The sequence below is a fragment of the Nostoc sp. UIC 10630 genome (assembly GCF_010747425.1).
GTDB lineage: Bacteria > Cyanobacteriota > Cyanobacteriia > Cyanobacteriales > Nostocaceae > Nostoc.
Window position 1 is genome coordinate 1 of the sequence record NZ_JAAGOG010000025.1, and the last position, 57,671, is coordinate 57,671.

Annotated in this window: 52 protein-coding genes; 26 read left to right on the forward strand and 26 right to left on the reverse strand. The window is 42.4% G+C overall.

Translation table 11 applies throughout. From position 1 onward, the window contains the following. Window positions 1–955 precede the first annotated feature (955 nt). Complete coding sequence (locus G1O98_RS09155) at window positions 956–1,867, forward strand: polysaccharide deacetylase family protein (protein WP_163928520.1); 912 nt, start codon at window positions 956–958, stop codon at window positions 1,865–1,867. Window positions 1,868–2,064: 197 nt separating this feature from the next. On the opposite strand, the gene gltB is transcribed toward G1O98_RS09155, so the two are convergent. Further along, window positions 2,065–6,747, reverse strand: a complete 4,683-nt coding sequence (gltB, locus tag G1O98_RS09160; protein ID WP_163928521.1) for a glutamate synthase large subunit — start codon at window positions 6,745–6,747, stop codon at window positions 2,065–2,067. Between the two features lie 764 nt (window positions 6,748–7,511). Between gltB and G1O98_RS09165 the strand changes: the two genes are divergently transcribed. The 9 genes from G1O98_RS09165 (at window position 7,512) to G1O98_RS09205 (ending at window position 17,139) form a co-directional block, all read left to right on the forward strand. Further along, a complete protein-coding gene (locus G1O98_RS09165; RefSeq protein WP_163928556.1) occupies window positions 7,512–9,524 on the forward strand; it encodes a phosphodiester glycosidase family protein in 2,013 nt (670 codons plus the stop codon). Window positions 9,525–9,848: 324 nt separating this feature from the next. Continuing rightward, window positions 9,849–10,268: a cupin domain-containing protein gene (locus G1O98_RS09170; RefSeq protein WP_163928557.1), complete on the forward strand. Its 420-nt coding sequence runs from the start codon at window positions 9,849–9,851 to the stop codon at window positions 10,266–10,268. A gap of 228 nt (window positions 10,269–10,496) precedes the next feature. Continuing rightward, window positions 10,497–10,826, forward strand: coding sequence for an iron-sulfur cluster assembly accessory protein (locus G1O98_RS09175; RefSeq protein WP_163928522.1), 330 nt, complete (start codon window positions 10,497–10,499; stop codon window positions 10,824–10,826). Between the two features lie 125 nt (window positions 10,827–10,951). Beyond that, on the forward strand, window positions 10,952–11,335 hold the full coding sequence (gene rpsL / locus G1O98_RS09180) for a 30S ribosomal protein S12 (protein ID WP_012410236.1): 384 nt from the start codon (window positions 10,952–10,954) through the stop codon (window positions 11,333–11,335). 527 nt (window positions 11,336–11,862) lie between these two features. Then, window positions 11,863–12,333, forward strand: a complete 471-nt coding sequence (gene rpsG, locus G1O98_RS09185) for a 30S ribosomal protein S7 (protein ID WP_012410237.1) — start codon at window positions 11,863–11,865, stop codon at window positions 12,331–12,333. 138 nt (window positions 12,334–12,471) lie between these two features. Continuing rightward, entirely contained in the window at window positions 12,472–14,550 is a 2,079-nt protein-coding gene (gene fusA, locus G1O98_RS09190; protein ID WP_163928523.1) for an elongation factor G, read from the forward strand. 23 nt (window positions 14,551–14,573) lie between these two features. Next, window positions 14,574–15,803, forward strand: coding sequence for an elongation factor Tu (gene tuf, locus G1O98_RS09195; RefSeq protein WP_100899834.1), 1,230 nt, complete (start codon window positions 14,574–14,576; stop codon window positions 15,801–15,803). Window positions 15,804–15,982: 179 nt separating this feature from the next. Next, window positions 15,983–16,300: a 30S ribosomal protein S10 gene (gene rpsJ, locus G1O98_RS09200; protein WP_008232935.1), complete on the forward strand. Its 318-nt coding sequence runs from the start codon at window positions 15,983–15,985 to the stop codon at window positions 16,298–16,300. 191 nt (window positions 16,301–16,491) lie between these two features. After that, window positions 16,492–17,139, forward strand: a complete 648-nt coding sequence (locus G1O98_RS09205) for an LON peptidase substrate-binding domain-containing protein (RefSeq protein WP_114081149.1) — start codon at window positions 16,492–16,494, stop codon at window positions 17,137–17,139. Window positions 17,140–17,231: 92 nt separating this feature from the next. Here G1O98_RS09205 and pheA read toward each other — a convergent pair whose 3' ends face one another. Next, window positions 17,232–18,107: a prephenate dehydratase gene (gene pheA, locus G1O98_RS09210; RefSeq protein WP_163928524.1), complete on the reverse strand. Its 876-nt coding sequence runs from the start codon at window positions 18,105–18,107 to the stop codon at window positions 17,232–17,234. A gap of 627 nt (window positions 18,108–18,734) precedes the next feature. Between pheA and G1O98_RS09215 the strand changes: the two genes are divergently transcribed. Continuing rightward, window positions 18,735–19,322 (forward strand): DUF1997 domain-containing protein, encoded by a 588-nt coding sequence (locus G1O98_RS09215; RefSeq protein WP_163928525.1) that lies wholly within the window; start codon window positions 18,735–18,737, stop codon window positions 19,320–19,322. An 8-nt stretch (window positions 19,323–19,330) separates the two neighbouring features. Here the strand turns inward: G1O98_RS09215 and G1O98_RS09220 are convergent, their stop codons facing one another. The 4 genes from G1O98_RS09220 to G1O98_RS09235 form a co-directional block, all read right to left on the reverse strand. After that, entirely contained in the window at window positions 19,331–19,987 is a 657-nt protein-coding gene (locus G1O98_RS09220) for a ribonuclease HII (RefSeq protein ID WP_163928526.1), read from the reverse strand. Between the two features lie 8 nt (window positions 19,988–19,995). After that, on the reverse strand, window positions 19,996–22,155 hold the full coding sequence (locus G1O98_RS09225; protein ID WP_163928527.1) for an Rne/Rng family ribonuclease: 2,160 nt from the start codon (window positions 22,153–22,155) through the stop codon (window positions 19,996–19,998). An 855-nt stretch (window positions 22,156–23,010) separates the two neighbouring features. Further along, window positions 23,011–25,677 (reverse strand): TIGR03960 family B12-binding radical SAM protein, encoded by a 2,667-nt coding sequence (locus tag G1O98_RS09230; RefSeq protein WP_163928528.1) that lies wholly within the window; start codon window positions 25,675–25,677, stop codon window positions 23,011–23,013. A 127-nt stretch (window positions 25,678–25,804) separates the two neighbouring features. Continuing rightward, window positions 25,805–26,134 (reverse strand): STAS domain-containing protein, encoded by a 330-nt coding sequence (locus G1O98_RS09235; RefSeq protein ID WP_163928529.1) that lies wholly within the window; start codon window positions 26,132–26,134, stop codon window positions 25,805–25,807. A 471-nt stretch (window positions 26,135–26,605) separates the two neighbouring features. On the opposite strand from G1O98_RS09235, the gene G1O98_RS09240 reads away from it, so the two are divergent. Then, complete coding sequence (locus G1O98_RS09240; protein WP_094331166.1) at window positions 26,606–26,809, forward strand: hypothetical protein; 204 nt, start codon at window positions 26,606–26,608, stop codon at window positions 26,807–26,809. A gap of 370 nt (window positions 26,810–27,179) precedes the next feature. Here the strand turns inward: G1O98_RS09240 and G1O98_RS09245 are convergent, their stop codons facing one another. After that, window positions 27,180–27,524 (reverse strand): hypothetical protein, encoded by a 345-nt coding sequence (locus G1O98_RS09245; protein ID WP_012410248.1) that lies wholly within the window; start codon window positions 27,522–27,524, stop codon window positions 27,180–27,182. A 282-nt stretch (window positions 27,525–27,806) separates the two neighbouring features. Here G1O98_RS09245 and clpS point away from each other — a divergent pair, with 282 nt between their 5' ends. Together clpS and G1O98_RS09255 are read left to right on the forward strand one after the other, a co-directional pair. Next, window positions 27,807–28,088, forward strand: a complete 282-nt coding sequence (clpS, locus tag G1O98_RS09250) for an ATP-dependent Clp protease adapter ClpS (protein ID WP_114081141.1) — start codon at window positions 27,807–27,809, stop codon at window positions 28,086–28,088. 79 nt (window positions 28,089–28,167) lie between these two features. Then, the gene (locus tag G1O98_RS09255) at window positions 28,168–29,001 is read left to right on the forward strand and encodes a type II CAAX endopeptidase family protein (RefSeq protein ID WP_163928530.1); all 834 of its coding nucleotides are present in this window, start codon (window positions 28,168–28,170) and stop codon (window positions 28,999–29,001) included. A gap of 84 nt (window positions 29,002–29,085) precedes the next feature. Here G1O98_RS09255 and G1O98_RS40655 read toward each other — a convergent pair whose 3' ends face one another. The 5 genes from G1O98_RS40655 to G1O98_RS09280 form a co-directional block, all read right to left on the reverse strand. Then, window positions 29,086–29,211 (reverse strand): hypothetical protein, encoded by a 126-nt coding sequence (locus G1O98_RS40655; RefSeq protein ID WP_265578555.1) that lies wholly within the window; start codon window positions 29,209–29,211, stop codon window positions 29,086–29,088. A gap of 256 nt (window positions 29,212–29,467) precedes the next feature. Further along, window positions 29,468–29,671 (reverse strand): hypothetical protein, encoded by a 204-nt coding sequence (locus G1O98_RS09265; protein ID WP_163928531.1) that lies wholly within the window; start codon window positions 29,669–29,671, stop codon window positions 29,468–29,470. 70 nt (window positions 29,672–29,741) lie between these two features. Continuing rightward, window positions 29,742–30,380: a pentapeptide repeat-containing protein gene (locus G1O98_RS09270; protein WP_163928532.1), complete on the reverse strand. Its 639-nt coding sequence runs from the start codon at window positions 30,378–30,380 to the stop codon at window positions 29,742–29,744. Then, a complete protein-coding gene (locus tag G1O98_RS09275; protein WP_163928533.1) occupies window positions 30,377–31,774 on the reverse strand; it encodes a DICT sensory domain-containing protein in 1,398 nt (465 codons plus the stop codon). Before G1O98_RS09275 ends, G1O98_RS09270 begins: the two co-directional genes overlap by 4 nt. 67 nt (window positions 31,775–31,841) lie before the next feature. Next, a complete protein-coding gene (locus tag G1O98_RS09280) occupies window positions 31,842–33,434 on the reverse strand; it encodes a photosystem II high light acclimation radical SAM protein (RefSeq protein WP_163928534.1) in 1,593 nt (530 codons plus the stop codon). A 575-nt stretch (window positions 33,435–34,009) separates the two neighbouring features. Here G1O98_RS09280 and G1O98_RS09285 point away from each other — a divergent pair. The 4 genes from G1O98_RS09285 to G1O98_RS09300 all read left to right on the forward strand — a co-directional run bounded on the left by G1O98_RS09285 (window position 34,010) and on the right by G1O98_RS09300 (window position 36,548). Beyond that, the gene (locus tag G1O98_RS09285) at window positions 34,010–34,390 is read left to right on the forward strand and encodes a DUF1830 domain-containing protein (protein ID WP_163928535.1); all 381 of its coding nucleotides are present in this window, start codon (window positions 34,010–34,012) and stop codon (window positions 34,388–34,390) included. A 183-nt stretch (window positions 34,391–34,573) separates the two neighbouring features. Beyond that, window positions 34,574–35,035 carry a DUF4079 domain-containing protein gene (locus G1O98_RS09290; protein ID WP_163928536.1) on the forward strand — a complete coding sequence of 154 codons (462 nt, stop codon included), beginning with the start codon at window positions 34,574–34,576 and terminating at the stop codon, window positions 35,033–35,035. A gap of 137 nt (window positions 35,036–35,172) precedes the next feature. Further along, window positions 35,173–35,739: a hypothetical protein gene (locus tag G1O98_RS09295; protein ID WP_163928537.1), complete on the forward strand. Its 567-nt coding sequence runs from the start codon at window positions 35,173–35,175 to the stop codon at window positions 35,737–35,739. A 26-nt stretch (window positions 35,740–35,765) separates the two neighbouring features. Further along, window positions 35,766–36,548, forward strand: a complete 783-nt coding sequence (locus tag G1O98_RS09300) for an ATP-binding cassette domain-containing protein (protein WP_163928558.1) — start codon at window positions 35,766–35,768, stop codon at window positions 36,546–36,548. A gap of 81 nt (window positions 36,549–36,629) precedes the next feature. On the opposite strand, the gene G1O98_RS09305 is transcribed toward G1O98_RS09300, so the two are convergent. Next, window positions 36,630–37,403: a response regulator transcription factor gene (locus tag G1O98_RS09305; RefSeq protein WP_012410259.1), complete on the reverse strand. Its 774-nt coding sequence runs from the start codon at window positions 37,401–37,403 to the stop codon at window positions 36,630–36,632. A 578-nt stretch (window positions 37,404–37,981) separates the two neighbouring features. Here G1O98_RS09305 and G1O98_RS09310 point away from each other — a divergent pair. Further along, complete coding sequence (locus G1O98_RS09310) at window positions 37,982–38,230, forward strand: DUF6761 family protein (protein WP_012410260.1); 249 nt, start codon at window positions 37,982–37,984, stop codon at window positions 38,228–38,230. A gap of 306 nt (window positions 38,231–38,536) precedes the next feature. Here G1O98_RS09310 and grxD read toward each other — a convergent pair whose 3' ends face one another. From grxD to G1O98_RS09345, 7 genes are all read right to left on the reverse strand, one after another. Then, window positions 38,537–38,860 carry a Grx4 family monothiol glutaredoxin gene (grxD, locus tag G1O98_RS09315; RefSeq protein WP_163928538.1) on the reverse strand — a complete coding sequence of 108 codons (324 nt, stop codon included), beginning with the start codon at window positions 38,858–38,860 and terminating at the stop codon, window positions 38,537–38,539. An 85-nt stretch (window positions 38,861–38,945) separates the two neighbouring features. Then, on the reverse strand, window positions 38,946–39,203 hold the full coding sequence (locus G1O98_RS09320) for a BolA family transcriptional regulator (RefSeq protein ID WP_069070136.1): 258 nt from the start codon (window positions 39,201–39,203) through the stop codon (window positions 38,946–38,948). Window positions 39,204–39,431: 228 nt separating this feature from the next. After that, window positions 39,432–40,040 carry a hypothetical protein gene (locus G1O98_RS09325; protein ID WP_163928539.1) on the reverse strand — a complete coding sequence of 203 codons (609 nt, stop codon included), beginning with the start codon at window positions 40,038–40,040 and terminating at the stop codon, window positions 39,432–39,434. A 554-nt stretch (window positions 40,041–40,594) separates the two neighbouring features. Continuing rightward, window positions 40,595–41,353, reverse strand: coding sequence for a 1-acyl-sn-glycerol-3-phosphate acyltransferase (locus G1O98_RS09330; protein ID WP_163928540.1), 759 nt, complete (start codon window positions 41,351–41,353; stop codon window positions 40,595–40,597). 113 nt (window positions 41,354–41,466) lie between these two features. Next, window positions 41,467–41,952: a tRNA adenosine(34) deaminase TadA gene (tadA, locus tag G1O98_RS09335; protein WP_163928541.1), complete on the reverse strand. Its 486-nt coding sequence runs from the start codon at window positions 41,950–41,952 to the stop codon at window positions 41,467–41,469. A 470-nt stretch (window positions 41,953–42,422) separates the two neighbouring features. Beyond that, window positions 42,423–42,737 (reverse strand): glutaredoxin 3, encoded by a 315-nt coding sequence (gene grxC / locus G1O98_RS09340; RefSeq protein ID WP_114082796.1) that lies wholly within the window; start codon window positions 42,735–42,737, stop codon window positions 42,423–42,425. A 47-nt stretch (window positions 42,738–42,784) separates the two neighbouring features. Then, the gene (locus tag G1O98_RS09345; protein WP_163928542.1) at window positions 42,785–43,357 is read right to left on the reverse strand and encodes a DUF981 domain-containing protein; all 573 of its coding nucleotides are present in this window, start codon (window positions 43,355–43,357) and stop codon (window positions 42,785–42,787) included. Between the two features lie 353 nt (window positions 43,358–43,710). Between G1O98_RS09345 and glpX the strand changes: the two genes are divergently transcribed. Continuing rightward, a complete protein-coding gene (glpX, locus tag G1O98_RS09350) occupies window positions 43,711–44,748 on the forward strand; it encodes a class II fructose-bisphosphatase (protein WP_163928543.1) in 1,038 nt (345 codons plus the stop codon). Between the two features lie 232 nt (window positions 44,749–44,980). Then, window positions 44,981–46,267: a glutamyl-tRNA reductase gene (locus tag G1O98_RS09355; protein ID WP_163928544.1), complete on the forward strand. Its 1,287-nt coding sequence runs from the start codon at window positions 44,981–44,983 to the stop codon at window positions 46,265–46,267. 213 nt (window positions 46,268–46,480) lie between these two features. On the opposite strand, the gene G1O98_RS09360 is transcribed toward G1O98_RS09355, so the two are convergent. Continuing rightward, the gene (locus G1O98_RS09360; protein ID WP_163928545.1) at window positions 46,481–47,263 is read right to left on the reverse strand and encodes an ABC transporter ATP-binding protein; all 783 of its coding nucleotides are present in this window, start codon (window positions 47,261–47,263) and stop codon (window positions 46,481–46,483) included. Further along, window positions 47,253–48,386 (reverse strand): branched-chain amino acid ABC transporter permease, encoded by a 1,134-nt coding sequence (locus G1O98_RS09365; protein ID WP_163928546.1) that lies wholly within the window; start codon window positions 48,384–48,386, stop codon window positions 47,253–47,255. Before G1O98_RS09365 ends, G1O98_RS09360 begins: the two co-directional genes overlap by 11 nt. Window positions 48,387–48,813: 427 nt before the next feature. Between G1O98_RS09365 and G1O98_RS09370 the strand changes: the two genes are divergently transcribed. The 3 genes from G1O98_RS09370 (at window position 48,814) to G1O98_RS09380 (ending at window position 51,030) form a co-directional block, all read left to right on the forward strand. After that, complete coding sequence (locus tag G1O98_RS09370) at window positions 48,814–49,011, forward strand: hypothetical protein (protein WP_114082804.1); 198 nt, start codon at window positions 48,814–48,816, stop codon at window positions 49,009–49,011. A 62-nt stretch (window positions 49,012–49,073) separates the two neighbouring features. Next, entirely contained in the window at window positions 49,074–49,331 is a 258-nt protein-coding gene (locus G1O98_RS09375) for a hypothetical protein (protein WP_012410276.1), read from the forward strand. Window positions 49,332–49,443: 112 nt separating this feature from the next. Continuing rightward, window positions 49,444–51,030: a glucose-6-phosphate isomerase gene (locus tag G1O98_RS09380; RefSeq protein WP_163928547.1), complete on the forward strand. Its 1,587-nt coding sequence runs from the start codon at window positions 49,444–49,446 to the stop codon at window positions 51,028–51,030. Window positions 51,031–51,292: 262 nt separating this feature from the next. On the opposite strand, the gene G1O98_RS09385 is transcribed toward G1O98_RS09380, so the two are convergent. From G1O98_RS09385 to G1O98_RS09400, 4 genes are all read right to left on the reverse strand, one after another. Next, window positions 51,293–51,955, reverse strand: coding sequence for a Nif11-like leader peptide family natural product precursor (locus G1O98_RS09385; protein WP_163928548.1), 663 nt, complete (start codon window positions 51,953–51,955; stop codon window positions 51,293–51,295). A 365-nt stretch (window positions 51,956–52,320) separates the two neighbouring features. Next, a complete protein-coding gene (locus G1O98_RS09390; protein ID WP_163928549.1) occupies window positions 52,321–53,715 on the reverse strand; it encodes a DUF1802 family protein in 1,395 nt (464 codons plus the stop codon). Between the two features lie 10 nt (window positions 53,716–53,725). Further along, on the reverse strand, window positions 53,726–55,693 hold the full coding sequence (locus G1O98_RS09395) for a hypothetical protein (RefSeq protein WP_163928550.1): 1,968 nt from the start codon (window positions 55,691–55,693) through the stop codon (window positions 53,726–53,728). A 38-nt stretch (window positions 55,694–55,731) separates the two neighbouring features. Beyond that, entirely contained in the window at window positions 55,732–56,409 is a 678-nt protein-coding gene (locus tag G1O98_RS09400; protein WP_163928551.1) for a hypothetical protein, read from the reverse strand. A 339-nt stretch (window positions 56,410–56,748) separates the two neighbouring features. Here G1O98_RS09400 and G1O98_RS09405 point away from each other — a divergent pair, with 339 nt between their 5' ends. Together G1O98_RS09405 and G1O98_RS09410 are read left to right on the forward strand one after the other, a co-directional pair. Next, entirely contained in the window at window positions 56,749–57,237 is a 489-nt protein-coding gene (locus tag G1O98_RS09405; protein WP_163928552.1) for a hypothetical protein, read from the forward strand. 93 nt (window positions 57,238–57,330) lie between these two features. After that, a complete protein-coding gene (locus tag G1O98_RS09410; RefSeq protein WP_163928553.1) occupies window positions 57,331–57,663 on the forward strand; it encodes a translation initiation factor in 333 nt (110 codons plus the stop codon). Window positions 57,664–57,671 lie beyond the last annotated feature (8 nt).

Sequence of the window (57,671 nt, forward strand, 5' to 3'; positions counted from 1 at the left end):
GCCTATATATATGTGAATTTTTCCGTAATTACACGGTGACAGTACATATTAAAGTGTACTATTAATAAGATATAAATCTCCATCATTATCGAGAAAAACATTAATCGACAAAAGTCATTAGCAATTTAGTCTAAAGTATCAGCATTAAAAATAGAATTAAACTGCCGATAAAATTATTTTTGCTAAATTGGTCAAAAGTATCTAGATTAACGAATAAGTGCCCCTTGGCAATGAGAAACTATATTGAATCAATTTTCGTCTGGTCTATTTCCTAGAAAGTACAAGGTAATATTCTGTCAGTTGAAAATTTAACTTTTTCTTAAAAAAGAAGCAATAGCAGCAGGCAGTAGAATATATCTTATCAACAATAGAACTAACAGTTTGCTAGACTCATTTTTGAAAGATACCCCGCCCCTTGTAAGTAGTTTTGTATGTTAATCACATAATTCGCTAAGTTGTATAATTTACAACTTTAGTGTCACAGTGTCTGAAGATAACAACTTCAGTCCGCGAAAACTGCAAATTGTATACGCGACAGTCTTGCTCATCTTATTTGTAAAGCTATAAAACTTGAAATGATAATGCTGCCTTCGCTGTGAAGTGAAAGACAGAAACTAATTCAGAACTCCTATTAAGAGGATTTTGGGGTGTGGCTAATTATCTAATTGTACTCCTTCTTAGAGCTAGAGGTAAGAATGTGGAAATGCAGACCTTGCCTTTTATAAATGGGTTGATATTACACAGTACTAAGTATTGTGTAAGCATTCATCCTCATTGAAATCTCAAGTATGTAGGTTCAGTTAAAGCCATATAGTCTATTGTGAATCTTCGTTAGCCACAATTCCAATTTTCAGAATTACCAGTAAGTAACTGGTATTTAAGATATCTAAAAAAATGTGCTATAACGTACCGTCATAACCGTGGTTGATGGTTGGATCTTTGAAGGAGCTATGAGGTGGAAAACAATAAGTCGTTTCTGTGGCCAGAAGGAATATTAATTGCACTGCTTGCTTTAGGTGGTGTTTTTAGCCTTGCTTTCATGATGCTTCTCAGACCAAATGCCTCAGAGGCTCAAAGTAGACAAAATATCGATGTCAAGGATGTGGCTGCAAATGTAGGAACTCAGCAGCGCATTGAGAAATTAAAGGCGGCCATGTTTACAAGTTGGCAGCAAGAAGCACAAACAAAAGGGCTATCCTACGCTGTGCCATCACGTTTTCAAGGGGCAATAATTGAAGAGGCAAAACTCACTCAGGGTGAAAAAGTGATTGCTCTCACCTTTGATGATGGCCCTTGGCCTGACACTACAGAGCAAGTGCTAGATATTCTGAAATCAAATAATATCAAAGGAACGTTTTTTGTTGTTGGGCAGAACCTAAAAAATTATCCAGAAATAGGAAAGAAAATTGTAACTGAAGGTCATGTTATTGCTAACCATACTTGGCATCACTGGTATCACTTTTTTAATCAACAAGCAGCAGCTTTTGAAATTGATCGCACAACAGACCTAATCTATCAAATCACAGGCGCTAAAACAAATCTCTTCCGACCGCCTGGTGGGAATCTGCACAATGGATTGTCTGCTTATGCTAGAGGACAGAAGTATGCTGTGATCATGTGGTCGGCTGACTCAACAGACTACAAATTACCGACTGTACCAAAGTTGATAAATAACGTAATTAAAGATTCAAAACCTGGTGGTATTGTGCTAATGCATGATGGTGGTGGGAACCGTTCTCGAACTGTACAAGCTTTACCAGAAATTATTAGCAACTTTAGAAAGCAAGGCTATCGCTTTGTGACTATTCCAGAACTTTTAGAAATAGAAGATACAGGTCAAAGGTTGCTTGCTAATAAAAAGCAATAATTATTAATTATGGTTAATTGGTCAATAATAATTGGCTAAAAACTAAAATTATATTTTTTGTTTAAAATACATTATTTTTGAATCACTTAAAAAAAGATTCCCCTTTATAAGGGGAATCTTTTTATATCTCTACTCTATTCTCAGAAGTAAGTTCAGGTGGCTGCCTTAGCAATCCAAAGAGATTTTCGCTGAAGTTATTAATGACTAGTTACTAAACTAAACTCAGTTGTTTTTTCAGGATTAGCTTCGGGACTATCAGCTTCAGAAGGTGGAACCAACTGCCAGAACTTCGGCAAAAATTCTTGCCAGTTTTGCAGAATTTTCTTCGCCTTTGGTGAACCAGTGCGTTCCGCATGAGTTTGGATTAACCCTTGCAGTTGTTTTGCACCTACTTCCGTAATCACCCGTTGGATTTTGACTATTTCCGGGTTGACTAACTCACGGAATGCGTCGTCTTCATCTAAGAAGTATGCTAGTCCACCAGTCATGCCAGCAGCAACGTTGCGTCCTACTTTGCCGAGGACGACAATTACACCACCAGTCATGTATTCACAGCAGTGATCCCCAGCGCCTTCAATCACTGCGATGCCTTTGGAGTTTCTCACCGCAAAGCGCTCTCCTGCTAAACCATTGGCAAATAAAACGCCACCAGTCGCACCATAGAGGCATGTATTACCAACTATGACGTTTTGTGATGCGTTATAGGTAGCATCAGTTGGAGGCTTGATGATGATTTCACCACCATGCATCCCTTTACCTACGTAGTCGTTTGCTTCTCCTTCTAAGGACAAACTTATACCGGGGAGGTTAAAAGCACCAAAGCTTTGTCCAACACTACCTATGAAGTTGAGATTAATTTGTCCTTCAAAATCACTGTCACCATATTGAGAAGCGATCGCTCCCGCTAATCTTGTACCCACTGTTCTGTCAGTATTGACAATAGAGTAAGTCTTAGTAACAGTAGATTGATCCCTAATGGCAGCCTTAATGTCAGAATCGGCAAGCAACTTGTCATCCAAAACCACACCGTTGCTGTGAACTTCTTCATGCACTAACCAGCTACGATTATCTCTGGTATCTGGCAGCTTAAGTAAACAATCAAGATTTAGTGATTGGGTTTTGGTAATTTTTGCCTCTTGGCGCAGTTTTAATAAATCTGCACGTCCAATGATTTCTGACAAAGAACGGTAGCCAAGTCCTGCTAACAAACTACGCACTTCTTCGGCAATGAAGTAGAAGAAGTTGACAACCTGTTCCGGTATTCCCGTAAACCGCTTGCGGAGTTCTTCTTTCTGGGAGGCGACACCCACAGGGCAATTATTCGTGTGGCAGATCCGCGCCATGATACAGCCTTCAGCAATCATGGCGATGGAACCGAAACCAAATTCTTCAGCACCCATCAATGCACCTATTACCACGTCCCAGCCACTCTTCAGACCGCCATCTACACGTAAAACCACGCGATCGCGCAGGCTATTTTCCATCAAAACCCGATGCACTTCACTTAAACCCAATTCCCACGGCGAACCAGCGTGTTTAATCGAGCTTAGTGGCGATGCACCTGTACCACCATCATGACCAGAAATCTGGATGATATCAGCGTTTGCCTTGGCGACACCAGCAGCGATCGTGCCAATGCCAACTTCTGAAACTAGCTTCACCGACACCTTTGCTTTAGGATTAATTTGGTGCAAATCAAAAATCAGTTGTGCCAGGTCTTCAATAGAATAGATATCGTGATGTGGTGGTGGCGAAATCAGCGTTACACCTGGCTTAGAACGCCTTAACATCGCAATGTATTGGCTGACCTTGGGCCCTGGTAGTTGTCCACCTTCTCCAGGCTTGGCACCTTGGGCAATTTTGATTTCAATTTGTTTGGCGTTGACTAGGTACTCTGGTGTGACACCAAAGCGTCCCGATGCAACTTGCTTAATAGCACTATAGGCTTTATCACCATTCCGCAATCCTTTTAAATGAGGTAGGGTTGGCGAGTTACCAGACTCGTCGACATCATCTAAAACTTTATAGCGCACTGGATCTTCGCCGCCTTCTCCAGAGTTAGATTTACCGCCAATGCGATTCATGGCGATCGCTAAAGTTTCATGGGCTTCTCTTGACAAAGCGCCTAAAGACATGCCGCCAGTGCAGAAGCGTTTGACAATCTCAGCTACCGACTCTACTTCTTCTATAGAAATTGGAGTACGTTCGCCTTGGAAATCTAGCAAGTCTCGCAATGCGGTTACTGGTCTGCCTTGGAGGTGCTTTTTGTAAACTTCGTAGTGGTCATAGTTTTTGCCATCTAGAGCCTTATGCAGCGCCTTGACCATTTCCGGGCTATTCATGTGGTACTCGCCGCCAGGACGATACTGTACAAAGCCCAGGTTTTCTAACTTCTTGGTCGTTAGTTCTGGGAAAGCCTTGCTGTGGAAGGAAAGTACTTCATCAGCGAGTTCGCTAATACTCAAACCACTAATGCGGGAAGTCGTACCACGAAATCCTAGTTCGATTAAATCTCCACCAATGCCAATAGCTTCAAAGATTTGGGCTGCTTGATAGCTGGAGAGCAGAGAAATTCCCATCTTGGAGAGAATTTTGAGCAAACCTGACTCTACCGCTTTGCGATAGTTTCCTAAAGCTTGTTCTACAGTAAGGGTGGGAATTTTTTGCACCCCCATTAACTTTTGGGTTCTGGGATCAATGCACCAATCACGCACTGTATCTAAAGCCATATACGGGCAGACTGCACCAGCCCCATAGCCAATCAGACAAGCAAAGTGATGAGTACTCCAGCATTGGGCAGTATTAACAATTAGGGATGTTTTCATCCGTAACCCTTCCCGAATTAGGTGATGATGTACAGCACCAACTGCTAACAGGGGAGGGATGTAAGTATATTCTGTGGTGATACCGTCACTTACCTTATCGGTTAAGATTAAAATCTTTGCACCTGCTCGGACTGATTCAGCTGCTTGTGCTTGTAAAGATTCGACTGCGGCTTTCAATCCTTCAGGGCCGTTGGCGATCGCAAATAGAGTTGACAACTCAGCTGTGGCAAATCCCGACAACTTAATCGCCTCTAATTCACCATCCGTTAACACTGGCGACTCAAGTTTTAATCTCCGAGCATATTCTGCTTTGGGTTCTAATAAGTTACCTCGTTCACCCAATTCGACTTTCAAAGACATCACTAGCTTTTCCCGCAGGGGATCAATTGCCGGGTTTGTCACCTGAGCAAAGCGCTGTTTGAAGTAGTCATAAAGCAGGTGGGGTTTTGTTGACAGCACTGCTAAAGGAATATCATCCCCCATACAGAAAGTCGGCTCTGAACCTGCGATCGCCATTTGCTGAATCACCATTTCGACATCTTCTGTGGTGTAGCCAAAGGCGGTTTGAAGTTGAAGCAAGGTTTGCTTGTCAATTGTCACTTGTCCTTGGTCATTTGTCATTTGTCCTTTGCCATTGCCATTTGCTAATGACGGATGACCGACTAATGACTTTAATTCTTGACGGTACTGTTGCAGCCATTCACCATAAGGGTGCTGCTTGGCAATGCGCTGCTTAATCTCCCAATTCTTCAGTACTTCATGGTTGACTAAATCTACAGCAATCATTTGCCCAGGGCCGAGTCTACCTTTCTCGACAATATCGGCTTCTGGAAAGTCCACTACACCAGCTTCGGAAGCTACAACAATGTAGTCATCTTTGGTGATTAGGTAACGAGCTGGTCTTAAGCCATTCCGATCTAATGTTGCACCAACTTTTTTGCCATCGCTGAATACTAAAAGTGCTGGCCCGTCCCATGCTTCTTGCAAACCACTGTAATATTCGTAAAAATCAACAATTTCTGGAGATTCACGCAAAGAAGGCTGATTTTGGTAAGCTTCTGGAACCATAATCATTAAAGCTTCCAAGGGGGTGCGTCCAGAACACACCAGTAATTCCAGTACGTTATCTAGGGTAGCTGAGTCGCTGTTATCAATATGAACTAATGGCTTGAGTTCCTTAATGCGATCGCCCCATACAGGATGATTCAGGCTAGCTTCTCGTGCCATCATCCAGTTGATGTTACCCAATAAGGTATTAATTTCGCCGTTGTGACCCAAAAGCCGCATCGGTTGAGCTAGGGGCCACTTGGGCATCGTGTTGGTACTAAAGCGGCGATGATAGACAGCAAAGGCGCTTTTGTAAGCTGGATTTTTTAAATCTTGATAAAATTCTCCCAATACGGCAGACCGCACCATGCCTTTGTAGACAATTGTGCGATTTGACAACGAGCAGATATAAAATTCTTCTGAGATATTCGTTGCAATTTTACTAATTCGGCGGCGGGTAATATACAATTGTCGTTCCAATTCATCGCCGCTTTTGTCAACAGAAGCTAACAAAACTTGTTCAATTTGGGGTTGATTTTCTCTTGCTTGTACACCCAATAAATCAGATTGCACTGGCACTACTCGCCAACCCAGTACAACTAATTTTTCTTCAGTAGCTACTTGCTCAACTGCCGCTCTAGCTTTTTGTGCTGCTTCCTGGTCTTGTGGGAGAAATATCATCCCCACAGCTATATTATTGGTGGATGGAAATTCCTTCCCTCTTTGGGCAAAGTCTTGTTGGAACAAATCCCAAGGGATAGCTGTCAGTACTCCAGCCCCATCACCAGAGTCTTGATCGGCGCTACAACCTCCCCGATGTTCTAAGCAGGTTAGAGCAGCTAGGGCTTTTTCGACAATTTCGTGGCTGGTATGATTTTGACGATGAGCAATAAAACCGACACCACAGGCATCTCGTTCTTCTACTAACCACTTTTGCCCCTGATAGGTATCTCTTGAGTTGATATTTGCTGTGATTTTCTGCTCTTGATTCATCGGTTGATTATTCATACCCTGTTCCTGAAGTATTGAGTTACCAATTTTGCCACTACTTACGGGAAAAATTTCTAAATTCCACGATGGAGAAATATATAAGCACCGAAATTTAGGGAAAAAAAATTTTAACTTCGGTTTTACTTTCTTAGTTTACCCGTGTTAAAATAGTTGCGTATTTTTTATGTATTTATGCGGTGTCAGACAATTTACCTCCGCCAAGAGATGATTATTGTCCTGACAGTTTCTTTTTTATATTCTGAAGCTAAGTATTTTTTCAATTCCCTTTTTCCAGATGCACGGTAGCTATCCACAGAGCCTATTTCGGCTCGCCTGAAACCAAACTCAATGCTGTCTTATGTTTTAAAGCCAAACTCATCCCGATCCGGCAATAAAATCAGCGTATTACAATATATACCCATTTGACAATTCCCAAATATTTTTGTTGTTGTCTGGATTTTTGCTGCTTACCAGTTGCTATATTACTATTAACCAGACCTCACTGAAGTAGCAACATTCAGTCAGGATTGACTATCTTAATCCAGTTTTGATAACCAAGACTACCGTGTATAGTGTGGTTAGGATTAGTGCCAGTTAAAACACTTCATTGCAGTGGCTTTAGCTTCTAAATTTATTTCTGTTTAAAAGAGATGACTACCCAATATATATAATAGCATCTTTTTTAATAAATAAAGTCATATTTTTTTAATATTTTCAAATAATTAGTTAGTTTATACCTTGGGGTGATAGTTTTCAAAAGTACCTAGTAAATTATGGTAAAAATGCCGAGTTGTTGCCAATCAGGGATTAGCGAACGCAGATTCTTCCGGGCTACTGTGTCACCAATACTTTTAACATTACTGTGTTTAACCACTACTGGTGCTAGCAACGCCCAAGAGTTGCCAAAAAACAGCAAATCACTGATCTCTCAGTCACCTGCACCTCCTTTAACAGGGATGGTATCCTCTGGGAATCAAATTTCCCTCAATGGTCGTACTTTACCAGGAACTTGGTTACAACGGCCGGGAAAATCTGGTCAGGTGACAACTCATCTCAGTGATGGGGTATTTAGGCAATTAATTGGAGTAAATTTCTTAAACAGTAGTAGTTCAGCGAAACAACCAATACAGTGGTTTTCGGCGGTGACAACGCCACTGGTTTTAGCCACCAGGCTAGTAGGAGCATATCGCTATCTGGATATCACTAATTTTGCTCAAACATCTGGATGGCAAATCCAAGCCAATGGGAACACCTTGGTGATTGTTACTCCAAAGGCAGAAATTACAAATATTGTTCAGAGCCAGGAACCTCCAGAGGCAAGTGCCCCTTTGCAACAAACCCGCATACTTGTAAATTTAGATCGGCCGACTCCCTGGCAAGTTGCACAAGGATCAGCGATCGCAAAACCGCAAACTCCATCTTCCGATCCAGACACACCAACCCCAAAACCCACTACACCGCCAAATCGAGAGTGGACAATTACCCTGGATGGAATAGCCGATCCAGTTTTGATAGAACGCTATACTCCCCAGCCACCAGCAGCAGCACCAACATTGCTACCAAACCTGCTCAAACAATTATTACCAGTTACACCAACACAACCAATACCACCAGCCCCTGAACCACTTATTCAACAAGTGCAGGTGGTGAAAAACCAAACGATTATTAGTCTGAGCGTTCCCTTTGGTCTATCGCCTCAAGTTAAGACTGTCGCTAACCCCAATCGCCTGATTATCGATATTCGACCCGATCCTCTAGAAGAACGAGATATTACTTGGGCCCCAGGATTACGCTGGCGACAGCATTATGTCAATTTAGGTACAGAACGTTTTCCAGTGGTTTGGTTAGAAGTCAATCCCCGTAAATTTGGGCTAACCTTGAAACCTATGTGGGTTAGTCCTGATGGGCTTGGGGGTACTGCTCCCTTAATTCAAACAGCACAACGTTACTTAGCAGTAGCTGGAATTAACGGTGGTTATTTTAACCGCAATAACAGATTGCCATTGGGTGCGATTCGTCGGGATAGTCAGTGGTTATCAGGCCCCATTCTTAACCGAGGTGCGATCGCTTGGAATGATTCAGGTCAATTTTACTTTGGTCGTCTCACCTTAGAAGAAACTTTAATTACGGCAAATGACCAGCGCTTACCAATTTTGTTTCTTAATAGTGGCTACGTCCAGAGTGGCATTGCCCGTTACACCCCAGTTTGGGGAGCAACTTACACACCCTTAACGGATAACGAAATTATCCTAGTGGTACAAAAAGACCAAATTACTCAGCAGCTACCAGGCGGCAAAGTTGGTGGGACGGCCGTTCCCATTCCCCAGGATGGCTACCTACTAACTTTACGCGCTAACGCTGCTAGCGCTGTGTCACAGTTACCGATTGGAAGCGCAGTACGTATTTCTAGCAGTACTACTCCCACTGATTTTAGTCGTTATCCCCACATTATCGGAGCCGGGCCGCTATTAATCCAAAATCGTCAAATTGTCCTTGATGCCAAAGCTGAAAAATTCAGCAATGCCTTTATTGCAGAAAAGGCTATTCGTAGCGGTATTTGTACAACTGCAACAGGCACACTGATGATTGCTGCCGTCCATAATCGTGCTGGCGGTTATGGCCCTACATTGGCAGAACATGCCCAATTAATGCAACAGATGGGATGTGTGGATGCCTTAAATCTGGACGGCGGTAGTTCTACCAGCCTTTATTTAGGAGGGCAACTACTTGACCGATCACCTAGTACTGCTGCTCGTGTTCATAATGGAATTGGTATTTTCCTGAAACCACGTTAATCAGGGATTAAAGAGTAGGGAGTAAGGGAGCAAGGGAAAAGAGTTTTGTCCTCAGCAAGAGCAACACCCCGCCCCTTTGCCTCTTTTCAATTCCCAATGCCCCATCTTTTTTTAAAGTTTAGAACAAGCTGCTGCTTTGCTTAATGAAGACTTAGTGTAAACCTAAGAGTTTTAATAGTGATGGTTTACACCATCAGGTTTGATTTTGTTATGTTTATCAAGGTGCGACAAAATTGCTGATTTTCAACGTTGCAACATAGCGCCAGATTTCTTATCAATAGTTAAGAGTACAGACGGTTTGTTATGTCTTCAAATGAGGTAATTATGGCTCGATATCAAGAAACTACACAGACTGACACTCCACACCTACCTTCAACTATCACTTCCAGAGGCGTTGCTGCAACTGAGTTACGTCCTTGGGGTGCTTTTACAGTTTTGGAAGAAGGGCGCGGATACAAAATTAAGCGCATCGAAGTTAAGCCCGGACACCGCCTCAGTTTACAGATGCACCACCACCGCAGCGAACACTGGATTGTTGTCTCAGGTACAGCTAGAGTAACTTGTGGCGAGAAAGAAGTATTACTGAGCAATAATGAGTCAACTTATGTACCTCAATGTACATCTCATCGTTTAGAAAATCCTGGCGTGATTACCTTAGTGTTAATTGAAGTGCAAAATGGCGAATACTTGGGAGAGGATGACATTATCCGCTACCAAGATGACTATGCCCGAACTAAGGACTAAAGCTCTAATCTAAAAACTGAATACATTTTTGTGCCAATCGTCTTTGCGAACCACTGCACCCCAGAAGTCCCTACCTAGTTAAGGTGGGGAATGAAGTTTGTTGTGCTATAAATGTAGTAATAGCGATTGTGCTCATGGCTTCGGTAATTTGGGATTTTCGAGAAGCAAGAGTTAACCCATCTGTCTGTAAAATGAAAATGGGGTATCCAATTGCAAAAAACGAGTTCCATGATTCATCTGAGTCAAGCAGCCGCGAGTGAAATTGGGCGAATAAAGTCCAAGCAGCAGCCAAATGTCTTGTTTCGATTGGCAGTAAAACCAGGTGGCTGTTCTGGGTTATTTTATGATATGTCCTTCGATGAAACGATAAAAGTTGGCGACCAGGTTTTCAACTTGGACGAAATTCAAGTACTCATAGATGCTACAAGCTTAAATTACCTCAACGGTTTGAGGGTAGATTATTCAGAAGACTTAATGGGTGGTGGTTTTCGCTTCCACAATCCCCAAGCGATCGCAACCTGTGGCTGTGGCAATTCTTTTTTGACAAGCAATCAATAGTCCTTAATTAGCGATCGTTTGCTAATAACAAAGGAAAAATTACAATTGACATAAAACACTAAAAAACGATATAATCAGGATTTGTTAAAACTTAGACATATAAGCAGCTTTACGCGCTGTAACTCATGCCAACAATACAGCAGCTAATACGTAATGAGCGCGAGCAAGCGCGTCAGAAAACCAAGTCCCCGGCTCTGAAACAATGCCCTCAACGTCGAGGAGTTTGTACCAGAGTATACACGACCACACCCAAGAAGCCTAACTCAGCTCTACGCAAAGTAGCAAGAGTCAGACTGACATCTGGATTTGAAGTCACAGCTTACATTCCAGGTATTGGTCACAACTTACAAGAACACTCAGTTGTGATGATTCGTGGTGGTCGGGTTAAGGATCTACCAGGCGTGAGATACCACATTATCCGTGGCACCCTAGATACAGCCGGAGTTAAAGACCGTAAACAAGGGCGTTCCAAGTATGGAACCAAGCGTCCGAAAGAAGCGAAAAAATAGGATTAGGCGATTAATCGCACCCAACACGGTTAATCGTCTATCTTACGAAGCGCCCAAGGACAAAAAACTATCAGGGTATGTGTTCTAAGAGCAGTTATGAAAGCTGCTCAGTCTGTTAAAAAAAATCAAGCAAGCTACACCTACACTAAGCGAGCAAGTGTAGAAGTTCTGAGGAGAATGCTGTAACCCACAGCAGAATTCTAATCTGGACATTAAGGTTTAGAATCTTGTCACCTTAAGTATTTAATTGCAGGTAGCAAGTCAATGAATTTTAGATTTTAGATTTGCAATTTTGGATTGGTCGAACCCACAAGGGGATGAGGCTTACAGACTTTTGATTTTTTCCAATCCTTGTGGTCGGAACGTCTACCAAAAACTCTAATCCAAAATTGGCAGTCAATAGGTCAGCCTTGCTGCAACAGTCGAAAACAAAATTGAAAAAGTCTGAGGGTTGGGTTCCACAGCTTTTAGTTTCCGGTGTCTGATAGCATATAATTTCGTTGCCAATTCCGAATTAAAGGTGAAGTATGTCTCGTCGTGGTGTTATTCAAAGGCGCCCAGTTCCGTCTGACTCTGTATATAACAGTCGCCTTGTGAGCATGATTATCAGGCGGATCATGCGTCATGGCAAGAAATCACTTGCCGCACGAATTGTTTATGAAGCATTGAAAACTATTGAGGAACGCACTGGTAATGGTGCTTTAGAAACCTTTGAAAGAGCAGTGCGAAATGCCACACCTTTAGTAGAGGTGAAAGCTAGGCGAGTAGGTGGAGCAACCTACCAAGTACCAATGGAAGTGCGTTCAGAACGGGGCACTACCTTAGCACTGCGTTGGTTAGTGCAATATTCCCGGTCTAGACCAGGCCGGACAATGGCAAGCAAATTGGCAAATGAGTTAATGGATGCTGCTAACGAAACTGGCAATGCTATTCGGAAACGCGAAGAAACGCACCGGATGGCGGAAGCTAACAAAGCATTTGCCCACTATCGTTATTAAGTAGAAAAGCGATATATCGCCTTGCCGAAGCGGTATATCGTGGATTTACAAAAAAAAGACGGTTTTCCGTAAAAGTATAGAATCTTAACAAAGAGTAATATACAAGATATCATGAGGCAAAAACTATAGGAGGTAGCTGTGGCACGCACGATCCCGCTAGAGAAAGTACGCAACATTGGTATTGCGGCGCATATAGATGCGGGCAAAACAACAACAACAGAGAGAATATTATTTTACTCTGGGATAATTCATAAAATTGGCGAAGTTCATGAAGGAACTGCCGTCACAGACTGGATGGAGCAAGAGCGGGAGCGGGGAATTACCATTACTGCTGCTGCTATTAGTACCAGTTGGAAAGATCATCAAATTAACATTATCGATACTCCAGGTCACGTAGACTTCACAATTGAAGTTGAACGTTCCATGCGCGTGTTGGATGGTGTAATCGCAGTATTTTGTTCTGTGGGCGGCGTGCAACCGCAGTCTGAGACAGTGTGGCGACAAGCAGAACGCTACAAAGTTCCTCGGATAGCCTTTATCAACAAGATGGATCGCACCGGAGCGAACTTTTATAAAGTTCATGACCAAATTCGCGATCGCCTGCGGGCGAATGCGATCGCTATTCAACTACCAATTGGTAGTGAGAATGACTTCCAAGGTATCGTTGACCTAGTAAGGCAGCGTGCGTACATTTACGCCAATGACCAAGGAACGGATATCCAGGAAACCGATATCCCGGAAGAATTGCAAGCGCAGGCAGACGAATTCCGCACCAAGCTCATAGAAGCCGCGGCAGAAACCGACGATGCTTTAATGACTAAGTACTTCGAGGGCGAAGAACTTACAGAACAGGAAATTAAGACTGCTCTGCGTAAAGGCACAATTGCGGGGACAATCGTACCAGTACTTTGCGGTTCAGCATTCAAAAACAAAGGCGTGCAGTTAATGCTGGATGCTGTTGTAGATTACCTGCCAGCGCCAAGTGAAGTACCGCCAATTCAAGGCTTACTGCCCAATGGCGACACTATTGAACGACGGGCTGATGACAATGAACCCCTAGCAGCTCTGGCATTCAAGATTATGGCTGACCCTTACGGTCGCCTGACATTTGTTCGCGTTTATTCTGGTGTCCTGAAAAAGGGCAGCTACGTTCTCAACGCTAGTAAGAATAAAAAAGAACGGATTTCCCGCTTAGTTCTTATGAAGGCAGACGATCGGCAAGATGTCGATGAATTGCGAGCTGGTGATCTGGGAGCAGCTCTGGGTTTGAAAGACACCTTAACAGGTGACACGCTCTGTGATGATGGATCGCCAGTAATTCTGGAATCCCTATTCATTCCTGAGCCCGTGATCTCGGTGGCGGTTGAACCCAAAACCAAGAACGATATGGACAAATTGTCCAAAGCTCTGCAATCTCTCTCAGAAGAAGACCCCACCTTTCGTGTTCGCGTCGATCCCGAAACAAACCAGACCGTGATCGCGGGAATGGGAGAGCTACACCTAGAAATTCTAGTAGACCGGATGTTACGAGAATTCAAGGTGGAAGCGAATGTAGGTGCGCCACAAGTAGCTTACCGAGAAACAATTCGGAAAGCTGTGAACAAAGTTGAGGGCAAATTCATCCGCCAAAGTGGTGGTAAAGGTCAATACGGTCACGTTGTGATCAATTTGGAGCCTGGAGAACCCGGTACTGGCTTTGAATTCGTTTCCAAAATTGCTGGCGGTACAGTACCTAAAGAGTACGTTGGCCCCGCAGAACAAGGGATGAAAGAAAGTTGTGAATCCGGTGTTCTAGCTGGATATCCATTGATTGATGTTAAAGCGACGCTAATTGATGGGTCATACCACGATGTAGACTCTTCAGAAATGGCTTTTAAAATCGCTGGCTCAATGGCGATGAAAGAGGCTGTGCTGAAAGCTTCACCTGTCATCTTAGAGCCTATGATGAAAGTTGAAGTTGAAGTTCCTGAAGACTATATGGGGAACGTCATTGGCGACCTCAACACCCGCCGAGGGCAGATTGAAAGCCAAAGCACCGAAAAGGGACTCGCTAAGGTAACATCCAAAGTTCCACTGGCGAGTATGTTTGGCTACGCCACTGATATCCGGTCAAAAACGCAAGGTCGGGGTACCTTCACGATGGAGTTCAGCCACTACGAAGAGGTGCCTCGCAGCGTAGCTGAAACTATCATTGCAAAAAGCAAAGGGAACGCTTAGTTAAAATAAGGAAATGAGCATTCATGGCACGCGCAAAGTTTGAAAGAAATAAGCCCCACATCAATATCGGTACAGTTGGCCACGTTGACCACGGTAAAACTACCTTGACAGCAGCCATTACCATGACCTTGGCAGCTATGGGTCAGGCTGTAGCTAAGGGCTACGACCAAATTGATAATGCCCCAGAAGAAAAGGCACGGGGTATTACCATTAATACCGCTCACGTAGAGTATGAGACTGCAAGTCGGCACTATGCTCACGTAGACTGTCCAGGACACGCTGACTATGTGAAGAACATGATCACCGGTGCTGCCCAGATGGACGGAGGTATCCTCGTAGTTGCTGCTACCGATGGTCCTATGCCCCAAACCCGCGAACACATCCTGTTGGCAAAACAGGTAGGCGTTCCCAGTCTGGTTGTCTTCTTGAACAAAGAAGATTTGATGGATGACCCAGAACTCTTGGAACTAGTAGAACTAGAACTGAGAGAACTGCTTTCCAGCTACGATTTCCCTGGTGACGACATCCCCATTATCAAAGGATCTGGTCTGCAAGCTCTAGAAGCAATGACCAAAAATCCTAAGACCCAACGCGGTGAAAATCCTTGGGTAGACAAAATCTACGAATTGATGGATGCTGTAGATTCTTACATCCCCACTCCTGAGCGGGATGTTGATAAACCCTTCCTGATGGCTGTAGAAGACGTGTTCTCAATTACAGGTCGTGGTACTGTCGCCACCGGTCGGATTGAGCGGGGTGTAGTCAAAGTTGGCGATAACGTTGAACTAGTGGGTATCAGAGATACTCGCGCCACTACCGTAACTGGGATTGAGATGTTCAAGAAGAGTCTCGACCAAGGTATGGCTGGGGATAACGCTGGCGTACTACTCCGGGGTATCCAGAAGGCTGATATTGAACGGGGTATGGTCATCGCCAAACCTGGTTCGATTAAACCTCACAATGAATTTGAAGGTGAGGTGTATGTCTTAACAGAAAAAGAAGGTGGTCGTAAGACTCCATTTTTCGCTGGCTACCGTCCCCAGTTCTACGTGCGGACAACTGATGTAACTGGTACCATCAAAGCCTACACCTCCGATGAAGGCAAAGAAGTAGAAATGGTGATGCCAGGTGATCGCATCAAGATGACAGTAGAATTGATCAACGCGATCGCGATTGAACAAGGAATGCGCTTCGCTATCCGCGAAGGTGGACGCACTATAGGTGCTGGTGTCGTCTCCAAAATTATCAAGTAGCACCTTTTTGCTCATAACAAAGGAGCAGAGATGGTATGATTCCTCTCTGCTCCTTTCTCTTCCCTCTATAAATAAGGTAATAGGTTACAGGGGACAGGTAATAGTTTTCTGTAACCTTTACCCTGTAACCTTTAACCTGTAAATAATCCCCTAATTACGCAGAACCTGGAAAATTAAAGATGGCAACTCTACAGCAGCAGAAAATTAGAATTCGCTTACAGGCTTTTGACCGACGCTTATTAGATACATCTTGCGAGAAGATTGTAGACACAGCTAACCGCACCAACGCTACAGCCATAGGCCCAATTCCTTTACCCACAAAACGCCGGATCTATTGTGTGCTGCGATCGCCTCACGTAGATAAAGATTCACGGGAACACTTTGAAACCCGTACCCATCGCCGGATTATTGACATTTACCAGCCCTCTTCTAAGACTATAGATGCTCTGATGAAATTGGATCTACCATCGGGTGTGGATATTGAAGTCAAACTTTAATTAGTCATTAGTCATTAGTACTCAGACAAAGGACAAAAGGCAAATCAAATTAGTATGAATTTTTACATAGCCCTGAAGAAATATATCTCAGGGCTTTTATTTAGCTAGGAAACAGATGATAGAATATAGACAAAATACGGGAAAAGCAGAGAAAAAGAAATTTTAAAGATTAAGTTTATACCAAGGTAACAATGACATCATCTTCTAAAATTGCAGTTCGTGAACTACCTCTGTTCCCGTTACCCGAAGTAGTTCTGTTTCCTACTAGACCATTACCTTTACACATCTTTGAATTTCGCTACCGAATCATGATGAACACGATTTTGGAGAGCGATCGCAGGTTTGGTGTTTTGATGTTCGATCCAGTCAAAGGTACAATTGCAAACACTGGTTGCTGTGCAGAAATCGTTCATCACCAACGGCTGCCAGATGATCGAATCAAGATGTTGACATTAGGGCAGCAAAGATTTCGTGTATTAGAGTATGTTCGTGAAAAGCCATATCGCGTTGGCTTAGTTGAGTGGATTGAAGACCAACCACCAACAAAAGATTTGCATCCTTTGTCAACTGAAGTAGAACAACTACTGCGAGATGTTGTGCGTCTATCAGGTAAATTAACCGAACAAAATATCGAACTGCCAGAAGATTTGCCCGATCTACCAACAGAACTATCTTATTGGGTAGCCAGTAATCTTTACGGTGTCGCCGCAGAGCAACAGTTATTGCTAGAAATGCAAGATACTGCAACGCGTCTAGAGCGGGAAGCAGAAATTTTAACTTCTACTCGTAATCATTTGGCAGCTCGCGCTGTTCTCAAAGACACCTTTAACGAAAAGTGAGAAGTGAGGAGTTTAGGAGTTAGGAAAAATAACAAAAAATACAAGATCGACAACTTATAATTTATATTGCCTAACTGATAACTCCTAACTTCTCAAGTAAAAGTGCTGATCGGCAAAACATTGTAAGCGCCAAGAATTTTTAAAATCTCTGTGTGGATAGTTAATTCTGCTAAAGCATATTGCATTTGTGCTTCCTTGACATCTGCTTCTAAATCCATGAAAAACAAATATTCGCCTAGTGATCGCTTCGTCGGACGAGATTCAATCCGGCTGAGGTTAATTCCTAGTTGAGCAAAGATTTGCAAAGGTTTGACTAATGCTCCGGGTGTGTTAGCAGGCATACTAAAAGCTAGCGATGTGTGACTGGTAGGCACTTTTGATGTCTGGTATCCAGCATTTGCTTCACCCTGACTTACTACCCAAAAACGAGTACAGTTTTCTGGATAGTCGTTAATACCAGTGGCAAGTATCGGTAAATTGTAGAGTTGAGCAGCTCTACTAGAAGCGATCGCTGCTGTTGTTGTTTCTTGCTCCAATCGCTGTAGTGCTTCGGTTGTAGAATTGCTGGGAATAATCTGTACAGTCGGGAGAAACCGCTCTAACCATCCCTGACATTGTGCCAAAGCTTGCGGGTGAGAGTAAACAGTTTTAATCTTATCTAAACCAGAGGCGCAGGAAATTAAGGTATGGACAATGGGTAATACCAAAGCCAACTGAATTCGCAAACTGTCTAACTGCCACAGTGTATCCAGTGTTGTGGTAACACTCCCTTCAATAGAATTTTCTACTGGCACAACAGCCAGGTGAGCTTGACCATCAGCAACGGCGTGCAGTGACTGTGAGATGGTGGGATAGGGAGATAAGGTAGCTTCATCTCCCGTACTTTTAGTCAACCAGTTGACATAAAGAACAGCTGCTTGTTCTGCGTAAGTACCGGGAGGCCCTAAATGTGCGATCGATAGAGTCATGCCTTTAGCCTTGAGTTGTGACTTTAATGTGTAAACAGAGATTATGATATTTTGGCTTTGACAAATATATTCAATATTTATTATTAGTAAAAACTGTTATCTCTAAAATTTACCCACTAAACGAATAGTCCTGAATATGTATTTAGGAAAACAAATTATGAAAACTAGCCTTCTACCAGATAGATTTTCTGGCAGTTTTTTTGGCGAAATTGCTCTGAAACCTTCAGAGCAATTATGTTAGTTTTTCACCAAATAAATATTCACATTCTTTACTTTGTGTCAAGAGTTAAATCCTAATCTTAGCCCTTTCAAGGTAACTCGTAAAATCTCTTATTTTTTCTCATCGGTCTCTGTGCCTCTGCGGTTTAAAAGTATTTTTTTTAACCACAGAGACGCAAATGGCACAGAGTATAGAGCTTAAAGAGGAATTTATTGACCAAAATTTTTACCCACCTTGAAAGGGCTAATCCTAATCTATATTTCTTAAACTAAAGATAGTAATGAGCGTACCAAATTTTTGCTAATGCTGTATAGCTGATAAGCAACTCTAATTTTGCTCTTTTCTAATAATCAGATTTAAGTTGTTAAAAAATATTAAAATTAAGAGACAGATATTTTTATCCGCTCATGGCTACCCGGTTTACTGCCTCCCAATCGGTTGAAATCGCTGTTCCAGAGCAGCCTATTCACATTCAGCACTACTTGCGTCAGCCTCAACGTCTGGTTAAGGCTTTGGCTGACAACACCCGAACTCAGCAGCTTTCTGAGGAAGTATTTCGCTTGAAAATGCGTCCGCTCACTTTTATGTCATTAAGCATTCAACCGACTGTAGACATGAGAGTTTGGGCAGAATCAAATGGAATAATTTATTTGCGATCGCTAGGCTGTGAAATATTGGGTTTCGAGTATATTAACCAGCGCTTTGCCCTTAATTTAAAAGGGCATTTGTCTCCCAAAGAGTTTAGTACTGGCACTCGTCTGCAAGGAAGGGCTGATTTAGAAGTGCTGGTGGATTTACCACCGCCATTTTCCTTTACTCCTAAGCCAATTTTAGAAGCTACTGGTAATGGTTTGCTCAAAAGCGTACTGTTGTCGGTTAGGCAAAGGTTATTAAATCAACTTTTGACTGATTATCGCTACTGGGTGATATCACAAACTAAAGATAGAAGACTTGACAGTGACAGCACCGAATTGCCAATCTTGAATGCTGAGTAATCATTTAATCACTCAGCGTTCAGTACTTTGATTTGGCAAGGACGAAAAGACTGACGATGTAGGGGCGATGGCCCGTATTGTTGCAGAGCCAGCAAATGCCGTTGGCTACCATAGCCCTTGTTACGCTCTAGGTTGTACATAGGGTATTTCAATGCTAGACGCAGTACCAAATCATCACGCCAAACCTTGGCAACAATACTAGCAGAGGCAATAGCGAGCGATCGCTCATCTCCCTTAACTATTGTTTGTTGTGGCAATAGCAAGTCTTTGATTGACTGATTGCCATCAACCAAGCAGATTGCAGGCTGTACCTTTAACTTCAGTACAGCCCGCTTCATTGCTAATAGTGTCGCTTGCAAAATATTTATCTTGTCAATTTCGGCAGTAGAAGCAAACCCAATTTTCCAGTCTATAGCCAGCCCACAAATTTGCTGTGCTAGCTGAGTTCTCCGAGAACTAGACAACTTTTTACTGTCTTTAATTTTAGCTGCCATCAGTATTGGCAAAGCATGATCTGGTAGGATCACTGCTGCCGCTACCACCGGGCCAAATAGAGCGCCTCGCCCTACTTCATCCACACCTGCAACCAATCCTGGAATCCCTGACAAGGTAGAAAACTCCAGCCAATTGGATTGTTCCAAGGGCGTTGGTGATGTTTCTACCATAAAGCAAATTAATTATCCTCGATCGCTGAGGAACGACGGCGGCGACGGCGGCTAGCAGTGGCGGCGCTGTTCGCATCGCTTTCATCTGCGATCGCATTGGCGGCGCTGCTTGAATCACTTTCATCTGCGATCGCTTTGACGGAGGCTTTTGCAGACAAGCTTTCAGAAGGATTGGCAGTCAACTCAGATGGTTCAGCTGTCTCTTCTATTAAAGATTTTTGTTCTGGCTCAATAACTTTTGGTATTGGTGACTTGGTTGCAACTACTTCAGGTGGTACTTTTTGGGCAATAGGTGATTCTGAGAGAGATTCAGTGGGAGTTGTTCGCACTTGACCAGGCTGAATCACGTTAATAATCACAGATTTGGTATTCTTAACCTCTTGCTCTAACTTCACCAAGGGAGATATTCCCATCAAGGCAAACATATCCTGTTCCTGGAGGCTCATTTCTACAGTTCTAATCTCCGGTGGTTCTACCACTGGTTTAACTGGTTCTGGCTTGATAACTTTAGCACGCTCTACAGTGCGCTCTACTCTTTCATTCCAACCTGGTTTACCAAGGGTGGGTGAGGGAATTTCTGGTGTAACTCCTAATTCTGGTTCTATATCAAGGTCTAAATCTGGCTCGTTGACAAAAGCTAATGGATTGGCAATAACCCGAGATTCATCTTTCCCATTTAACCCATTAATGCCAATTCGACTACGGCGAGTACGGGTACGACGCTTATTATCATTCAGTTCTTGATAACTAGGATGATTAATCAGATTTAAGTTAGTCGATTCCGAGTCGCCGTCAAATGCTTCCCCAAACCCGTCGTATGTTTCTCGTGGTTCCGGGACGCGGGCGGATGGCTGACGTGGTTCTCGGTGAGGTAGGGATACAAAACGCTCACGTTCTGGTGTTTCTGCTGGTATTGGTAATCGGTTTTCAAGTTCTCCAGGCAGACGCACAGTATGCCCTAAACCGCCACAGGTGGGACAAGTTTCACCAAACAATTCGTAAATATTTTGACCCTGACGTTTGCGGGTCAGTTCTACTAAACCCAGTTCCGTAAGTTGAGCAATCTGGGGACGAGCTTTGTCTGCTTTGAGTCCTTTATTAAAGTGTTCGAGAACTTGCAGTTGGTCACGTCGGGATTCCATATCAATGAAATCAACGACAATCACTCCGGCAATATTCCGCAGACGCAACTGGCGAGCAATTTCTGTTGCAGCTTCACAGTTTGTCCACAAAACTGTTTCTCTGGCTGTCGCCGATCGCGTGAAGGAACCTGAGTTAACATCAATTACGGTTAAAGCCTCCGTTGGCTCAATGATGATGTAACCGCCAGAAGGTAGGTCTACTCTTGGTTTCAGAGCTTCTCGAATAGCAGCACTGATGCGGAAGTACTCTAAAATTGGGGAGCGATCGCGGTGATGGTCAATCAACAATCCTTGCGGTGTTTGACCGCCACTCCAATTCTGCAAGTACTGCTTCACGCGCTTCAAACCAGTACTGGAATCTACGACAATCCGATTGACATCCGCGCCGTACATATCCCGCAATACGCGCTGGATAAAGTCATCGTCTCGGTTGAGTAGTGCTGGGGCACGGGTAGAATGCGCTTCCTGCTGAATCGCCTCCCATTGCTTTTGCAGCAACTCCAAATCTTCCATAATCGCTTCTTCTGGTTTGCCTTCGGCTTCTGTACGCACGAGCAAACCCATTCCCGCCGGTTTTACCAAAATCGCTAGTGCCCGTAAGCGGTTGCGCTCACTTTCACTTTTAATTCGTCGGGATAAATTTACGCCCCTACCATAAGGCATTAGTACTACGTAGCGTCCAGGTAAGGTGATATTACCCGTGAGCCTGGGCCCTTTTGTTCCCGTTGGCTCTTTCATTACTTGCACCAAAACTTTCTGCTGTGGTGCTAATAGTTCTGTAATGGCTGCTGCGGTACGCTTTAGCTTCAATGGCCCCAAGTCGGTGACGTGAATAAAACCGTTGCGCTCTGGGTCGCCAATATTCACAAAAGCCGCATCTATCCCAGGCAATACGTTTTCTACTACTCCTAAGTAGATATCACCTATTTGATGATGACCGGTAGCAACAACGAGTTCCTGTATTTGATCTTCGGAAAAGACAGCAGCAATTTGGTGCTGCTCCGCGATGATAATTTGTTTTGGCATTCAATTTCCTCAAAAATTGGCAGCACCAATAGGTCTGGAGGTTTGTTATACCTTTGTTGCCCTTGCAACCCTCAAAAGGCGCTACTGATGATAAAAATCGCAAACCTGATGTTCTAAGTTAAATAGCTATTGGCGCTCTTAAGAGCGTTTTCGCGGCGGATTATTCCAGAACGGCTGCATGTTTAAGCAATTAAATCAACCATCTATGGTTGATTTGCAATGCAATACTCTCAATGAAGAGAGTTCTGAGTTGAAAGTTATAAATCCTGAGTGAGTTTTTAACTCAGGAAGCTTTTTTTGAGAGTAACCTACTGAAGTCGTTAAGAAAAAGAAACTATTTCTATTTTCCATTCCCTGGATTTATTCTTAGGGTTATACTCAGCAACGCCAGCTGCTACCCTACTTTTAAGCCGCGCTTTGCGCGTCTCGTGAACGTCTGCAAATCGGCTTAACCTACAGCAGTTGTTTACCCTACGGTAACACCAAGGGCGAACAACTCTAGAAGAGTAACGCACTAGCTCTTGGGCAATACTGTGGATTAGACATTCAGCAGTTGTTGGAAAAAAAGTATGGATTTAGAGAAGCTAACCGAGCCTGCTGTTAGTTACTGATTCACAAGTTAGCTATAAAGAGAGAGTGTGTTCTTTAATCTGCCTCAGTTTGTCTGGGATAAAATCCTAGAAGTTGCACTCTAATATCTTTGCTTTCGCCCCCTGAACACCAGGGTAGTGAACCAGCTAATTCAATGCAGCGCCAGAAAAATTCTCTTCACCCCATTCTAACGCAACCTTGCTAAAAATCAATTCCGACGATGTAACATGTTAGGACAACTACTAGCAAGCTGCCCTACAGGGATTATACCGCTAAAATTAGCCGATTGCGGTGGATGTGCAGGAGTTGAAATTCTCCACTACCCACTATCCCTAGCATAAACAGGATTTGTTCAGGACGCAATAGAAAACCATCTTGGCGATAGCTACCTACATAACGGATAACAGATATAGATTCTGCAATGCCTTTGTGGGTTTCTACTAATTCCAGTTCAAATAAGCGATCGCGCAGATTTATTAACTGGCTCTTGCCTGACTTTGTTGTATGCTCGTACCAAAGCTCATCTTTTGCTTTGATGGTATCGATCCAGTTTTGCCATTGTATAGGTGTTGTTTCTTCAAGTGCTGCTACGGTAATTAAATATTCTGCGGTTTCTAGCAGTTGAGTAGCTGCTGGAGTTTTTAAATCTATCTGCTCCACATTATATACAGGTATGTCTGTGGGCATTTCCCGAACCAATTCTTTTCGAAAAGTCTCGATATCCACTGGTACAGTTAACTCAAAATCCGCAATTTCACCGCTACTAGTAGCGCCTAGAGCCAAAGCAGTTGCTACAGAAATTCGCGGCATTGGATGAAACCCACCAGTGAAAGCAATAGGCAAGCCTGCTCGCCGCACAACTCGGTCAAACAGACGGATTAAATCTAGGTGGCTTACCAAAGCCATATTACCCTGTTTTCCAAACCAAACTCGGAGTCGTTGAGCCTTGGTTGTGTTGGGAACAAACTCGCCAGCGAATTGTGGGATAACAGGTGGTGCAATCACGATGTTATGGCCAAAGTCGGTTCCACATACGCCACAGTGAGAACAACCTTCAAAAGAGCAGTCCGGTACAATTGCGGCTGCTAAGGCACGTTGCAAGTCTTCTTTGAGCCAGTTTTTATCAATCCCGGTATCAATATGATCCCAAGGTAGGGGAGTATCTAGAGAGTGAGGACTGAGGAATTGGACATTTTCCGCATCTGGCGATTTGTTCTGCTCTTGTGCGTGAAACAAATTCCATTCGCCATTTTCTACTTGGCGGTATTTCCAATCTAGATCGGCCCCGGCGATCGCATCTCCCCAAGCGCTAAAAGCCTGATCTAAATTTTCATACCAGGAATCCATCCCTGCACCCAATTCCCAGGCGCGGCGGACTACTTTGCTCAAATTGCGATCGCCTCGTCCCACAAAATCTTCCATTGCCGAAATGCGGATATCGGTAAAATTTACCTTCATTCCCTTCATCCGGCGGAATTCTTGCCGCAACAGGTTTTGTTTGCGCTTAAATTCAGTGGTAGAAACTGAGTGCCACTGGAATGGTGTATGCGGCTTAGGCGTAAAGTTAGAAATTGTTAGGTTAAAGTTCAGGGGTTTTCTGCCTTTACCCCGACATTCTCGCTGTAGCCAGCTGACTGTTTCCGCAATGCCCAAAACATCAACATCCGTCTCACCCGGCAAGCCAATCATAAAATACAACTTGATTTTATCCCAGCCTTGCTCCCAAGCGGTTTTTACGCCCCGCAACAATTCTTCATTCGTCAAACCTTTATTTACGATGTCTCGCATCCGCTGAGTTCCAGCTTCTGGAGCAAAAGTTAGTCCGCCTTGCCGTGTACCTCCCAGGATATTGGCAATATTCTCATCAAATCTGTCTACCCGTTGGCTTGGTAGAGTCAGAGAAATATTTTCATTTTTTAAGCGATTTTTGATTTCCATCCCCACTGCTGGTAGGGATAAATAATCAGAACAGCTCAGAGATAATAGGGAAAACTCATTGTAACCAGTTGCCAGCATTCCCTGTTCAATTGCTTCTACAACCTTATCGGGTTCTACATCCCGTGCTGGCCGAGTCAGCATTCCTGGTTGACAGAAGCGACAGCCACGAGTGCAACCACGCCGAATTTCAATCGTCAAACGGTCATGCACCGTTTCTACATAAGGAACTAGCCCAATGGAATATGCTGGTATGGGGGTTGCCACCCGTCGCAGAATTCGTTTTGGTACGTCAGAGCGATGAGGATGAACTGAGCCATCCTCTGCCATGTCGTAAAACTGAGGCACATATACGCCTGGTATCTGTGCCAAATCCAATAACAGATTTTCCCGACTTAATCCTGCTTGTTTGCCTTCTTCTAATACCAAACCAATTTCTGGCAGCAGTTCTTCTCCATCTCCAAGGGCGATAAAGTCGAAAAAGTCAGCGTAAGGCTCAGGATTCGATGTTGCTGTTTGCCCACCAGCAAAAATTAACGGAAACTGGGATTGGAGATTCGTAAATTCTCCCCCTGCTTCCACCGCTTTTTGCCTTTCTCTCCACGTCAAGGGAATTCCAGCCAGATCCAACATTTCGAGAATATTAGTTGCACCCAGTTCGTAACTGAGGCTAAAACCTAAAATGTCAAATTCTGTGAGTGATCGCTTTGACTCTACCGCAAACAATGGCGTATTAGTTTCGCGTAGTTTGGCTGCCAGGTCTTTTCCTGGGAGGTAGGCGCGATCGCACAATTGACGCGGTTGGGCATTCAAGATGTTGTATAGGATAATGTGCCCTAAATTAGATGCACCGACTTCATATACTTCCGGGTAGGTTAAGACCCAGCGTATTGCTGTCTTATCCCAAGCTTTGTGTACTGCTAAACGCTCATTGCCAAGGTAACGCCCTGGTTTTAAAATATCCGATGTTATTAATTTCTCAACTGCAACAGCCACTGTGCTATCTTCTAGCTACCTTAATTACAGCTACCCAAACCAAACTTTAGCATTGAATTAGGTCTTCTAACATAATTTATCGTTGTAACTTATAACTCCTTTACATAAAGTTCGCGTTTTAACTGGTTTATATTGGGGCCAATTCAACTTCACCATCCAATATTTCAAATACTCTATCGAGTTGCGTTAGTTCAAAAATAATTCTAATTGACGGAGCAACAGCACAAAGTTGAAAACCCCTTCCTAAACTCAGAGCCAGCTTGTGTATAGATAACAATGCCATCAACCCCGCGCTGTCTAATGATTCTACTGCTGCGAGGTCTAGTACCAAGATGGAAATAACATTTTGTGTCAACGCTGTGGTCATATCTCGTTCAAATTCCAAGGCGTTTGTAGCATTCAAACACCCTTGGGGGCGAATAACTGCAATTTTGGGATAGTTAAGCACTGCTTGCATAGTTACATCCTATTGAGAATTATTGAAGCGTCACGCTAAGGATTATTTGAACATAAACTCTATTTTGTTGCATCGACCATACGTCTTAGCTCTCTTTGCTGAATCTTTATTTCTTTAGTATCTCTGTTTAAAGATTGTTATAATTCCAGGTTAAAATGTGTTTATATATACTTTTTTTTTATCTCAGTTCAAAAACAATCAACATAGACAGCCATAGAGCAAACAAATAATCAGTAACTATGCTGATAAAAGTTGCTTAGTCTATAACTCAAGCTAATTTAGCCAAGTCTTAACGGTAAGTTAAATCTCCCACTTTAGCGTTGCTGATGGCATACGCCAGAGTCATAGCGAATTATCTATCTAACTAATTAAATGTGATCTATATCACAAATAAATTAGTATTTAGATCGCTCTTTATACTAAGAGTTTTCTGGGATAATTAGTATCATATTACAGTTGGATGTATTACTTATGAGAACTAAGTACGCTATTCGTAAATTGGTAGAAAAAGCTCTTGACATTAAAAAGCTAACTCCGGAGATAGAAAATGAAATCAATTCAGAACTGACAGAACTGGGTTATATTTCTGACGTTGACTACGAAGCTCTGGAATTATTAATGTCGGAGATGGATGCTGGTAGAATTAAGTTGGTTCCCAGCTTCGGATATTCCTAACTGCTTATGCATAGAGGTATATTAAGTAAATTTGATGAATACTGAAGTAATCAAAATTCCAAGTTGAAAAACAAGTTTTAGTAAAGGCAGGTGGGATAATAAGAGCGATATTATTGTTTGTATTTTTCTCTGAGGTTGATTATTTAAATAACTAGAATGGCGTAAACCGTGCTAATAACCCTCCACATTATTGTGCATTCGGAGTAAATCGCTATGTAGTTCGCTAAACGCCGAGAAAAAATTCCTCCCTTTCTGTTTGCTGAAATTGTTTACAAGCAGAATGAACTCGTTGCGAAGGGAGTTGATATCATCAGTATGGTTGTTGGCACTCCAGATAAACTAACTTCTAGTCATATCCTTTGCCCCATGCCTATTGATATGCTGACCATAGTTGATGAATAAATTGATTAAGTTGCTGCTTGGCGGCTGAGTCAGGCTCAGTTTTCGGTTCTTTTGCTAAAACTTGACTCAAGAAGGTAATCACTTCTGTGTCTAATGCTGGTCGAAATAAATTTGCAGGCCAAAGTAAGTCAGACGCATCTCGCAAATCAGTAATTAGCGGCGATTCTTGAATCAAAGTAACCATTAGTAAAGGACGCACCCAGCACAACTGGCGGGAAACTACAAATTGAATGACTTCTGCATACAGATTTCTGTCGCCATGCTCTAAAGACACAATTTGTCCTGGTTGAAGAAAATCTAGGCTAATGTCCATGATTATGGAGTTGGGGCAGGGGCAAGGATTATTTTGCAATTTCCTTAATTTTAAAGATGAAAATGCGCTACGTTTAAGGAAGCTTCTGTAAGATTAGGGTAGCACTCTGACGGCAACTATGTCTGAGACATCTGCTTTACAAGTGGCTACGCAAAACTAAGTAGAGCGGTTTTTCTAGCATAGTATCTGAACAGAAATACTATAGAATAGGTAAATAACTGTTAAGCGATCGCTACACAGACACCTTGTAGTAGTGAATCAAAAAGAAAAGAGCAAAGAGCCGTGTCAGTTGAAACTATTGAAAAGCCTTCCACAATTCGTAAGCTAGCGCCTCGGTATCGCGTTTTGCTCCATAACGATGACTATAACTCTATGGAGCATGTTGTGCAGTCACTAATAGCCACTGTACCAAGCCTTACCCAACCCCAGGCGGTTAGCATCATGATGGAAGCCCATACTAACGGGCTAGCTTTAGTCATTACTTGCGCTCTGGAACACGCTGAGTTCTATTGCGAAACATTGATAAGTCACGGTTTAAGTAGCACGATTGAACCTGACGAATAGTCATTGGTCATTTGTCATTTGTCATTGGTCATTTGTCGAAAATTAAAGTATTGACTAGTGATTAGTGACTTAATCTAGTATGAAAAAAAACTTTGTCCGTCTAGCTGAACGCCCTGCCCCTATCAGGCTGGGTTGTTTTATTTTGACTTTATTGTTGCTATGGTTGCCATTGGCTACACCAATATACTTACTAGTGCATGATTCAAACTTAGAAAGTATATTGACATTGGTATTGTTATATGCAGTATTTATTTTTCTCCTGAGACTATGGGGTAAATATGTCTACCAACAGTCCCAAATTCTGCGGCATTATGGCTTAGAATTCACGCGACAAAACGGTGTGGATTTGCTGCGTGGTTTGGCTATGGGGATAATTAATCTTCTGATACTTTTTGGGGTAGAAAGTTTATTGGGTTGGTTGGTGTGGCAACAACCGAAAGTTTTTTTGCTGAAAGTTATTTTAGAGGGTTTACTTGTTGGTTTGGGCATCGGATTTGCTGAGGAATTGTTATTCCGAGGCTGGTTGCTAGATGAATTACAACGAGATTACAGTCCGCGTGTCGCACTGTGGACAGATGCAACTGCCTTTGCTACATTGCATTTTATTAAACCCTTGGAGGCAATTATTCATACACTGCCACAATTTCCAGCTTTAGTACTGCTGGGGTTAACGCAGGTATGGGGAAAGCGTTGGCGAAGGGGACGCTTGGGTTTACCAATTGGTTTGCATGGTGGTTTAGTTTGGGGCTACTACATTATTAATGTTGGGGAATTAGTGAAATATTCTGGTCAAGTTCCTGATTGGGTAACTGGTGTGAATAATAATCCCCTACAAGGAGTGATGGGGGTGTTGTTGATGAGTGTACTAGCTTTGTGGATACGAGGGCGAACTGAGCGATCGCCTCATATATGAAAATAAACGGTGTAGTAAAATGCCCCAATAAGACAACGAAAGTATATTAACGATTTAACTGCTCATAAATCGCAAGTAGGAATGTCACCAAATGGTATTAACACTAGATAGTTGAATTTTGCTATCTCGACTAATCACTGATACTCCCAGATATAAGGTTGTAGCAGCAATAATGCGATCGGGTAAATCTGGTACTTGTGAGCGATTCACTCAGCGCAAAGCTTCAGCTATATGCCTATTAAAAGGAACTTCAAGCAGTACAGCATCAGTTGTGTCAACAGATGCAAGCAGGCGTTCAAGTGTTAGTGGAGAAATACGCCCTTTCTCACTCAAGTAGACAATTTCGGCTAGGGTAATGTAGGAGAAAGCAACTTGATCTCCAGAAGATGCTATTTGGGCTATAGTATTTTGGGCAGTTGTTGATAATCGTGAATCGCCAAAAATGTACTAAATTACTGCATGGGTGTCAGCTACAGCACGCAGCATCAATTTCCTCTGTGGAAGGTGCGTTTCCTAAATCAGCACAGAGTCCCCATAAGGATTGTCGGGGAAAGTTAGAGAGTTTATCTGTTAACTCGCGTTCTATATCAGGAGCAACTTCCTGGATCAAACGTACTTTGTCCACAGTTGAAAGCTGCTTTGCTAGTTTGATAACTTCTTGTAGACTCACAAATTTTTACCTGCTTCATCTGCAAAAATTTTAACAATACCCAAGGATACTGGGCTTTTTGGTGCAATCTTTACGCAAGAGTCTCAACCACAGTACCCACCACACATGCTTTATTCAAATTAACGCCGCTCAAATTTGCACCTTCTAACTCTGCACAGAGTAAATTTGCTCCTGAAAAATTCGCCCCTGCCAAATTCGCCCCTCGCAAATCGGCTTCTTCCAGGTTTGCTTCACTCAATAAAGCCCCTTGTAAATCGGCGCGACTCAAATCTGCACCTTTGAGATTTGCCCCAGTCAGGTTTGCACCGCGCAAATCAGCACCGCGCAAATCAACGCCTTGTAAATTGACGTTCATCAAATTGGCACCACTCAAGAAAGCACCCACCAATGACACATCACTGAGTCTTGCTCCCATCAAGTTAGCGCCACGCAAATTACTACCCCGCAAGTCAGCACCTGTTAAATCTGCTTGCATCAGGTTGGCTCCCATCAAATTCGCCCGCAAGTCAGTTTCTTGGAGGTTGGCTCCCATCAAATTTGCCCCCTCCAAATGCCCACCTTCGAGTTTTGAAGCGGCGAAATTAGTGCCAACAAGGTTAGCACCAGCAAGATTAATACGGCTTAAATCCAGTCGAGAGAGTTCCTCGTCTTCTAAATTTGCCCCTGGAAGTTGTTTGAGTTTTCCTAATCTAATGGCTTCAATATTCATGTAAAGTAACTACCAATCTCCTCACTGATCTTGCTGTGGCTATCCCATTGGGAATCTAGTATCCAGATGCCGGCGCTGACTTTGGGTGTCATGATAGGTAAGTCGAGTCCCTGTTGTAAACCCATAACTAATAAAGTTAAGGTATCTACAAGTTTAGGGTCAAAGCGGTTAGATTGTTGCTGTTTGCACTCATCTAAAGCTTGAGTAAATATCTGTTCCCGGCTTTGATTTGAAGATTTTCGCTGATTGACTCGCCACTGAAAGTCTGCTAATAATGCCAAAATTCTCGACTCTAGGGGAATTTCATCACCCGCTAAACCTGCTGGTTCCCCTGTGCCATTCCACCACTCGCTTTGGTGAGTAATAATTTGGGCAACTGCTCGTAATCTTGGCATGGTTCGCAATACTTGTGCCCCTGGTACTAAGGGACAAGTTAAGGGACAACTGGGGGCATCTTCGTGATAGCGTGCGGATATACTGTCAGTGAGAACGCTTTCGGCTTTTTGTAATGGATCTATGCGATGCAACAAAGCTGCTAGCCGCAATCTTTTAATTTGCCATGCGGGAAGATCCAAAAGCTGGCCGATCGCTTCAGCAAGTGCTACTACTTCCGCAGCTGCCATTGGATTGTTGACATCTGCCATATCCATCAGTTGCGCCATTCGCAAAAAGGCTTGGATTTCGTTAGAAACCAAGTTGCGATCTAGGGTTTGTTGGTGAGACGCTGTTGGGATGGATAAATTATATTGCCCAGTCTGGAGATAATCTACTACACGTGAGACAACTGCACCTAAATTTTGGGATCTGTCCATTGACGGGACAATTTGTTGTTTATCGGCTGTGAGTTTATCCGCCAGTTCTGGGTTGTATTTTTTGATATGAGCGATCGCTATTTCTGCTGTCTCTTGGACTAACTCCGGCTCAAATGTCCACAAACCATAGAATTTCCGCTCTAAGTCTGATGTCGGTACTCCAGTGCTGCCATAATCAGCTTCTGATAATTCTTGACAAATTACCATTGCTGTGTATTTAGGCGATAAAATAATTAAGTGCCACTCCTGTTCAACTGGATCGCCTGCATCTAATCCTACTAAGTCTACGTTGGGTAGCTGGCTGGTAGGATGTTCAGCAAAGCCAGATTCAGAGGCGGCCATAATGGCAATCTGGCGGCTACGCTGGGCGATGTCTGCATATCGTTCAGCTTCTTGTAGATACCATTTCCCCTGTTGAAAGGCTGTGATCACTAGGGGCGTACCGTCATCGGTTAATATATGGTCTTCTAAAGCGTGGCACAGGGCAACTAGGGTATTTTTGTAGTAAACACCGAATCGAATTGGCCTGGTGGTATGGCGATGGGCTGTTTCTAGCTTTTGTAAGATTGAACCTTCTAACATGGGATTTGGTAAAAATAACCGCAGAGGCACAGAGGAAGAGAGGAGAGAAATTCAGAGTTCGTGTTTTCTAGGATATACCCGCTAACTGTTTTTCTTTCGTTTCTATTGGTGCGGAAAGTGCTGCTTCTAAGTCGGCACAACCCAGTTTTTCTTCTAAGATTTTCATGACTTCGCGTCCGAAATCGTTGGGGTTTTGTTGCCAAGCTTGCAAGCAAACTTCGCCGAAAAATGAACCAAGGGGTTCGGGATTCCAGAGGAGTTTTTTGGCTGTCCACGGCATCAAGCTCATTGGATCATACCCTGGTTTGAGGATGCCTTCTTTGAAAGCGTATTCTTCTAAATGGGTATGGGGTTGCAGCCCAATAAAAAAGATAGCAGGTTCGACTTTATCAGCACCAAAAATCCGTTCTAGTTCGCGGTGGTAAGCGATGGTTTGGCGGATGGTTTCGGGACGTTCGTCAATAACGTTAAAGGAGTAGTTGACGGAAACTAAGTCATTGAAACCAGCTGCTTTTAAGTCACGGCAGTTTTGCAAGACGGTTCGCAGATTGTACCCCATCCGCATTTTCCGCACGAGTTCTTGAGAACCACTGGTAATCCCGATTTCAAAGTAATTCATCCCAGTTTTCGCCATCAACTCGCACAACTCTGGTGTCAAATTGTCGGCTCTGATATATGCTGCCCAATGGATATCTGTCATACCAGAATCGACGATTTTTTGCAATAGCTCTATGGCATCGTCGATAAATTTTCGTGCGGGGATAAATTGGGCATCGGTAAACCAAAAGTTGCGAATGCCGCGATCGTATAATTGGCGCATCTCAGCCACTACTTCATCTGCTGGGTTGATGCGTACTTGTTTGCCTTCGACAACCGTATAGACGCAATAACAACAGTTGTGGGGACAACCACGTTTAGTTTGTACACCGATATAAAAGTCTTCTTCTTGCAGGTAAAAGTTAAATTCCGGCCAGATGGTTTCGATATAGTCGTAGTTACAAGCTGTTTTTTCTAGTGGGGTGGGTTGTTCGTGAATCAGGCGTTTCCGTGGTTGGGTTTCTCCCGCAACGTAACAACGTTCATCTCGAAAATCTTTGCCACTTAAAAGTTTTTCTAGCAGGGTTTCCCCTTCACCTACAGAAATAATTGTTCCTTGAGGTAAACTTTTACCCAACTGTTCGTAAAATACGCTAACTGCACCACCACCTACAACGACACGGGCATTAGAATTATATTTTTGGGCACGCTTTAAACCGCGTTTGATTAAGCCCTGGTTTCGCCATAACTCTACATAGTAAGCGATGAAGATTCGTAAACCGCCCAATCCGCCACGTAGTTTTAATAGAGGATTCTTAGCGTAGTAAAATTCAAAGGCATTTTGCAGTGGGTTCCCACCACGTCCGCCAACTGGAGCATAAATTTGAATATCCCGCCAAGAAAATACTAGCAGTGTCGGTTTAAATTCATCGATACAGCGATCCAGAGCAGAATTGTAGTCTAAAGGTGGCACCGTTCCTAAATCGAAGATGCGCTGTTCAATATTAGGAAACTGCTTATGGACATGATCGCTCAAGTAGACAACCCCAATAGGAAAGATGGGGTTACAAGGAAGGCGAACGTAAAGAATTCGATTTTCCATCATTTGTGTTTTGACTTCCATCTTGCCAATCTTTGGAGAAAGCGAGAAAAACATCCAGTTTTAAAGTATGTGCTTGTTTTATTCGGTTTTAATTATCACAATTGCCCTTGACATTTCATTTGATTGCTGGTAATGAGAAAACTAATATTAGCAATTGCCGGAAACGCTAAAATTGCTATGCATAAAACATACATAGAATTTATAGATAGGCTTTATGAAGATATTTTTCATATAGCTTTACCATAACATTGAGTTTATTCATTAAGCGATGATCCCAGCCTATTAATCCTGGGATAGATGAAACGGCAAAACTTCCTTACTCGCTAGGCGAAAAGCAAGGGGATCGTCGTCTTATCTGCCCTAAGAGAATTAAAGCTTTGATACCAGGATAAAAATCTTAAAAACTTTTGTATATAGTGTATAATTCCGAAAAAGCAACAAAAAATTACAAAATTTTTATAACTACAAATATATCTTTAGGAAGAAATAATCTCCAAAGACACAGTTGGTATTCACAGTTACAGCAACTGGGGATCAGTGAGTGCTAGGCTTGCCCAGTGTAATGTAAAATTGTGGCGTAAAGCTCCTCAGCAGTTATGGCTCAAATATTAGATCCTCTACCACCAGAGCAATCGGGAAAAATTCTCTGCTGCTACATTAATGCCACGAGCAAAATACAGGTGGCTCGCATCTGCAATATTCCCAACTGGTACTTTGAAAGGGTTGTTTTCCCTGGACAACGTTTAGTTTTTGAAGCTCCACGAAAAGGCCAATTGGAGATTCATACAGGGATGATGGCAAGTGCAATTTTATCCGATAATATTCCGTGCGATCGCCTGATGCTCGAAGAAACCACTACTCATGAGTTTGATACAGACTCATTATCAGAAAAAGACCCTATTAGTACCAAATCATTGGTGCAGCAAATTAATACAAACACTGGAGATAGTATAAAACCCTTACAAGTCGCTCTTTAGGAGCTATTCATTAAAAAAACAATTTGACTCAATTTTGGGGTTGCTGAATTCGGTAGCCCTTTTTATATTGGGCATGGGACATAAATACTTTTCGGGTTTTGGGGACAAGGGAAAAGACTTGTTACACTTTCTCACCTTATCTGCTGATCTCCCCACTGCCCACTCTCATCTACAATCATTCTTATGAATCTGCCTTCATTTCTTTGGTTGTGGAAAATAGCGGCCTGGTCGATGGGTTTGTCCCTGCTGGCATATCTGATGTTAGCAATCACCGGCGTTTTAATGTTTCGAGTGAGAACTTCGCAGGAATTTCCTTTTATTACGCCATTTATGGGCGGAAATAAAGGGGTGCGATCGCTCCACTATACAATGGGAATCAGCATGGTAAGCTTAGTGCTACTATTGCTGGCGATCGGTATTGTTGGCACTTTAGGGCACTTTGGTTCTTTAGGTCACTCCTCACACTTGGTCGCTGGATTGATAGTCGTAGCATTAGTTTTACTGTCTGCTTTCAGTGCCACACAGATTAGCACCAGACGACCTTGGGCTAGACCCTTACATATCGGCATAAATATTATTCTGTTTATAGGATTTGCCTGGGTATCCCTTACTGGTTGGATTGTAGTACAAAAGTATTTACCTTAAAGAATTAGTAATTACGAATTACGTTAGCGTAGCGGGGCGTAGCCCATTACGAATTGTTAAAGTGGCATACCCTATTTCAACAGTCCAGCTAAGACATAGACCTACCCTACAATGAAGAAAAGCATTGTAATTAAGCCGTGACAGCAAACTCAGCCAATATCTCAGTTTCTATTTTTCGTCTGTCTCCTTTAATTCGGATAACGCTGCTGAGTCTATACATAGCACTCACAGTCCCATTACCCTTTTTATCCCAGGTAACAGCCGCACCCGTACCCCCAGAATTTTTGTGGATAGGGATTAGCATCGGTTTAGTTGCCTTGTACGCGATATTGACTGAACAAGTAATGGTAGATGACCAGGGAATTAAGGTTACTTACCCCGCCTGGGTGCCTCGATTTTTCCGTAAAGGCTGGTTTTTACCTTGGTCAGAGGTGAAAGAGTTAAAACCCCGCACCACTGGTCAAGGAGGACTAGTTTATTACTTCCTCAGCCAGGATGGGAAAGCTTATTTACTACCAATGCGTGTAGCTGGATTTGCCCGTTTTGTGCAAATTGTCCAAGCAAAGACGGGCATTGATACTACAGATGTTCGTCCTTTAGCACAGCCCTGGATGTACCTCATTTTACTAGGATTCACACTGCTGTTACTATTAGTCGATGGCTGGGCGATCGCTACAGCCTTAACTACTGCACAATTAACTTAAAATTGGGCATTGGTTATTTCTCCCCTATCTCCTCACTTCCCTTGAATAAGGTCATACTCAGGCTAGAGCAAGTTAATCTGTTTACAAAGCTGAAAACCCAACTTCCAGGCAATCAGAAAGGGTATCCCATATTGCGAGATATTGACTTGGAAGTATTTCAGGGCGAACGTATTGCCATTGTAGGGTCAGTAGGCGCTGGTAAAACTTCATTATTACGCCTCATCAACCGCCTAATTGAACCCACCAGTGGCAAAATCTATCTAGAAAATCAAGAATATCGCCAAATTCCTGTCATCCAGCTACGCCAGATGCTTGTACTGGTATTGCAAGAGTCAAAGCTGTTGGGGATGACAGCTGGGCAAGCTTTGGCTTATCCTTTAGTTTTGCGTAGTTTGCCCAAACAGACAATTCAGCAACAAGTCAGTTATTGGACAGAACAACTGCACATTCCCAATGAATGGTTAGGGCGAACTGAGGTACAACTTTCTGCTGGACAACGACAACTAGTAGCGATCGCTCGTGCCTTACTCATCCAGCCTAAAATATTATTATTAGACGAGCCAACCTCTTCCCTTGATGCTGGTACAGCTTCTCATCTAATGCAAGTCTTAAACCAGTTGAGTCAAACTCATCAAACCACGATTCTGATGGTAAATCACCAACTGGAACTTGCCCAAATGTTTTGTAATCGATTATTACACCTAGAACAAGGTCGTTTATCCGCAAATCAAACAGTCTCTGAGATAGACTGGCTTGAATTACGAGAAAGCTTAATTCAAGCAGAAGCTCAGGACGATTTTGGATTTTAGATTTTGGATTGGTTAGGAGACAGGAGTTAAGAGTCGTTATCTTACTTTCTCAATTCCCAATTCCCAATGCCCAATTCCCCATCACACTTGACTACTAGTAAGTGTTGAACGTTGATTATTAAATCTTTCTCTAGCTAACTTTGTTGTTTGTGATTGTGAAATATTGGTATTCAAAATTTCCATGTTAAAACGGTATCCTACATTGCGGATAGTTTGAATCAAGTTTGGTTGGCGAGGATCAAGTTCAACCTTTTTCCGCAGTGATAAAACGTGAGTATCAATGGTACGAGGGTTATCGATAGCGTCGGGCCAAGCACGGCGCAGCAATTCCGACCTACTCAGAGGTACTCCTCCAGCTTGTGCCAAAACGTACAACAAACTGAATTCTTGGGGCGTTAAATCGATAAACTCCCCCTGGAAGCGGACACGGCGCTGAACTAAATCGATTTGCAAAGTGCCATAATCCAAATAAGCTGGCGCAGTAGGTGTGCGTTTCCGGCGAATCAGTGCCTCTACCCGTGCCAAAAACTCTTGCATCCCAAAAGGTTTGCTCAGATAATCATCTGCACCCGCTTTTAAACCTGCGACGATATCACCTTCACTGTTACGGGCAGATAGCATTAGGATTAGAGGCTGCTGCTGACGATGCAACCAACGACAAAACTCAATGCCATCACCATCAGGCAGGTCTGCATCCAATACTACCAGTGTTGGTTGATGGCTTAAAAATACTTCCCTTGCTTGATAAATACTGGCAGCTTGATGCACACGGTATTCCAGCTGTTGCAAGTGCCAACCCAACAACGACCTCAGATGGGGATTCCCCTCAATGATTTCTATACAAACCGAACCCACGGCGGCAAGACCCCTTAGCGTCTGATGACTTTCAAAGTAACAAGCCCATCTCTAAGGTTTTGTAGCCTTTGTTACTTCAACTGCTATTAGCTTTACATTTCCTCATAAAAAACGTGGCAATATCTTTAATTTATGCCTTGCAGATAGGGGATTAGAAATATTATTAAATTTTTATTAAATTTCTCAGCAGTGTTGTTAGACGTATCAAAAATTCTTGTAGCTTAACATTCTGCTTTTAATGGGTGTAATGTGGGAATATCTATAACCAATCAGCTAAACGTTAATACAACAGCTTTTCAACCTGATGGTAAAAGTAGATTTCTCCGCGAAATTACTGTCCTCATCCAGGAATATAACACCAATACAATTGGCCCATTGAATATGAAAATCAGACAAATAACTGAGCAGATAACTAGAATCGATGTTTTCTGGAATAGGATTAAAGTAGCTTGTAGCTGCTAGGGGTAGTACCCAAAGTAGATGTGTTGACTTTGAATTAATGCCAAAGTGAAATTACACTTCACATTTGAGCGTGAATCATTTACAATTCTCATTCCAAAGAGATTAATACAGCAGTTATGCTCCAAGACACACAAACCATCCGCTATTACCAAAGACTCACCGACGCCTTCGTCGAGTTATGGAATCGCGGTTATCGCACGGATGATATGCGGATGTATTTGGATGGATATCTAGCCGCACTGCGACATAGCAACGTTATTGAACCTTATCTGATTCATCGTCTAGAAGAGGAAGCCAGCCGCTACTTGTACGATGGGTCAAACTTTGCAGTGCCGCAACCACAGCCACAACCAGATTACTACTAAGTACCATTTAGTTGGTCATTAATAGTAACCGTTAATTACCGCAGATGACTATAGCATATTATCTGTATTGGTCAACGGGTTGCCGTGGTGTGAGATTTTGGAGATATTGTATTGATTAAACGCATCCCCTCAGCCCTATATTGGTCTTGCCAATACGACTGAGGGGATTGTTGACTAAAACCTATTAAAAAACCTTGAAAGGGGAGATAAATAGTGTCTCTCCTTTCAAGGACATTAAAAATAGCATATAGCCTAGATAAAGAAGCGCAAATTGAGCGTATTCCCTCTAGTTTGCTTAGAGAAACATTAGGAAGCTAGTGCTACTTCTACCTTTTGCTGCAATTCACCTTTTTGGTAAAGTTCAATCAAGATATCAGAACCGCCAACAAATTCACCATTGATATACACTTGGGGAATTGTTGGCCAGTTAGAGTATTCTTTAATTCCTTGACGGATTTCAGAGTCTGAGAGAACATCAACTGTCTCGAAAGGAACTCCCAAGGTATTGAGAATCTGCACAACGTTGTTGGAGAAACCACATTGGGGCATTAACTTGTTTCCCTTCATAAAAACTAGAATTTTGTTCTGTTCTAACAAGTTATCAATTTTCTCTTTGAGTTCTGGTGTCATGGTATTTATGTTTCCTATGTTGCATTCAACGATGATGACTGAGGAGTTAAAAATTTTATAACTCCTAACTCCTATACTCCTAACTTTAGGAACTTGCTGTTGCTTGCCAAGCTTCGGGAGTGTATGTTTTTACCGCCAAGGCATGAATCGCTTCAGTTGACATAGCTTGACCCAACGCACCATAAACTAACTGGTGCTGTTGCACTAGTCCTTTACCTGCAAAGTGCGATGAAACTACTGTCACTTGATAGTGGTCGCCGCCACCAGTCAAGTCTTGCACCTGAACCTGTGCGTCTGGCAGTTCCGCCTTGATCATTGCCTCAACCTGCTGCGGACTAATCATCGCAATTCCTGAAAAAACTTACTTTTCTATTATTAACAGATATGGAGTAAATGCCCGTGCCAACTTCAGGTTTTGGCAAGGCTGTAGATAAACCCACCTCTGAGGTGTATTTTTGAGAACGCTCAGGTTTTGGCTACGGCAGATAGCTCTATCCTAGCACTGCGGCGTTCCCAAGCGACTGGTTAGGGAGATAAGGGAGATGGGAAAAAGAGGCAACAAAAATTTAATTTATTTTTTTGGGGATGAGGAAGATGAAGTACCACCTTCTCTGGGATAGGGAGAGTCAACAAAACCCAACTCAAACAACTGTTTATAGGCTTTCTTGCCTAAATCTCGTGTCGGGTTTTGACTCTTAATTATTTGAACCAACAACGGCACAGCTAATTCTGGTTGATTTTGGGCGCGATGTACCAATGCTAGCTGAAAGGTGGCTTCATCCCGCTTTTGGGCTGTTAATAGAGCTTTTTGACGTTGAGAATCAGAAACTCTGTTGTCAATTCCCGAAAAGCTAGAGTTTAACTCTTGATAAAAATTAGATAGCTGATTATAAACCTGACGTGCTTCTTGTAGCTTTTTAGCAGCTAAGGTGTAGTTTTGAGCAGAAACAGCTTGTTCTGCATCTTTTACTAAGCGATTGCCACCTTCAATGCTCAAAAGGCTGTTACTTTGGGTTATGGGGCGCAGATTATTAGGATCGTTGGGGTCAATGGGTTGTGGTTGGCTGGTAGTGCCTGGTGACTGTGATACCTGAGCATTCACAGGTGATAGCAGGCTGAGGACTGCTATGACTGATAAAAGGGTACGGTGCATCAAGGTAACAGCGGCAGCAGTGTTCATGGGATCAATTAGTGCGACAACTATATAAAAAGTTATGGAAACTTCGGGTATCTTAACTCTGTTTTGGTTTTGGACAAAGCAAAGTTACATCCTAAGTATCTCTGATTTAGGACTGAAAATCGCTTTAATAGAGTTCCCATTGCCCTTGTATAGTAACTAACTTAAATCTTCGTGATGAGCGATACTACGGTGGGCTGGGTTAACACGTTAATTACTCTGATTTTCCAATCATCGGTTTACTCGCAACCACCTTGTAACTATCTAACTGAAAGTAGCAAAAATGTTTCTTCTAAAGCGATTCAGTAGTTTGCAGACAATTATTAGCTATTTACTCAAAAAAATGCCAATTTGGCTAAATATCCTGTCAATAGGGAGTAATCTATATATGTATACATCCTCAAAGCTTGCAAAATAGCACTAAATCTTTAGTGACTTAATTCAGGATGGATATAGCTAGTTAGCAATTAGTGTCAAATATTGAAAACGTGCAGTTTCTTAATCATGCACGGTCAGTGGTTAAGAGGCAGTATTGGAACTTTTGCCTTTTGACAAGATCAAGAGTTAGTAATTTCTGCAAATGCGTGATTAGTAATTTTTGTTTCTTGATGACTTAATTGTTGCAGTGCCTTTCCTAAATCAGTTGTGATGCTTTTGGCATCGTGTTTTATACAACCACTCATGTAATCCGCTACTCTGATTGGGGAGCCAATGTCAATACTGACATCTGTACTCCAATTTGGGTAAGGTTGGCTGTAATTAATACCTATGGGTATAATTTTCACTCCCAGTCCAGAATGACTAGATTCAGCACTCAAAGCAAGACGAGCAATTCCCGGCTTCAATTGGTGAACTTGGCCATCACGAAAAATATTACCTTCTGGAAAAATTACCAGGGTTTTTTTCTGTTGAAGTAGCTCAACTCCATGTCGCAGTGTGCGGATTGACGGATGCTTAGAATTTACAGGAAACCCCCCCAAACGTTTGACAAACCAGCCTTGTAAACCTTGGCATTCGTCAATTGTCACCATAAACCGCAGGTCTTGTTCTCTGCGACAATCAGCAGTCGCGTAGGGTACAAGTAATGCATCCCAACGTGCCCGATGAGTAGGCGCGAGGATAATAGGCCCAGTTGTAGGGATATTTTTTTGTCCGGTTATTCTAATTTGTCCAAAGAATAATGGTAATAGGCAGTGACGACCTAATAAATATGCCAGAGGACTTAACCAAGGAGAAACCCTTGAGGTAGTACCAGCTACCTGATGATTTGCTGGTGGGCGCTGGCAGGGATCGGATGAAGAGTAAAATTCCATCATGACGGATGCAGCTGATTGACGGGTAAAAATTTAACGAAAAGCCTGATTAGTTACACCGTAGATTCTCTTGCGTGACTTGTGTCGTACTAGATGGACAGTTTTACCTCTGTCCGTTAGTTTACCTTACGCCGCCTAGTAGCAAACCAAGCCTGTAATTGTTGACGACAAGCTGACTCTAGAATGCCTCCAATGACTTGGAGACGGTGATTAGAAGCAGCACTATCGGGTATGTTAATAACTGTACGTATTGCGCCAGTTTTTGTATCGTCTACTCCATATACAAGTTGTCCGACACGCGCTTGCAAAATAGCACCTGCACACATCGGACACGGTTCAAGAGTTACGTAGAGGGTACATTCATTAAGATGCCAATTCTGTAAAGTTGTTGCAGCTGTCTTGAGAGCGAGAATTTCCGCATGGGCGGTAGGGTCTTTGTCGCGTTCTTTTCTGTTTTCTCCTTGTGCCAGCAATTTGCCTGTTGAATCAATGATAACAGCACCTACGGGAACCTCACCTGCATCACCTGCTGCTTTTGCTAATTCTAAGGCACAATTCATCCATTGTTGATGTATAAGATATTGTGTGTATTTAGTTAGCATATTCTTATCAATATAAAAATTTTAAAATTATGCTCGCCTTTGGACGGGCAAGATAATCTAACAAGAAATGGGCGGTTAGAAACCGCGTCTACACAAACAAAACCCACCTCCGTGGGTTAGTTAAAAAGCCTTAATTTCCCGTTAGTCCGAGGAGGCGGTCTACCCTGTGGATTCGCCAATGCAGGGTGGTTTCATACGAAAAAAGAAAAATATATAAGTTTTTATTTCTTGTTTTGTGGCATGGCTTTTTACCCCTCTCCAAACCTCTCTCCGAAAGGTCGATAGGCTTTGAAACCCGGTTTTAGTTTTTCTCTGGTTGTATGAAACCACCCTACCCTGTGGATTGGCCAATGGGTACGTTTGTATAGCCGCGTTCGCGTAGCGTGCCGGAGGCTCTATTCCATTTGCTTTGGCTTAAGTTGATACCAATGCATAACTGTGTGCCCCTAGGGTTGGGGCTAATTTGATTTCTAAATAGCGACTTGGGCTAAAAGGGGATCGAGTTGGCTTTGTGTGTCTAGCTGATAGAGGTCATCGCAGCCACCAATGTGCTGGTTATTAATAAAAATTTGCGGTACGGTACGTCGACCGTTAGCGCGTTCTGCCATTTTAGCTCTGGCTGCTTCGTCACCGTCGATTTTATATTCAGTAAAATTTACACCTTTCCACCACAGCAGTATCTTGGCACGAATACAGTAAGGGCAAGTTTGCCAGGTGTAAAGCTCTACGTTGGCTTTAACTCGCTCTGGATGGCGATTTAATAAGGGATTAAGAAAGTCCAGCATATTGTCTTAAGCAAGATTTTAACTATGTCTCTAGCCTAGATCATTGCTTACCGCATCGGCGCTGGAATCCACTTTTGAAAACCCTCTAAATGATTCCAGTAAGCCAAATATCCAGTCAATGCCCAAATTAGAGCGGCTACTATTAGCACTGCTACGCCAATTAGCCGCCAGGTTCGGTTGGTTTTCCAGTAGAGGGTTGGTGCTGCAAAAATACCACCTAAGCCAGTTAAAATAAAGCCGATTCCCGATAAAAGCGGTTGCTTAGTCAAATTCATGTTGATGATGCGGAAACCCACTACGATCGCAACTAGACCAGCAAAAAAGCCGTAAATTGCTATTGTCGATAAATCCCAACCTTGAGCAAGAGAAACCGCAGCCGCAACAAACAAGATTCCAAATAAGACACTTGTTTCACCGAAAGCAATATTAAAGCTACCAATAACGGGCCAAGTGAAACTCATGTGTAAACCAGTTGTGAGTGCGATCGCGCCTGTAATCCCGAAACCGGGAATCCACTGCCTTTGATTAGAGCTATCTATACCACGATATACATAGTCAGCCAGTAGAAATAACCCAGCTACCATATTGATTAACATTAAAGTGATGTAGTCGATAAACACGATTAACCTCTTAATTTGACAAGATATTTACTCTGTGCATCGTTTTTCAGTTTTTAGTGAATCGACTAGCTTTCTTCTTTGTTATTTTATACCTCAAGATAGACCTGAATAAAAGCAACATTATGGATCTACACTGCTAAATATTTGTACCAGTTCTTAACTTAGTAACTTTTAAACAGGTTTTATACTGGAGTTGTAGGAGTGAAAAATTAGGATGTCTTAACTGGCACTTTTCTAACGAGTTAGCAGTAAAACTTAACTTTCTTCCACGTGTATCCGCCCTTTGGTAGACTTGAAAACTGAAATAGGCAGATAAAACGACGCAAATTCAAGCAGCTGAGAGGGCAAACTCTGTGGAAAATACACTTGGTTTAGAGATTATTGAAGTAGTAGAGCAAGCCGCGATCGCATCTGCAAAGTGGATGGGCAAAGGCGAAAAAAACATCGCTGACCAGGTAGCTGTGGAAGCTATGCGGGAGCGGATGAATAAAATCCACATGCGCGGTCGCATTGTGATTGGGGAAGGCGAACGTGACGACGCGCCTATGCTATACATCGGGGAAGAAGTTGGTATCTGTACCCAACCAAATGCCGAAAGTGTCTGTAACCCTGATGAATTAATTGAAATTGATATCGCTGTTGACCCCTGTGAAGGTACCAACTTGGTAGCTTATGGACAACCTGGTTCGATGGCTGTCTTGGCAATTTCTGAAAAGGGTGGATTATTTGCTGCTCCTGACTTTTACATGAAGAAGTTAGCAGCACCCCCCGCAGCTAAGGGCAAGGTAGACATCAACAAGTCAGCAACAGAAAACCTCAAGATTCTTTCTGAGTGTCTAGATCGGAGTATTGAAGAACTTGTGATCGTAGTCATGAAGCGCGAACGCCACAACGATTTAATTAAGGAAATCCGTGAGGCTGGAGCGAGAGTCGCCCTAATTTCAGACGGTGATGTGGGTGCAGCGATTAGCTGCGGTTTTGCTGGAACCAATATCCACGCTCTGATGGGTATTGGTGCGGCTCCTGAAGGCGTAATCTCAGCAGCAGCAATGCGTGCTTTGGGTGGACACTTCCAAGGTCAACTGATCTACGATCCAGCTGTAGTCAAAACAGGTCTGATTGGAGAAAGCAGAGAAGCCAACATCGAGCGCTTAAAGTCTATGAATATTAATGACCCCGATAAGGTCTATGATGCTCATGAACTGGCATCTGGTAAAACTATTCTGTTCGCAGCTAGCGGCATTACCAGTGGTAATCTCATGCAAGGTGTACGTTTCTTCAAAGACGGTGCAAGAACTCAAAGCTTGGTAATTTCTAACCAATCCAAAACTGCTCGATTTGTTGATACAATTCACTTGTTTGGTGAACCAAAAGTTCTCCAATTGAACTAATTTTTAGGGAATGGGGAATGGTAAAAGTAGAGTTAAAGTATTTGGAAAGAAATGTTTCTATAAAACGGAAAAATCATCACCAAAATGCTTTACCTTTACAGTAGTTAGTAGTTAGTAGTTAGTGATTAATGGTTGGTTGGAAAACTATCAACCAATAAACAAAAGTTCCCCATTCCCTATTCTTACTTAATACCAGATTGCCAACTACCAACTAGTAACTACAATTTAGCAAATGAATATAGCAGTGGTGGGGTTAAGCCATAAAACAGCCCCAGTAGAAGTCCGGGAAAAACTGAGCATTCCAGAACCACAAATTGAAAGTGCGATCGCTCAACTGGCCAGCTATCCCCATATTGACGAAGTTGCAATTCTTAGCACTTGTAACCGCCTGGAAATTTACATTGTCACCAGTGAAGCAGACCAAGGTATCCGGGAAGTAACGCAGTTTCTTGCAGAATACAGTAAATTACCCGTGCTTTCTCTGCGACAACACTTGTTTATGTTGCTACATGATGATGCAGTAATGCATGTCATGCGGGTAGCAGGTGGTTTAGATAGTCTGGTACTTGGAGAAGGTCAAATTCTGGCTCAGGTGAAGACTACTCACAAACTGGGACAGCAATATAGTGGTATAAAAACCATTTTGAATCGATTATTTAAACAAGCGTTGACAGCCGGTAAGCGGGTTCGTACTGAAACTAGTATTGGTACTGGCGCTGTCTCTATCAGTTCGGCAGCTGTGGAGTTAGCACAAATTAAAGTAGCAAATTTAGCTGCTTGCCGAGTGGTAATTCTGGGTGCTGGTAAAATGTCGCGGCTGCTGGTGCAACACCTAATTTCTAAAGGTGCTGTGGAAATTAGTATTGTAAATCGCTCTCGCGATCGCGCCCTAGAATTAACAAAGCAGTTCCCTCAACAACCGATCAATATTCATCCACTATCGGAAATGATGGCAGTAATTGCCGATAGTGATTTGGTGTTTACAAGTACTTCTGCTACAGAGCCAATACTTGACCGTGCCAAATTGGAAATGGTTTTAGAAGTTCAGCGCTCTCTAATGTTATTTGATATTTCTGTGCCGCGTAATGTTCATGCGGATGTAAATGAACTAGAAAATGTACAGGCGTTTAATGTGGATGATTTGAAGGCAGTAGTAGCGCAAAACTACGAAAGCCGTCGGAAGATTGCACAGGAAGCAGAGAAACTTTTAGAAGAAGAAGTCGAAGCCTTTGATATTTGGTGGCGCTCTCTTGAAACTGTTACCACTATTAGCTGTCTGCGAAATAAAGTCGAAACCATCCGCGAACAAGAGTTAGAAAAAGCTTTATCAAGATTGGGTTCGGAATTCGCTGAAAAACATCAAGAGGTGATTGAGGCATTAACACGGGGAATTGTCAATAAAATTTTACATGACCCGATGGTACAGTTGCGATCGCAGCAAGATGTTGAAGCTAGACGGCGCTGTATGCAAACCCTGCAAATGCTGTTCAACCTGGATGCAGGGGAGCAGTTTAGTTAAATTTAACAACAAAATCCCCAAGTTCTTTGAGAAGTTGGGGATTTGAACTTTTCAATTAGATATAGGACTTACGCAAGAACTCTCTAAAACTCTTATTTCTCAGCGTTCTCTGTGCCTCTGCGGTTTAAAAAATTAATTTATTTAACCACAGAGGCGAAAAGAACATATAACAAATCCGTAAAGAGGAATTTATTGTCCAAAACATTTGATAAATTATTTTCCCAAATAAGCTTCTAGAACTTTGGGATTGCTTTGAATTTCTGCGGGTGTACCGTCAGCTAAATTCTGTCCTTCGGCAAGCACCCAAACACGATCGCACAAGGACATAATCACATCCATATTGTGTTCAATAATCAAAAAGGTCATTCCGTCTTGGCGATTCCAAGTGATAATGCGATCGCAAATATCATCAATCAGTTTCGGATTCACCCCAGCAGCCGGTTCATCCAACAAAATTAACTTGGGATTAGTCATTAGCGCCCGTCCCATTTCTAGCAGCTTGCGTTGTCCACCAGACAAGCAACCAGCATAATCGTGTGCTTTTTTTGCCAAACCCACTGATTCTAATAAGAACATTGCTCGCTCTTGGAGTTGCTTTTCTTCCTTAGCGACAAGGTGCGGTTGCAACTGTACCTGCCAAAAATTTTCACCCGTTTGTTTTTGCGCTGCCAGCAGCATATTTTCTAACACCGACAACCGCGAGAGAGTCCGTGCAACCTGAAAGGTGCGGATTACTCCCTGTTGGGCGATTTGATATGGTTGCAAATTGTGAATGGGTTCGCCGTCAAAAATTACTCGTCCTTTATCGGGGCGAATGAAGTTTGAGAGTAAGTTAAATAAAGTGGTTTTACCAGCACCATTGGGGCCAATCAAGCCCGTAATGCTGCCTTTAGCAACTTCGATTTTCGCCTCATTAACTGCTTTGACACCACCAAAGCTTTTAGAAAGTCCAGTGGCTACCAAAAGAGGAAGTGGCGATGACTGGTTATTTACCAAGGGTAAGTTCCTCCTTTTTCCCTAAGATACCTTGAGGTCGCCAAATCATCAGTATCATCAAAATTAGTCCGATTACCATAATCCGAAATGCGCCCAAACGGGCTTCATCAAGGGGGACAATTCTGGGTAAGACTTCCCGCGTTAGCGCATCGTAAGCAAAGAAAATTACCGCACCTAAGATTGTGCCAACATTATTCCCAGAACCGCCTAAGATCACCATGATCCAAGTGTCAAAGGTAATCTGTGGTTGAAAATTATCAGGGTAAATGGCGCTGAGTTGCCAAGCGAAGAAAGCACCAGCGATACCCGCGATCGCACCCCCTAACATGAGAGATTGTAATTTATACCAAAAGACATTTTTTCCCAGCGCCTTGGGAATTTCTTCATCTTCACGGATGGCTTTGAGAATTCTACCCCAAGGCGATCGCACCAAAATTTCTAAGCGCCAGTATACAAGTGCTAAAACCAACAGCAACACCAGCATCAAACCCGCTTTTGGGTTGTAATTATACAGTCCAATTACCCCAGAAATATAAATTGCTGTTGCCAAAACTGCTAATATAATTCCCACAACCAAGCGCGACAAAAATTCTTGCTTGCTAGTTGTCCTTTTACCTAAATCAGTAGTCCGAGATATTTGGGTGGTACGAATCCATTGCCATAACGTAAAAAAAGTTACGGCAGCTAGTAGAGTTAACAACCCAATCATCACTAATCTGACAAACAAATTCGGCTCTGTGGATAGGGGTATGGAATAACTTTGCACACCAAACGCCCCAGAAACCCAGGTATCACCCACAGGTAAATCCTGATTATTTACCACCAAACGAATTAATTCACCCGTACCAATGGTGACAATTCCTAAATAATCTTCCCGTAAGCGTAGAGTTGCAAAACCAATTATCAAACCCAACAAGGCGGCAACAATTGCCCCAGCCAGTGCCGATATCAATAGGGGCACGCCCTTTAAACTTAACAATACCGTTGTATACGCTCCAAGGGTCATGAAAGCAATATGACCAAAGTTAATTAACCCTGTAAAGCCCCACTGTAAATTGAGTCCCAGTCCGAATAAAGCAAAAAGTGCTGTAGAAATTGCTAAGAAAATTAGATAGTCAACCATATTAAATAGTTATTTTGGCATTGGGAATTGGAAATTGGGAATTGGGCATTGGGAATTGGGCACAAGAGGCAGAGAGGCAGGAGAAGGGAGCAGAGGGGATAAGAGGTAATTTATTATTCTCCCCCCTGCCTCTTCACCTACGGTGTACACACAAGTCTTCTAAAGTTGCACCACAAGCTTTTGATCCCCCCAACCCCCCTTTTTAAGGGGGGCAAAAAGCTCTCAAAGTCCCCCTTTTTAAGGGGGATTTAGGGGGATCTACGACGATTTTGATTTTCTAGAAAGATGTGTGTACACCGTAGGCCTCTTCACTGGGCGAATAAATTTTAGCGTAGCTTGAGCATAGTGCTACATTGCCGTTAACCTTTGCTAATTTTGTGGGAATAATATTTACTGTTGGTGTTGGGTTGTAGGTAAAAATTGGCCTATGAATTTGCTGAGGCTGAGAATGCATCACTTAATCGAGCAGTTAGGTGATGACGATTTGCAAGACATTTGGAACGTTCTGGAAGGTTTATATTATGACTTTTATATGCTCAAAGCGATACAACAAGTTAAGCGAGCGCAGCAACCGTGGGATATCTTAACCCATGAAGAAGCGGTACGACTGTTGATGTTTTTCTGATTCAGCAGCGCTTTCTTTTCTTGTGCCAGTGGCCCCTCAAGTTTTGGTTAAGGTAAAGCCTAGTGAGTCTAGAAATGCGCTATGCAAGGTCTTTTTTGCTAGACCTGAAAAATTTAGAACCTGCTGCTTACGAGCGGGTGCATGATTTTGTCTTTGTTGAGTTAGCCCAAAAGTGGCAACTGAGCGATCTAAAAGAACTACGACAGCTTGATGGTGAAGGCATTTTTCACCGTTTCACACTGGATAATTACCTGATTGGTATAGAAATCAGGGGTGAAATTGTGAAATTTCTGCGTGTCATTCCTATGCCAGATGTTTAAAGTGAAGAGTTAAGGGAACACTTAAAACTGTAAACTGTATAAGGCTAGGCAGGGATCGCTATAACCTTACACTAAACTGGTTTTTGAAAAACACTTTATTTGAGATTTCCCTATGGATGCTAGGGCACTTTGGCAACGATACCAAAACTGGTTATATTTCCACGAGGGATTGGGACTGTACTTAGACATAAGTCGAATGCGGTTCGATGATGCCTTCGTGGAATCGTTGCAGCCGAAGTTTGACAAGGCGTTTGCGGATATGGCTGAACTGGAGAAGGGTGCGATCGCAAATCCCGACGAGAACCGCATGGTTGGACACTACTGGCTGCGAAATCCTGATTTAGCGCCAACTCCAGAACTTACACAAGAAATTGTCCAAACCCTAGAACAAATCGAAGCTTTTGCGGAAAAAGTCCAAACAGGTGCTATTCATCCTCCCAGAGCAAGCCGCTTCACGGATATTATCTCCATTGGCATTGGTGGTTCCGCCCTCGGCCCCCAATTCGTCGCAGAAGCTCTCGCTCCTGATTTCCCACCTCTGAAACTTCACTTTATCGATAACAACGATCCGGCAGGTATCGATCGCGTCATCAATCATCTACGAAATAGCCTCGCCAGCACTTTGGTATTGGTGATTTCCAAATCTGGGGGAACACCAGAACCCCGCAACGGCATGATTGAGGTTAAAAAAGCTTACGCCGGACATAATTTGGAATTTGCTCAATATGCGGTAGCAATTACCAGCGTTGACAGCAATCTCGATAAACTAGCCAAAGATGAAGGTTGGCTGGCCAGATTTCCCATGTATGACTGGGTAGGAGGACGTACATCAGAAATGTCTGCTGTGGGGCTAGTACCAGCCGCATTACAGGGCATTGATGTTCGCGCCATCCTAGATGGTGCAAAAGAAATGGATGACGCTACCCGCGTCCCAGATGTGAAAAATAACCCAGCAGCCTTGCTAGCTTTATCTTGGTACTTTGCTGGCAATGGAAAGGGCGAAAAAGATATGGTTGTCTTACCTTACAAAGACAGCTTATTTTTATTCAGTCGCTATTTGCAACAGCTGGTGATGGAATCTTTGGGCAAAGAAAAGGACTTAGACGGTAACGTTGTCCATCAAGGCATCGCCGTTTATGGCAATAAAGGCTCAACAGATCAACACGCTTATGTCCAGCAGTTACGTGAGGGTGTAGCGAATTTCTTTGCTACCTTTGTTGAAGTGTTGGAAGATCGTCAGGGCCCATCCACTGAAATAGATCCGGGAGTTACATCAGGCGATTATCTTTCCGGTTTTCTCCAAGGAACCCGACAAGCGCTTTATGAAAATCACCGCGATTCAATTACAGTTACCATTCCCCAAGTTAACCCCCGAACTGTAGGGGCATTAATAGCTTTGTATGAACGTGCTGTTGGTTTATACGCTAGCTTGGTTAACGTCAACGCCTACCATCAGCCAGGGGTAGAAGCTGGCAAAAAAGCTGCTGCCTCCATTCTCGATTTGCAAACACGAGTGGTAGCAGTGCTGCAAAAAGAAAAAACTCCCATTTCTCTTGACGAACTCGCCGAGAAAGCTGGCGCATCAGACCAAGTTGAGGCAATTTACAAGATTTTGCGTCATATCCATGCCAATCAGCGAGGTGTGGTTTTGCAAGGTGATCTTCAGAAACCCGGCAGTTTAACCGTTTCTGCTAGCTGATAGCTCTAGTTTAAATATCACATTTTGTCCCTAATTGTTGTATCAGCAACAATTTTTGATTGTGAAGCATCCTAGATAAAACTTTTATCTAGGATGCTTTGCCGTATAATTTGTAACTTACAATTCCTAGTTAAGTTTTATAAGTTTAATTTAACTTTTTGAATTTTGACGCAGCTATATCAAGAGGCTTAGATACTCGACTTTTTATAAAAATCGAGCATATTTTTGTTCCTAACTCCTGCACAGATTACTATATACATCATTACGAATTAATACTTACCAAAAGGCGTTGATTAAGATAGCTTTTGGGTAGAAAACAGCGATCGAGTAAAAAAGGATTATTGGCATCTCCAAATAATATATTACCCGGCTTCTCTCGATGACAGAATGGTGGCACAATTCCCCAGTCTTCTGCTAGCCAAATCCAGTACCCTATGTCAATTCTGCCGTAGTTTGAACCTGTGAGAATCTCCCCAACACTGTTGTTGATAGATACTATTTCTGGCGATGATTTGATTTCAATTAACAGCCAAGCTAATTCTTCTACAGAAAAGGAATAGCCATTATCAGCAGCTATGTTGACGAACTGCTGCGGATTTTTCGCAATGAGCAATTCTTCTTTGAGAGATGGCGTTTTTTGTGCAAAATCAAAAAGATCCCAAATCTGTCTTCTTGTAACTAGAAACCACGCAAGTTGTTCTGCCGTCAAATTATGACCATTATCCTTTGCTAACTTAAGAAATGGCTCAAGGCTATCGGTTTCTGCTAGTTGACTTTTCAATTGGAAAGTTTGCTCTACTAAAGACAAAAAATCAATAATCTTTTGCCATACAACTTTGTTACAAGTTTTGTTAACTTTTATTTGTTCTTTCCAATAAATGTATTTATCTTCTTTAAGAAAGAAATTCCAAATTTGATAATACATGGGTCATCTCACCTAAGTCTTAAACTTGGTACGGGTTGGTTATCAATGAACACCAGTGTAGTAAGTATAATGTGTTTCTTCGACAGTACTAAATCTCTTGTCTCATGTAAATGAAATTACACAGTGTTTAAGTATAAAATTTTTGTAAAGTTTGTAACTATAAATAAAATATACTGAGAGAACATGAAGATCGCTGTGGTGGGTTGTGCGATCGCTCTTTATTGAGACTCATAAAAATAAAGTTAAGTCAATAGATAGTATTAATTATTCATAAATGAATTAACCGCAAAACAACTTGCACTTCAGTTACTTTGAAACGAACCGCAGAGACGCAGAAAGAAGAAAAGAAATATATTTTGCTGTTTTTAGTTAATAGCTAAATCACGGAGGAAGTAAAAGTGATTGCCATTCCAATCACTACCTTTAATTCGCCCTAAATAGCCTGTTAAGGGTGAGGAAAGTTCAATCAGTAAATCGTGAACTACTTCATCATTTAGCCGGGGATTATGAGTAGCATTGTAATGAACACGAATTTCTGTAACGGTGAAACTCGGATGTGTAGCTTTTGCAGTTTCGTTGTCTTGTTCAAAAAGTTCTTTGACTGCTGTGATTATCTGCGATCGCAACTTAATTTCTCTCTCAGCTTTATCAATATATTCATCAATTCTATAGTCAATTTGCCCAGGTTCTAGATATTGCCGTAATTCGACTAAGTTAATAGCACCTGGATATTTTGCTTTGAATTCAACTAGCTTTTGTAGAGTCATTACATTTATAATACTGATTTTCGATATTTCAGCAGATTCTTTCAGATTTTTAGTGGGTTTACCTGGGCCAATAATTAACCTTACAGCTTGAAGATAATTTTCTTTTAGATGCCTTTTACCAATCCTATCTAATTCTTCTACTGCACGATCAGGAATGCTTTTACCTGCTTTACATTCGCATACAAGAGGATAAGGTTGTGAGCAAAACAAGTCTAAGCCACCTGCACCGCCTTTGTAGTCTTCTTCAACCTTGAATCCTAAAAAATTAAGACTACGGCGTGCAATGATTTCAAAATCTGTACCAGCTTGATAGTTATTTTTACCCTCATCTTGTTCGATGCTGCGATCGCCCAATTTTGTAATATCATTTATCCAAGCTAAATCTGGATTGGGTTGTTTAATGAGCTTGCCACTACTCCAACCTAAAAATACTTTGATATCGTCGTCTAATAGTTTCGCTGCTGGTTGGCTAATGCTTAGGGATGCGATCGCACTCTGCAATTCTTCCAATTCATGATGTAGCGGGGGTTCTAGCTTTTCTAATTGGCGTTTGCGTTGGGCGAAGGTGCGATCGTTTATTACTGGGTTGGCTTCAGAAACCGTTAGAGAATTAAGTAAACTAACAAATTTCCCTAGCTTTTCCTGAATGTTGGGATTGACTGATATTTCTTGTAACTGAGGTAACTGATAGACGCGTAAGTAAGCCAGGAAAAGATACTGTTGTTTTTGTAGTATCTCCTTTAATACTTTTGGTGTCCATATTGTTAATTTAGACAAAATATCTAATGGCTTAGTCTCGTCTAAAATTTGGCAAAGTTCACATTTAGCCCAAGCTTTTATTGAACCTGAAGAGTCAGCAGGATAAAGTGCAAATCTCTGCCCAGGACGAATAAACATCTTGGGTAGAGCTGCAATTGTCCGCCCCTGTATTAAGGCTTCAATATCAGGGACGGGTAAACACAGTGCTGTTGGAATGGAAAACTGCTGATTCATTTCTAGTTAGCTACAGATTTAGGTCAATGTTATCAGTAGTAGCAATAGGCTTAGGAATTGAAATAGGAAATTCATTATCAACCCAATTATCATAAGAAGGAGGGCTGATGATTTCTCGAATAAGAGGATTATTCATTGCTATTTTTCGCTGCTTAATAAAATCTAAAACCTGTTCTTGAAAATCTAAAATCTCTTTCTCCTCTTTAATTCCATAATTTTCACTGCCCCAGTAAACCCATAAAATGGCTAAAAGGGGTTGAATATCTTCACTTTCTAGAGCTACCCACTTTCCGCCTTTTCTTTTGTCTAATAGTATTCGCAAGCGATCTCTGGCAACTGTTGCCGCTTGACGAATAACGTTTGTACGAACTAAGCAACCACGAGTTAAATTAAATGTTTCGTAGTCAATTAGTCGTTTCAATGCAGCACCTACATTTGCACCATCCTGCTGAACTACATCTACTCCAATCCTTAATTTGTTCCTTTTGCCAATCATTTTGCCAATAATTTTGAAATCCATAAACCCATTATTTACTGCGGTAGGCTCTACTTCTTCAAGTGATTCAATTGTTACTCCTTCTATAGTTTCTCCAATTAAGCTATAGATGGAAAGTCGAAGGGCGTTGGAAATTGCTACTTCATCCTCTAATAGTTCATCAATAACCTGATTAACCTCTACTAATTCTTTCTGGAAATATGTTTCAACAAGAGAGACATTAACTGATTCTTTTTCATTAAAGTCAATATTGCTTTTTATTTGATTTTTCTCACTAAAGCCTTGATTTATATCAGTTGTGCAATCAATAGATTCCATTAGTAAAAAATTGTCTGCGCACCATTTTAAAATTGACCTAACAGTAGGTCTTTCTTTGCCTTGTTGCCTAAGTTTATTTTCATCAAACGGGTATAAAAAATGAGGAGGTATTTGTTGATTTTCTTGATAAAAATCTTGTAACCATCCTTTAACAAGAGAAATAATATCATCAGAATTGAGATATTTTAATTCAATTGGTTGTCTATCAGCTTCTTCACTTACTAATCTATCAATGACTGCCTCAGCTTGTGGCAAAAGCCTGATTTGCTCATTCCAAGTTTCAGGATACATAGCCGACAGAAAAACACCTCTTTTGAGATTGTTATATAGATCCTTAACTAAGCTTGCAATAACTTGTGCTGTTGTCAAGCCATTTTCTGCAACGTCTGCATTATCTAATTCATCAAAGCAAATTACTGGAATTCTATAATAGCTAGTGATATCTAGAATTTGCCGAATATTACGTAATGATTCAGTCTCTCTATCTTCTTTGTTTAGATTTGGCAAACCCATTTCTTCAGCTTCTTCCTGTGTTATTTCTAAACCAGATAGCCAGCGATTTGCATAGTTAATATGGACTGGAGAAAGCGTCCATAAAATTGCTTTAACTATGTAAGGGTTGCTAATTTCAGGCTTTATTGACAGAACTAGTTTTGTAAATTGTTCAACTAACTTCGTTGAATGTTTATTTAACCAAGTTGGATATTGACTAATATACTGTTGTGGTGTGTAGTTCCATTGCTTCGCTTCGTTAATTAAAGCAGCCGCAATTTCTTGCCACTGCATCACTTTTTGACTACCAAATGCTCTGAGGCTAGAGGCAACGCTTTGTAAAAATTCATATTTGATTTGATTTAAGTTATCATATTTACTCATGTAAATAAATAAGCTATTAGTTTCTGCCTGTAAATGATGGCGAATTCGACTAATAATATGGCTTTTACCTAGCCCTCTTTCGGCTACAATAGTTATACCTACAGTTGAACGCTGCCCTTTTTGTATTTTGTCAATTGCATCAAATACTGCATTAGAGGCATGAACATTAATTGAAGGTACATCAGGAAAACTTTTTCCCCATATTTGCTGCGGTTTAACAACAAGATGCCCTGCAAATGGGTTTTGTTTCTGAATTAGTTCGTCAATGGTAGATGTGCTATTAATCATAGTAGTGTGAGGTTTATGAGTAAAGAGTCTAAGAAAGTTTAAGGTTTCAGACGTTTTGAGTAGCAGCGTAATCCATTGAGTTCTGTAGTAATAGAATCTTCTATTTTGTCGCTTGCATTATCTTCTACAGTTCCGCCTTGTAGTTGCAAAATGTCGTTGGCTTGCATTTCCAGCAGCCAATCATTAAACTCTGTACGACTAACGCGATCGCCAATTCCTCTTCTAATGCGATAAATTGGCACTAGATTATTAAAGTTGTATTCATAGTTCAGCTTGTCGTAGGCTTCCAACGCCACAGATTTAAACTCGTCGTAAGATGCGATTCGTTCGGAAAGCTTCGCTAACGCACCTTTCCCGTTAACTGGTACATCTGCACTAACTACTGCAACATCAATCTGACTAATCCACTGCAACAACGCATTTGCCGCCCAAGTACCGACAATCGTCCCTTCAAATTTAAAATCGCCACTTCTCAAACCCTCACTCAATACCTCTAACCCCTTGGGGGATGTTAGAGAATATCCCTTTTTGGAAATTGCGATCGCACCCTGATTCTGCAATTCTTCAAATGAACCCTGATAATCTGCTACCTTCTGGCTTTTAGATACAATGCGCTTGCTAAGTTGACCCTTTTTAACTTCCTGCTGCGTTCCTCCCAAATCCCACAAAGCCAAAAGGAGACGAGTGCTAGTTTGGGGTGTATTTTTTGATGTCATATTTAATCTATTTTTTGACAAAGATCATCATAGTAGCTGTATCTTTGTAATTGATTTACCCAGAAAAAATAACCGAGGAATTGCTGAACATTTCGGCGTTTCAGCTCAATAGATTAATTAAAAATCAATAATATATTTCTTTGGGATGAATGCAATTTCTCTCAAAGGCAGGATGGAAGATTTGAGGAAACCGATCATCATAAAAGTGAAACGCTGTAGCTGTGCAAGTTACAAATTAAGTGAAATATGTTTTTTCAATCCCAGGTGAAATAACAGGATTTCCAACTTGGTTTTTGCAACAGCAAGGCTTTTAGCAAATACAGGTGATGAAGAAATCCAATGAACACAATATTTAAAGAACGTAAAATAGTTTCGCGTCTATTTGCAGTGCTACTTTCGGCATTGCTAATGGTACCCTTGCTGAGTAGCTGCGGAGGCGGTTCCCAAAAAGCTTCAGTACCACCACCTGTTGATGATACCGTTGGTAGAACAGTCAGCGATCGCACAAACCAAACCGAAGTTAAGAAAGGATTGGGTACAGGTCAAAAAGTGGCACTTTTGGCGGGGGCTGCGGCACTTTACTACATGTACAACCAGCATAAGAATGCTCCCCAAGAAGGAGCGCAGGGTAAGTACTATCTTTCCAAGAACGGGCGCGTATACTACCGCGATGCTGAACATCGCGCTCACTGGGTAACGCCACCAGCAGAAGGAATCCGAGTACCCGAATCTGAAGCACAAAAGTATCGGGAATTCCAGGGCTATAACCGGAGTGCCACAGGTCGCGATCTAACTGGTATAACTTCATCCGCAGCACCAGCAATCTAGATCGGCGAAGCGTGTGTAAATATAAAGCGGGTTTCCCGGAGGATAACGCCATCGCGCACGTCGGAAACACGAACTTAAATCAGGAGACAGATTATGGTAAATGAATTTTTCCGAAAGGCGAAAGATTTACTCTTGGGATCGAACAGCGATCAAGCTGATCAAAATGCTGAATTCCGCGATCGCGATGTACGTCCAGCCAGCGAAGATCCCTACGGCGATCCCGCAGACCCAGCATCTTACGGCAACGTTATTCCAGCCAGTCAAGACCCCTACGGCGACCCCGCAGATATATCGTCTTACGGCAACGTTCGCCCAGCTAGTGAAGACCCTTATGGCGACCCCGCAGACACAGGGGAGTTTGGTGATGTCCGCCCAGCCAGCGAAGACCCCTACGGCGACCCCGCAGATGAGGATTACCGTCGTTAACGCGAATG

Coding starts and splice junctions, on each gene's coding strand:
- G1O98_RS09380 (WP_163928547.1), top strand. CDS start 49,444: ATGGATGCTAGGGCACTTTGGCAACGATACCAAAACTGGTTATATTTC.
- G1O98_RS09270 (WP_163928532.1), bottom strand. CDS start 30,380: ATGAATATTGAAGCCATTAGATTAGGAAAACTCAAACAACTTCCAGGG.
- G1O98_RS09170 (WP_163928557.1), top strand. CDS start 9,849: ATGGCTCGATATCAAGAAACTACACAGACTGACACTCCACACCTACCT.
- G1O98_RS09290 (WP_163928536.1), top strand. CDS start 34,574: ATGAATCTGCCTTCATTTCTTTGGTTGTGGAAAATAGCGGCCTGGTCG.
- G1O98_RS09255 (WP_163928530.1), top strand. CDS start 28,168: ATGAAAAAAAACTTTGTCCGTCTAGCTGAACGCCCTGCCCCTATCAGG.
- grxD (WP_163928538.1), bottom strand. CDS start 38,860: ATGACACCAGAACTCAAAGAGAAAATTGATAACTTGTTAGAACAGAAC.
- G1O98_RS09220 (WP_163928526.1), bottom strand. CDS start 19,987: ATGGTAGAAACATCACCAACGCCCTTGGAACAATCCAATTGGCTGGAG.
- G1O98_RS09215 (WP_163928525.1), top strand. CDS start 18,735: ATGGCTACCCGGTTTACTGCCTCCCAATCGGTTGAAATCGCTGTTCCA.
- rpsG (WP_012410237.1), top strand. CDS start 11,863: ATGTCTCGTCGTGGTGTTATTCAAAGGCGCCCAGTTCCGTCTGACTCT.
- G1O98_RS09330 (WP_163928540.1), bottom strand. CDS start 41,353: ATGATGGAATTTTACTCTTCATCCGATCCCTGCCAGCGCCCACCAGCA.
- G1O98_RS09385 (WP_163928548.1), bottom strand. CDS start 51,955: ATGTATTATCAAATTTGGAATTTCTTTCTTAAAGAAGATAAATACATT.
- G1O98_RS09395 (WP_163928550.1), bottom strand. CDS start 55,693: ATGATTAATAGCACATCTACCATTGACGAACTAATTCAGAAACAAAAC.
- G1O98_RS09355 (WP_163928544.1), top strand. CDS start 44,981: ATGAATATAGCAGTGGTGGGGTTAAGCCATAAAACAGCCCCAGTAGAA.
- G1O98_RS09365 (WP_163928546.1), bottom strand. CDS start 48,386: ATGGTTGACTATCTAATTTTCTTAGCAATTTCTACAGCACTTTTTGCT.
- G1O98_RS09275 (WP_163928533.1), bottom strand. CDS start 31,774: ATGTTAGAAGGTTCAATCTTACAAAAGCTAGAAACAGCCCATCGCCAT.
- G1O98_RS09370 (WP_114082804.1), top strand. CDS start 48,814: ATGAATTTGCTGAGGCTGAGAATGCATCACTTAATCGAGCAGTTAGGT.
- pheA (WP_163928524.1), bottom strand. CDS start 18,107: ATGACTCTATCGATCGCACATTTAGGGCCTCCCGGTACTTACGCAGAA.
- G1O98_RS09310 (WP_012410260.1), top strand. CDS start 37,982: ATGCTCCAAGACACACAAACCATCCGCTATTACCAAAGACTCACCGAC.
- G1O98_RS09320 (WP_069070136.1), bottom strand. CDS start 39,203: ATGATTAGTCCGCAGCAGGTTGAGGCAATGATCAAGGCGGAACTGCCA.
- G1O98_RS09205 (WP_114081149.1), top strand. CDS start 16,492: ATGACATCATCTTCTAAAATTGCAGTTCGTGAACTACCTCTGTTCCCG.
- G1O98_RS09390 (WP_163928549.1), bottom strand. CDS start 53,715: ATGAATCAGCAGTTTTCCATTCCAACAGCACTGTGTTTACCCGTCCCT.
- tadA (WP_163928541.1), bottom strand. CDS start 41,952: ATGCTAACTAAATACACACAATATCTTATACATCAACAATGGATGAAT.
- rpsJ (WP_008232935.1), top strand. CDS start 15,983: ATGGCAACTCTACAGCAGCAGAAAATTAGAATTCGCTTACAGGCTTTT.
- tuf (WP_100899834.1), top strand. CDS start 14,574: ATGGCACGCGCAAAGTTTGAAAGAAATAAGCCCCACATCAATATCGGT.
- G1O98_RS09175 (WP_163928522.1), top strand. CDS start 10,497: ATGATTCATCTGAGTCAAGCAGCCGCGAGTGAAATTGGGCGAATAAAG.
- gltB (WP_163928521.1), bottom strand. CDS start 6,747: ATGAATAATCAACCGATGAATCAAGAGCAGAAAATCACAGCAAATATC.
- G1O98_RS09245 (WP_012410248.1), bottom strand. CDS start 27,524: ATGGACATTAGCCTAGATTTTCTTCAACCAGGACAAATTGTGTCTTTA.
- G1O98_RS09240 (WP_094331166.1), top strand. CDS start 26,606: ATGAGAACTAAGTACGCTATTCGTAAATTGGTAGAAAAAGCTCTTGAC.
- G1O98_RS09405 (WP_163928552.1), top strand. CDS start 56,749: ATGAACACAATATTTAAAGAACGTAAAATAGTTTCGCGTCTATTTGCA.
- G1O98_RS09280 (WP_163928534.1), bottom strand. CDS start 33,434: ATGGAAGTCAAAACACAAATGATGGAAAATCGAATTCTTTACGTTCGC.
- grxC (WP_114082796.1), bottom strand. CDS start 42,737: ATGCTGGACTTTCTTAATCCCTTATTAAATCGCCATCCAGAGCGAGTT.
- G1O98_RS09400 (WP_163928551.1), bottom strand. CDS start 56,409: ATGACATCAAAAAATACACCCCAAACTAGCACTCGTCTCCTTTTGGCT.
- G1O98_RS09325 (WP_163928539.1), bottom strand. CDS start 40,040: ATGAACACTGCTGCCGCTGTTACCTTGATGCACCGTACCCTTTTATCA.
- G1O98_RS09165 (WP_163928556.1), top strand. CDS start 7,512: ATGCCGAGTTGTTGCCAATCAGGGATTAGCGAACGCAGATTCTTCCGG.
- G1O98_RS09225 (WP_163928527.1), bottom strand. CDS start 22,155: ATGCCAAAACAAATTATCATCGCGGAGCAGCACCAAATTGCTGCTGTC.
- G1O98_RS09285 (WP_163928535.1), top strand. CDS start 34,010: ATGGCTCAAATATTAGATCCTCTACCACCAGAGCAATCGGGAAAAATT.
- G1O98_RS09235 (WP_163928529.1), bottom strand. CDS start 26,134: ATGCAAGCAGTGCTTAACTATCCCAAAATTGCAGTTATTCGCCCCCAA.
- G1O98_RS09410 (WP_163928553.1), top strand. CDS start 57,331: ATGGTAAATGAATTTTTCCGAAAGGCGAAAGATTTACTCTTGGGATCG.
- rpsL (WP_012410236.1), top strand. CDS start 10,952: ATGCCAACAATACAGCAGCTAATACGTAATGAGCGCGAGCAAGCGCGT.